Raw genomic sequence first — 50,956 nt, 5'->3', positions numbered from 1 at the left:
AGAGCCTTTTAAAAGGCTCTTTTTAACAGAATATTTTATTTCAATTTAATTCAAAATCAACGTAATCTTTCTCTTCTTCTTCTGTAAACAATCTTATAGCTTTTCCAATATTTCCTCCGTCCTTTTCCCATATAACGTTATGTTCGCTAACAGCTTGTGAAAAATCATTATTTTTCCACCTATTTAACGTTTCTTGATAAAAGAACTTATCATCTTGGTTTATGTCTATATTTTCTTCATTCAGCGCATCAATTAACCAATCTATTCTTTCTTCTGTAATCTCGTAAAAAATCCATTTTTCCTCACCTTCAGTTTCAACTTTCTGATGAGACATTCCGTGAACGTATTTCCGGATTTGTTGTTCGTCTAATCCGTCTTTCTTAATGTTATCTCCAAATGGATTTTCATAGCTATCGACTTGCTTTACTTTTTCTTCTTCATTTTCCTGCTCATTTACGTGGTGTTCAACTTTTTCATTCTCTGCGTTTTTAGAGTGTTTTAAATCCATAAATAAAAAATAAACAAAGATTAATACCCCTGCAAATGCTACAATAACAAAAAGGCCGAGTATTGATTTAACAGTTAATTTTAATATTTTCAACTTAACTCCTCCAAAAAGTATTAATATCTCTATTATACCATTATAATCATTACCACCATTTAAATTACCTACAAAGTGCTTAGAATATCTGGTTAATGGTGGCTTTTTAACACCGAAGTTATATCTATTATATACCATGTTAACTCTCATAGACTTATTCGGTCTTTTTAATGATTAAGTGTGGTCAATACTTCGCGTATGTCCAAACTCATTTCATTCAACTTTCTTGTTACATCTTATTTCGTTTTTACTCACATTCTATCGACCTCACTCCCGTTTTAAGGCATAAAAAATACGCCCAACTTGTGAGCGTAAAAAGCACCTCATGTAAGATGCTTTTAGCTTCTTATTTGTTATAATACGGAACCCATTCATTAATAAATCATTAAACTAACTTTTGTACCGAGACCTGTTTCCCAAAAAAACAAAAATAATACCATAATGAGAAACCAAGAAATTCGCCATACCTTGTTAGGGCGTATAAATTGTATAATATAAAAGATTAACCAAGATGCAAACGAAACACCAGTAACAAACCACATATAATCGTATATTCCACCATCACTCATACCAGCACCGAATAAGGCTAATGCATTAAATACCAACAATAAAAACAAAAAAACAATATTGTAAATGTGAAAGGCCTTTTTACTCATAAACTACTCCTCCCTGCCACCATCATACGACAAAGAGGGATATTTAACCATTGAAAAAGGCACCTACTATTGTAGATGCCTCATTTTAAATCGCTTCAATTTTCATTATTTTACTTGTTGAAATCCAAATACCTTTTGCCACCTCAATGAATCGATTGACAATTTCTCCTGTTTCATCGATTAAGTCTTCCATAATAGCTTCTGCTTCATGATTAATAATGTATTCTTCGTTATTTACTAGGACAATTTTTGATTTCATTATCATAACCCTCCTACTAATATGGTACGATAATAATTACTAAAAAACCATTAAGGTGACGCTATAACTTATAGCCATTTATTGCCATTTATGAATTTTTCTTTCTAGCATCTTTAATATCTTCGTAATCTTTCTCTTTACCTGTAAATAGGTAATAAACTATTTCTACTGTCGTTTCCCTGTAAAAGAATTTTAATAATTTTACTCGGAAAGTGATGATACGTATGATGATGTCCATATACACTTCGTTTTTCAATATAAAAAATACGCCCAGCTTATGAACGTATTTAATAAATTATTCTTATTTTTATAGTGAATCCAAATACTTAATAACTTCAGTTTTTACTTCTGGGCTTAATCCAAAAGGTCTCGTAACTTTATCAGACCTATCATTTATCCATATGCCGACATCTAATTCTATAAATGGTATCTCAATAGAAGTATCTTTTTTAAACTTTTCTTTTACTTGATCGAAGGCTTTATTTCTTGATTCTAAGGAGTCAAAAATCCATTCTCGTCTGTCCTCACCACTGACCATTAATTCAATATAAAATATTTTTCCCATACATACTCCTCCCTATCATATTACCTACATAATACGACAAAGGGGGATATTTAACCATTGAAAAAGGCACCTACCATTGTAGATGCCTTATAAGATTTTATTACTCAACTCTTGATAATTCTATTGAATTTCCATTTACACCTGTAACCATAAACATTCCACAAGTAATGGATACTTTAAAAATCTATCAACTCAATTACAAATTCAAACTACCGCTCATGTAATATTAAATGAGTTTAAAGGCAAAAAAAGAATAAAAGCTATCTCATTTAAAAATAAACCGTTAGAAACTCATTTTGCAATCCTCTCCTGTGCTAGTAAAAGAAACAAAAAAGACACCAAACAACAGCTATTGCTGTCATTCAGTGTCCTCCAGTTGGCTGGTAGAACTAATTCATTCGAAATATTCTGGTTTTATACTTAAATATGCAGGTCTTATTCCCTTTTGTTTTATTAATGACTTTTCTAATAGTTCATCTTTTATTTTTCGTATTGTCGATTCTGACAAATCCATCTCTTTCGCAAGATTTTTAATTGTTAGCCCCTCATTCACCTGGAAGAAATGATTTTGTGCTAAAATAAACATAAAATCATAATAGTTTTTCTTAGTTAATTGAGGATCACTTTCTAGTTTTTTTTCTGCACTATTTAGTAATTCGACTTTTTCTTTCAATTCAGCGTTCATCTCTGAAAGTGTCTCGAAAATAATATTTAAAAAAGTATCTATGAAGAAATTTAGTTCCCCTTTGTTAGAAATACTATTAGTCTTCTCGAAAGCCTCCAAATATTTATTTTTCATTTTATTGCACCCTCTAGATAAAGATAACGCCGGAATTTTCCCCAGGGTTTGCGATAAATATAGACTACTAATAAATCTTGAAGTTCTTCCATTACCATCATAAAATGGATGAATAAATCCAAAATAATAGTGTCCTATCGCTACTTTTATAATACTAGGTATTGAATCTTCTTCATTCATAAACTTTAAAAGCTTCTCAGTTTCTTTGATAATTTCTGCTTCGGGATGTAATCCTCTATGAATAACATTACCGTTACCAGACTTAGCTAGCACATGAGTAATATCTTCTCTGAAGATATCTCCATCCGGAAGTTCTCCTTCTTCAATTTCTCCAGCTGTGATTTCATCGTAAATTTTTCTGATATCCATAGGAAATTCTGGGAGGGATAATTTATCGTTTATTAGAGTAAAATATGACTTAACCATACTATTAAATCTCTTCTTAGACTTTTTACTCATTTGAACATTTTTTACACTTTCTGCAATTTCCGCTCGGCTACTTTTTACTCCCTCCAACTCGTTTGTGTTAAATAGTTCTTCTATCAAGCATTCAATAATAAATTGGTTTTTTGCTACAGAGGGTAATTGATTAAAAACCAAAGTTAAATCACCTGATAGACTATAGATGTTTGCTATCAAATCAATGATTTTATTAGTGGGAAGATAGTATAGTTCAAATATGTTAGGCTGATCAATAGGTTTAATGCTTAAATCAATTCTAGCTATAGAGTCGGACGATAAACGATGGTCGTACATTTTTTGAAATTCAGTATTATCGTATTGATAAAATAGTTTATATAAATACTTCATTTCAATTCCCTCCAAATGTTATATTTCAGTTATTATTACGTTATATTACCATCTAGAGGATTTCTATACAACAAAAACGCACATTTTTTGTACATAGAGTTATACTATTTTGTTCATCTTAATATTTTTACATGTTCTCCACATTTACATCTACCATGACCATTAGATTTAATTTTTATTTTTTCGTTACACGTAGGACAATTTATATACACAAGTAATACCTCCGAATGATTGGTATTACTATTCTAGTCATTATAATAAAATAAATACCATGTAACTCTAAAACTCCTCCCCCTCTTCCCTCCACATCCGCTTTACTTTACCTCGATGTGTAACTATTCTGTATTCTCCACACTGTGGGAGTTCTCTAATTTTCGCTTTTCCGTCACATATTACAACTACGCAACTGGATGGTATGTCCATTATATCAAGTTCAAGTATATTATTCTCTTTTAAATCTATAACCTCTTTCACAATTACCGCCCTCACTTTATGTTATTCTAGTTTTAAAAAGAGACAGGGACAATCTCGTCTATTTTAATGTTTTATCAGTAAATGAATAAAGGGATGTAAATGAAAATTCCTAGTGCTATAATAACAATCAGCATAAAGATACCTTTCCACCTTTTTCTTTTCCAAAATAAAAGCGAAACAATGATACCTTGTATAAATATTAATGAAGCCCCAAGTATAACTGTCCAAATTGATCCAATAAAGGAGCCAATCATATTTATAATGATTCCAACTGGCATCATCGCTATTAAACCGATATAAGTGGGACTTCTTTTGATTTTTTGTATTATTTTCCTTTTTTCTGAATCCGTAAAGTTATCGTATTCAACTAAAGAAAGCCAACCGATAATGACTACTATAGCACCTGTTACAGTAACTGTTCCCATGAGAAAACCTCCTTTAGTCATAACTTTTCCAAGTACTAATAAGTTCAAACATAGAAAAATTACTTTCAAACATATTTTCATCAAGTACCAACTTATTAAAACTTCTTTTACTTCCTCCTGTAGTTCCTCCCAATTGGGAAGTCACTTCAAGATTACAGCGTGAGAATGCAATCAAGTATCAAATGAAACCTTTAATTGGTAAATATAAATTGAATGATTTACTAAATCCACATATATCAGGGAATATATAAATCTACTTATGGATGATTACAAGCCTAGTACTGTTATGTTATTTCATCGTTTATTTAAAATAGCAATTAATGCTACAGTAGATGAGGAAATAATAACGAGGATTAGATTTAACAATATAAGTGTGGACCAAGATAATAAGTTAGATACTTCCTTACATCTGATGAATTAAATGTGTTTTTGGAGTATGCTAAAAGATGTGAGAATATCACAAATTACACTGCTATTCTAACTTTATCCTACACTGGATTAAGACGTGGAGAACTTACTGGATTAAAATGGGAAGATGTAGACCTGGAAGCAGTAATACCGAAAGCCCCGAAACCTTTACATACAAAGGTTTCGAGGTTTTTTTATAACAAGATGAAGCAAGAAAACGAACAAAGTTAGGGCTATATTTAGGGCTAAATAAAAATAAGTGGGTAGGCAAAGTGTTAGCTTTGAAGAAATTAAATACGTTAAATTTATATTATGTAAAAAGGCTGTTATATTGATTGATAATGTTCTGTATTGTAGAAGTATCCCATTGTATAGTTTAAGTTCAATCTAATAAAGTAAGATAGTAATGAATGTGAGGTGTAAATTATGACGAAGAAAAAATACTATGATAATGATGGAAATCCAATCAGATCAAAGCCTAAAAAGCCCTTTAAAAAATTTTCATTTTGGTTAATTGCAATTCTAATGATAGTTATTATTACTTTTGGTGCAAATACTTTAACTGAAAAGAAGGATGAAGTTGAACAGGCTGTGTCAAATGGTACAGAAAATATTAATGAGTCAAATAAAAATGTAAATGAAGAAAGTGAAACCAATAGTAATGAACAAAAGGCTTCTGATGGTGAAGACAAATTAGAACAAGATATATTAAAGGGTTATGATCAATTGGAAATTGATTATGCACGAATTATGCTAATGACAAATGTTCCAAAAATCGATCCAATTGAACCTATTATTTTTGTCAACAAGTATTCAGCTGGTGACCGTATCTTCACAGCTGTAGATTCAATTACATATCCGGAAGATGTAACTGTTTTATGGGGTCCCAATAATTCTTATAGTAATCATGATGTAACTATGATAGCATATTCCACCCAAGGAAATGGTCATATAACAATCTATCCAATTCCTACAGAGTATGAGATTAGTATTGAGGCAGAAACGGAAGAGGATTACAGAATGCTTGCTCAAGAAATTGTTGATAATGCTTATTCAACATATGTGGACCCCTCAGAACCTCATCTCATAGCTGAAGTTATAGATAATGTTGAATTTATTTATGAATAGCTCTAATCATTTAATTATTGTGTGATTTTAATTGGAACTCCAAAACATTTGATAAAGAGTAAAAAAATAAACCTACCCTAGTTCTCTTCGAAAAGAGGTTGTGAATTCTATATATAAAAACACCCCTAAAGTTAGATTGCAACTCTAACTTTAGGGGTGCAGAAACGGAATTTTTTTAAAACTTACATTGCATCATAATTCATGTCAATTTGTTTTGTTTTATCATCATAAATTGTTTTATCAAGATTGTTCGTAATTTTTGACGTTAGAATACCTGCCGTCATTCCTCCGCTAATATTTAATGCTGTACGAGCCATATCGATAATCGGTTCGATCGAAATTAATAATCCTACAATCGCAATCGGTAAATTTAATGTAGATAGAACAATTAAAGAAGCAAATGTCGCTCCTCCACCTACACCAGCAACCCCAAACGATCCAATGGCGACAACGATTACTAACATTGCAATAAAGGACGGAGTAAATGGATCAACCCCAACTGTCGGAGCGACCATGACAGCTAACATCGCTGGATAAATACCAGCACATCCATTTTGACCAATTGTTACACTAAATGCTCCTGCAACATCTGCCACTCCGTTTGAGACACCGAGGCCTCTTTTTTGTGTTTCAATATTTAATGGCAATGCCCCTGCACTTGAACGAGAAGAAAATCCAAATATTAATACAGGCAGTGCTTTTTTCACATACGTAAATGGATTTAATCCCGCAAAACGAATTAGTAGCATATGCACGATAAACATAATAAGCATAGCAACATATGAAGCGATAATAAATTTACCTAAATCAATAAATGTCGCAATATCGCTCGTCGCTGCTTTATTTAGCATTAACGCTAATATACCGTACGGTGTTAAACGTAAAATAAGTGTTACAACACGCATAATAATCGTAAATATTACTTCTACCCCTGTTGCAAACTTTTCTGCATAATCTGGTTGTTTTCTCCGTACACCCATATAAGCTGTACCTACAATGACACTAAATATAACGACAGCAATTACTGAAGTGGAACGTTCCTGTGTAAAATCGACAAAAATATTCGCTGGAATCATATTACGAATCATCGTCGGCAATGTATCATCTTCTATATCAGCAGCTCTTTCTTCAATACGTTGAATCGCTTCAAATTCTTCACTGCCCTCTGTGATTTCTATGCCATCTAGTTGGAATAAACTTGCTGTACCAACTCCTACTGCCGCTGAAATCATTACAGTGATAACTAATATTCCAATAACAATACCACTAATTTTTCCGAAGCCTTCTGTAAATGTCGAACTTGTAAATGCACGTAAAATAGCAATAAAGACGATCGGAATGACAAGCATCATTAATAAAGATACAAATCCATCTCCAACGATATTGACCCAGTCCATTGCTGTTTCAACAATTGGGGATGTAGCTCCATAAATAGATTGAAGGATTAATCCAAAAATAATCCCAATGACTAAAGCGAGTAAGGCCCGCTTCCCAAAAGAAATATGTTTCCGTTGTAATTGGAACAACCCAAACATAAGTGCTGTAAAGATTAGTAAAATAAGTAAAACTTGCAAAATTTCCAAAAAAAAACCTTCCCTTCCGTACCGAAAAGTAAATCATTATTTTATGATAACGACTAAGTAATTCTTTTCCGATTAGTTTAGTATGATTTATTTTTAATCATAGTACACATTGAATAAAATCGCAATATATATACACCATTTTTTTATTTTTACAATCATCTTAAGATCATACATAAAAAGGAGAAAATTCGTATATCTATCTGTATTTGTTCTTGCTATGTCGCTGTAATGCTAGCCATTGTAGCAAAACTTTCACGATCCATTAAAAATGCTATGGCACTCTCTTTCGACATGGAAATAAAAACACTAAAAACGAATTGTTTTTAGTGTTTTTATTATTATCTACGAATTAATGATAAAAATTCATCTCTTGCACGGTGATCATTCGCAAAAATTCCGCGCACGGAAGAAGTTGTAGTAGAAGAACTCGTATTACGTACACCTCTTCCACACATGCACATATGTTTCGCTTCCATCACAACCATCACACCTGCTGGTTCTAGTACTTCCTCAATGGCACTAATGATTTCTGTCGTCATTCGTTCTTGTACTTGAAACCTTTTGGCATATCCTTCCACCATACGGGCAATCTTCGATAAACCTGTAATACGTTCATTCGGAATATACCCAACATGTGCTACACCAAAAAATGGTGCGAAATGATGTTCACACATCGAATAAAATTCAATATCTTTCACGAGCACTAATTCTTTATGAGGAACATCAAATATTTTTTCTAAATGACGTTTTGGATCTTCACGGTATCCTTCCGTGTACTCCCCATATGCTTTTAACACTCGATAAGGTGTGTCTAATAGCCCGTCTCTTTTCGGATCATCACCACATAATTCCATTAATTCACGGAATCCATCCATGACTCCATCCGCTTTTTGCATAAATGTTGCTACCGCTTCTGGATTGTCACAATCTATTTGAAACATATCTAATAGCACTTTATCTTTTTCTGTTCGTACTTTATTATTTTCTATTGTCAATTCATCCACACTCCACCATTATAAGGTAACATCTATATTTATTTTACATTCACTTGCACATATTTTAACATAGAGTATCACGCAAATCTATTTTTTAAAAACGATAGTAATGGGATTGGTTAGAACCTAACACAATTAGGGAAAATGGATGATAAACATGAAATATTAAAAGAACATCGTTACAATCGCACCGTTTAATAAGTTCGCAAGTGTTGCGGCAATAAGCGCTTTAAACATCATTTTTTGTATCATCGTCTTTTTATCTGGAACCATTTCTAACAACATTCCGACAAGACTTCCTGCTGCACCAAAGTTTGCAAATCCACTTAATGCAAACGTTAAAATAGCAAGTGTTTTTTCAGATAATTCATCCATCATAACTGTAAGATTTGTAAAAGCAACAAATTCATTTAGGAACAACTTCTGTGCTAAATAATTCCCTGCCATCACTGCTTCATCCCAAGGAATTCCAATCACAAACGCAACCGGTGCAAATACATATCCAAAAATTAATTCCAATGATAATTGGTCAAAACCGAATAAACTTCCTGTCCAACCTAACAAGCCATTGATAAGTGCTACTAAACTAATGAAGATGACAATCATTAATCCAACGTTGATGGCATAACGTAACCCTTCTCTTGAACTTGTAAAAATGACATCAATTATGTTCGTTTTCTCTTCTTCTTGCCCAGCTTCCAGTTTCCATTCATCTTCATTAATCTCTTTTGTTTCGGGAATAATTAATTTCGCAATCATTAAGCCTGCAGGTGCAGACATTACGGCTGCAGATAATAAGTACGTCATTGGAATGCCCATTGCCGCAAGCCCAATCATTACCGCACCAGATACGGAAGCTAAACTACCGACCATTAAGGAATACAATTGGGACCTTGTCATATTCGCTACATACGGTTTGATGACGAGCGGTGCCTGTGTACTCCCAATAAACATATTTGCAGCTGCCGCAACGGATTCAGAGTAAGATGTTTTCATCATTTTTGAAATACCGCCACCTAATACACGAACAATAATTTGCATGATACCGAAGTAATAAAATAATGCAATTAAAACCGTAAAAAATACGATCATTCCTAATACGGTCACTGCCCATATTTTCACATCACTTCCATTTTCCGCTAAGGGACCAAATGCAAATTCTAATCCGACATACCCATAATTCATCACTTCTGTAATCGCATTAGATACAGCAGAAATGATTTTCATGCCGTAGTCCCATTTTAAAACGAGGAAACCAAAAATAATTTGCAAAATAAAACCAATTGTTACAGTACGTATATTAATTGCTTTTCTATTTTCTGACATAAGCAATGTAATTAATATGATAATCGAACAACCAAACAAACCCCAAATAATATTCAAAACAAACAATCTCCCTTTTTTGATAATAAATAATTCACTTACAGAGTGTGAGTCACTCCATAAGTGAACCGCATTGTTCTTCTATTTATATTTTTTTTATCACGTTTTTAATTAAGGTCATAAAAGCCTCTTTCGACTTTGCTGCAACGGCGATGACATCCTCGTGGCTCAATGGTTCATCTAAAATACCACATGCCATATTTGTTAAGCAAGAAACACCTAATACGTTCACATTTGCATGTGCGGCAATAATTGCTTCCGGTACGGTAGACATGCCGACTGCATCGCCACCTAATGTACGAATCATACGAATTTCTGCTGGTGTTTCATATGCGGGACCTGTCCACCAAGTATACACACCTTCACGTAATGTAATGTCGTGCTCCTTCGCAACTTCCTTTGCAATAGTTCCTAATGCACGATTATATGCTTCCGATAAGTCAGGAAAACGTGTTCCTAATTCATCATTATTCGGTCCAATTAACGGATTTTGACCAGTTAAATTAATATGATCTGTAATTAACATTAAATCACCAGGATTAAAGGATGTATTTACTGCTCCACATGCATTCGTAATAATTAAATTTTCTATGCCTAGCGACTTCATCACTCTCACTGGAAATGTTATATCATCAAGCGAATACCCTTCATAGTAATGGTATCTTCCCTTCATCGCAACAACGGTCTTTCCTTCCAATGTGCCAATAACTAATTCATTTGCATGACCGATTGCGCTCGATTCAGCAAAGTGAGGAATTTCTTTATATGGAATAATGGTTGCATTGTCCATTTCATCAGCTAAAGATCCTAAACCTGAACCTAAAATAATCCCCATTTCAGGCACTAAATCTGTCTTAGATGTAATAAATTGTTTCGCCTCTAAAATATGCGATGTTTCATGCATTTTATTGCCTCCTAATGTCTCTTTTGTACGCTATTAAATGTATCATAAATTAGTCCATAACAAAACCGTTATGGGAGCATTTTTTTCAAAATGAAAGGAACTGTTTTTCACCCTAGAAATCTGTAGTAATTTCTAACCTTTTCGACATGAAAACAGTGTGCCCCTCTAGCAAGAACTTGAACATCACGGTAGGTAAAAAGAGCTTCGATAAAGATGCTAGCTTTACCGAAACTCCTATCGTTTTACTACAACATGTTCATTTTCCCTTTTATTTCGAGTCATTCATTTTTTGATCTAATTTTTCTAGTTGTCTTTTCGCAAATTCACGACCACCAATACCAAATGAAATTGCAAAGGCAATCATGAATCCACCTAAAATAATCATAAACGCAATATTCACTATGCTCGTTGCAAAGTGTAATTGGTCTAACGTCATAAATACAGCAAATGTAATAATGACACCTTTAATTAATAATGCAGAAATAGTATTCGTATTTTTTTGTACCCAATTGCCAACAATATTCGCTAGTAGTAGTCCTACTCCTAAAATGACGATGGCGCTTAATAAGAATGGTAAGTACGTAATAATCGCAAATCCAATTGAATTTAACACTTTCAAGTTAATGACTTGGAAAGCCTCTACCGTAAAGAATAATACGATAACAATTTGAACAAGTTTTCCGACAAAGTTTGCAAGGTCGAATCCTTTACCATCTACTTTATTTGAAATACCTAATGAATCAAATACTTTATTAATATTTGCCCCACGCAGTAAATTCGTTAATAAACTACCGACAAATTTTCCAATATAAAATCCGACAACGATTAAAATAATCGCGACGAAGATTCCAGGAATCATTGCTAACACATTATTTAAGACAGATTCAATCGGTCGTGAAATCGTTTGAATATTTAACGCTTCCAACCCAATTGTAATAAACGGTATTAAAATAACGATATAAATAATATTCGCGATAACAGAAGATAATGTTGCTTGTGCTTCTTCTGTTTCCCCTTTATTCGGTAAAAGTTTGTTTACCCATTTATCCATATTTAATGTTGTGAAAAATTGTTCGAATAGTTCTTTCACTAATTTCGAGACGAATACACCAATTAAAATAATGATCGCGGCTGCAATAATATTAGGGATAAAGTATAAAAACTTATCCATCATATTTGAAATCGGTGCAGCAACTTCCGTCATATTTAACACACCAAACACGGTCGGTAAAAACAGAATAAATACTAAGAAATAAACGAGTTTTCCAATATTTTCCAGTAATGCATTTCCGCTTTTCTCATCAGCAACAAATGGCGTCTTACTTAATGCTCTACCAAACCCTACTTTTACTAATAATTTATTGAATACATTCCGTGCAATAATTGCAATCACCCATGCAAGTAACAATAACAAAATTGCTTTTATTACGTTCGGTAGTTCCATGACAATACTACTAATCATGTCATCCCACGTATACTTTAATTCATCTACCATTTTATACATCCTCTCTTTTTTCTCTTAGCATCTATTTCAAATGCTAGTTAGAAGACATATAACCGTCATGGAATTTTCTAAAACATTTTTTAATATGCAAATGAATAAAACAATCATTTTCATACGACTTTCTACTTATAATCGGTCGTATTTCCATGATTGTTTTTTTAAAAGTTTTATTTTAGTTGTATATGGTCCATATAAGTGTTTTTATTTGAAGAAATAGCATAAAAATGGTATTTAATGGAATTTATTATCCGTGTTTTAATCGTTATAAAACATTTTCACAAACACTATTTTCCTATACCGTTTTACCTTTTCTAGTTATTTATGATTATTTTTTGCATTTTTCTTATTGACCCGCCAAAATTCGTTTATAATCCTTGACAGCAGTCACATGTAATCCTTCATGATAAAATGTAAAGGAAAAAATTTGTCCTACATTATTTTGACGTAAAAATGGTTCTTTTGCTGTGTCACCTAACTTCCCACTTAATGCCATCTCTAGTTCCTCTACTTGCTTTTCTAACTTTTCTTTTATTTCATTTAACGATGGTGGCGTACCTTCCCAATCATCCGGTGACGTGTTTGGGGAAAAATATTGTTGAAATCGTTCGTCTATTTTTAATTCTATTCCACCATGATGTTGCAATAATGCATGTTGAACCACATATATATGCCCTAAATTCCAGCGTATATTATTTCGAAATCCTTCTGGAACGACATCTGCTTGTTCTTCTGTTAGATGTTCGAATTCATGTAATGTCATTTTGCGAATTAATTTCATCTGATCGAATAATAACTGTTCTTCCATATGGATCCCACCTTTTTTGATGATACATATAGTATACATCTTAGGATCTTTCTTGAATAGACGAAAAATATCTAGTTATTGTAAATCGGCTTATCCTCGATAGACCCCTTTATTTAATTTAATATACCGTGACGAATAATTTCAATATCGAACTCAGGCACTATCTCAATTTCGGGATACGTCTCTTTCCAATTTATTTCTTGCCATAATTGCGGATCATATGCTTTTATTTTCTCGCCCACACCAAGGGCGTCATTATTCGCCTCTTGTATTTTTTCAATTGTTTTTTTCGCTCGTTTTTCCGTTTGTTTCGTAATGGAGTCTACTAATTGTTTCGCTTTTTTCTCATCATATAAATGATCACTCGCATATTCATCAATTTCAATTTGTAAAGACACTTTCACCGTTACTGTAATATCATTATCTCCTGTATGCTCCCATGTCAGTTGTCGATGTTCATTTCGAAGAGAAAAATTTACATATCGTTTTTCTTGCCGCTCTTCATTCGGGTCTACGAGTAAATTCATTTTGCGGTTTTTATTTGCTTCTCCCATTAATGTTAACAACATAACATTTTCATCTAAATTTAACTTTCCATTCCATTTATCCCCATTAAGTAAAATCGAACCAGAAATTTTCGCCCGTTTTCCATCTTCTAGTAAAGTTATTCGGGGGATGATAATATCTTTTCCGTCACTTAAAATAATCGGACATATTTCTTGTATATTGTCGTCCTTTATAATTCCTGCCTCAGTTGCCGTCGTCAATAGTTGGGAATAAAAATCACTTGTCAAGAGTGAATACGTATCTTCTACTTCTAACGCATCTTTTGCTGTTCCTTCAACAATCGCCACAGAAGCATATAATGGAGCACGTAAATCACGGTAAACAGAGTCTAATGCTGGAAAAATACCTTTTTCAGCTAAATCTTTTCCAATTATAATAACTTTTGCTTTCGACCGGTCAAATTTTTCCGGGGAATATTCATCCGTTTTTATTTCCGCACCTTTTACCGTATTCGCAATAACTGAAATAGTTTCTGTTTTCGTCGATATACTTACTTGCCCACCCCCACCACTTTTAGCTGGAAAGGTAATCGTTTTTTCAATTTTTCCATCTTCCGTTAAATCATATCCAATTGCTAAAATTAAACTATGTTCTTTCAATAACCGTTGATCCCAGCAGCCAGTTAGCAACAACAATAAAATAATTGGTACCACTACAGAACGCATTACTGTTCCACCTCTTTTTTCGAGAAAATAAAGGTAATAAGAAAAAAAATAAGTGGTAAAACGACCATAAACGCAATGATCGCATATTGAAAATACTCTGATACGGTTTGCAATATGTATACTTTACGGAGTGGAATAGCAATAATATAACAAACAACTAACAAAAATATCGTAACAAATTGCGATTTTCCCTTCTTATACATATGCAATGATAAATATTTCGTTGCATAAATGAACATCGTTAACGTTGTTGCGACTAAAACAATCCAAATCGACGTAAATATCAAATCTGGTCGTTCAATGATTTTAAAACTAAATGATTTTACTAAATATAGAACAGGTTCAGGTACAAGTTTTAATTCTTTCGGACTTAAAAACACTAAGGATGTAAGAGTAATGAATGTATAAAAAATCGTTAAACAAACATTGGAAATGGTCGCAACTTTTAAAATTTCCCTCTTCTCCGCATGAACAAATATATGAAGGATTAATAATAATTCAATCCCTGAAAAGGAAGGAAATACCTTTATGATTCCTTCTAAAATATGGGGTACACCACTCTGGCCAATCGGGAGAATAAAGGTCAAATTCGCTTCTTTCCATGCATATATATTAAATCCAATATAAACGAGTAATATGACAGAAGTTAACACATAAAATTGTGCAATCGCCTCTAATTTTGCTGTGACGATATATAAGACAATAATCAACATTAAAAGAAGTAATACCCAGCTTGGCGTGCGAGGCATCATCCATGCACTTAACAAAAGCGCATATTTAGCAAGCGTCATACTTGCTAAACAAATAAAATAAAGGATATATAGTAGAACAATGAACTTACCAATTACTTTTCCGAACAATGCTTCACATACTTGTTTCCATGAATACGTCGGGAATCGTTTTATGATAAACATATACATAAAAATGATACATTGTACAACGACCCCTGTTAAGAGAACAGAAATCCATCCATCCCCTTTTGCTGTATTAAAAACGTCATGCGGTAAAGAAACAATACTTACTCCAATTTGTGTTTGAATTAACAAAAAAAATAATTGATAAGATAATATTGTTTTTCCTTCATTATTCATCCTGCAACACTCATTTCTTTTTTACATCCATTGTTTCCCTGTGGATACGAAATAATATTCGTTTAATCGAAGCAAAATCAAAAGGTGCTAACGGAAAGAAATAAGGTGTATTGAGCACTTTTACTTTGCATAAATGGAATAAAATAATTAGCGTACTAGCAACAATTCCGACAAAGCCGAATAAGGCTGCTGCAACCATAATTGGAAAAGATAAAATACGTAATGTATTTCCCATCTCATAGGAGGCTATCGTAAACGACATAATGGCGGTTAACGCAATCACAATCACCACAACATTCGATACTAATCCAGCAGTAACGACCGCTTCTCCGATAATAATCCCACCGACAATTCCTATCGTCTGTCCAATCGGGGATGGTAAACGAATCCCTGCTTCTCGAATAAGTTCAATCGTCACAATCATAATAAACGCTTCAAAAAAAGGTGGAAATGGGACCGTTTCTATCGAATTTTTCACGAGCGTGATCATTTCAAAAGGGATGATTTCAAAGTGATAGGTAATAATCGCAATATACGTCGCTGGAAAAATGAGTGCACCGATAAAGCTCGCTAATCGAATAAAACGGAAAAGGGTACCATCATATATTTGCTCGTTAAAATCGTCTGGTGACTGAAAAAAAGCAAAAAATGAAATAGGGACAATGCATGCAATAGCACTATTATCCATTAAAATTGCAATTTTTCCTTCTGTTAAATAGGCAGTCGTTCGATCCGGTCTCTCTGTATATAATTTCTTCGGAAAAATCGTCTTCACATGACGTAAAAGATAGTTCACTAACTCTCCAATAACCCTCACTTTTTTCTGTTGCATTACTTCCAATTGGTCTTCGATATATTGGATGGTCTCTTCATTCGCTTTCCCTTTAAGATAGACAATCGCCACATTATTCTCTGTTTCTTTTCCTACTGTTTTATATGTAACATGCAAATCTTCTTGTTTTAGTCGTCGCCTTATTAAATGAATATTGACATCTAAGTTTTCAATAAATCCATTATGTGCCCCTTGTACGACTCGTTCATTTTCAGGTTCGTCTGGTGATCGTTCATGTTCTTGTGCAGTTTGCAAGACGATTCCTTCTTGTTTTCCTTCTACTAAAACAACGGTATTTCCAAGAAGTATTGCTTCAACCATGTCTTGTATATTGGTTACTTTTTCTGACATTTCTTTCAGAGAAATACCAGCTTCCATGGTTGTAAGTTGCTGCACTATTTTTTGATCATCTGCCATCGTCTTTAACGAACAGACGAGTGCCTTCTTTTCTTGTAAGGTCATCATTTGTACTTGTAAATCTTCTGTATGTTGAAACACTTTTTCTAGTGTTTGTTTATTTTCTGCTAACGTTTCTTGTAATTCATCATAAGGCAATTTATTCGCCACCTTTACATCGCATTAGGAATACTTTGTGTAAAATCGCTGAAAATATACAAAAAAGCCTTTGATTAGATACTTTTTTCTAACCAAAGACTTTTCTATTTTAGAATAGGTGATTTTTTCTTCACATCGACGAAATAAACAGCTGAATTTTATTTCCTCTACAATTTTTAAGTTAAATTCCTTCGTTATACATGCCCCTTTAAGACAATGCCTTTAAACCGACGACACCGATGACAACAAAGAGAACACTAATCAATTTTCCAACACTTTTAGACTCGCCAAAGAACATCATATTCATTAAAACAGCCCCTGCCGTTCCAATTCCAATCCATACGGCATACGATGTACTCACTTGCAAATAGTTGAATGATTGATATAAAAAGGCAAATGATGCAGCAAATCCACCAACATATAATAGAAGAGATGGAATCGTTTTTCGTTCACTATATTTTTTCAATCCAACCACACCCGTCAGTTCACTCATCGCTGCTAAAAATACGAACAACCATCCCATTATTGCTTCCATCCTTCCGTCGCTTTTTTCTCTTCCATTCCTTCCGAAACTTGTAATCCAATCACTCCTAAAATTAATATCATCATAAAACCAATTTTTCCAAACGTTAATATTTCACCAAACAAAAATACATCCATGAATGCGGTGCCGAGTGTACCCGCAGCAGCAAAAATGGCGTACACCGTTCCAGTTGGTAATTGTTCACATGCTTTCGTTAAAAAGTGAAAATCAGTAAAAATGAATAAGACAATTGGAATCCAATGCCACCATAGAGAGGCGACATTAAATCCAAATATCCAAACTAACTCAAAAAATGATGTTAATGCTACATATATCCATGCTTTATTCACATTTTTTCCTCCTACAACCTTTATGAATGAATGTCATTCATTTTGAGAGCTAAAAAAGAGCGTAGGACATATTGCTTTCTACTTCACGTTACGTTGTCCTAATCGCTTCTCTTAACTGAATGACTATCATTCATTTTACATCTTTTTTATCTCTTGTCAATACGTAAAGCATCTAATAAAAATTGCTGTACCGCTTCTTTTTGCTTCATCGCTTCCTCTTCATTACTATGGTCATATAAATATACTTGTTCTGCCGCTGATTCCACTAATCCAATCAACAATTTTGCCATTCGTTTTGGAGAAATAGTAGATGTCACTTCTCCTTTTTCCTGTGCTTCTTCTAGTAATTGGCTAATCATTTGATAGCATGGTTCATAGACAATTTCCCATTCCTTTATATGTTCTGAGGAAGCAAGTCCAGCATAAACGACCGCTTGTACTTCGCTATATTGTTTGTTCACTTCAAAAATAACATGAATAATATGTTGTAATTGTTGTTCTATCGTTTTTTTCGTATCGATTTTTTCTTTAATTTGTTCCATTAAGACATGAACCATCTCTTCTGCGATTGCAGGCATTAAGGCCAATTTAGATGGAAAATAAATGTAGAAAGTACCTTGTGCAATGTTTGCGCTTCGAACAATATCAGAGATCGTCGTTTTATCGATTCCCTTTTCTTGAAATAATGTAATTGCTGATTGAATAATTCGTTCACGTTTGTCCATCATTACACCCCTATCCTATTCCTTTCTACAGTATACCGTAATTATTTTCGGCTATCAAAAATCTTTCGTTTTCCTTTTGTCGGGGCGATATTTATACGTTCTGGCGCTTTCCATATATATGCCGTAATGATAGCAACAATTATCATACACGTCGTAAAATAAAATGGATAATCTAAATTTATATCGAATAACGCACCACCAACGATCGGTCCTAATACATTTCCGATACTGGTAAACATCGAATTCATTCCTCCGACAAACCCTTGTTCATTACCTGCCACCTTGGATAAATAAGAGGTAATGGCAGGGCGTAGTAAATCAAACCCTGTAAAAATAAATACCGTAATAAATAAAATATATGCATAACTATGTGCCGTCGTCATTAAAAATACGAACACACCTGAAAACCATAAACAATACCGAACAAGTCTTACTTCTCCGAAACGTTTCGTTAATTTATCAAACAATAATACTTGTGTAATTGCCCCAACAAGTGCTGAACCAGTAATGATCACAGCAATATCTTTCGGTGTAAATCCAAATTTATGGTCTACATATAAGCTAAACAGCGATTCGAACGCCATTAGGCCAAAAGAAGAGATAAATAAAATTAGAAAGGCATATATATATGCCGGTCGGACGATACGTTTTAATTTATTCGTCGGAACGGTTGCAACCTCTTCCTCTTCTGCTGTTTGTCGCTCTGGTTCTTTTAATGTAATAATCGACAGTACTGCCGCTAATCCTGCTAAAATTGCTGCCGCAAAAAATGGAACCCTTGATCCATATTCTGCTAAAAATCCACCGATACCCGGTCCAATGATAAATCCTGTACTAATAGCAGCAGACATATATCCTAATGCTTTTGAACGTGTTTCCAATGTCGTAATATCTGCAATATATGCTGTTACGGCAGGCATAATGAATGCCGCACTTATTCCACCGAGACATCGTGATACAAATAAAATTTCCACCGATGTTCCAATTCCAAATAAATATTCTGAAAAACTGAAAACAAATAGTCCAATTACAATCATTCGCTTACGACCATATTTATCTACCCATTGCCCAGCAATTGGGGATGCGATTAATTGGACAATCGCAAATGCCGAGACTAAATATCCGACAACTTTTCCAGTTAAATGTAACTCATTCATAATCGTCGGTAATACTGGAATCACAAGGCCGATTCCTAAAAATGCAATAAATAAATTTCCTAATAAAATCGCCAGTACAAAATTTTTCTTTTCCATAAACGTCCTCCCTTAACGTAAATTAAACAAGAAAAAGGAGAAATTCACCGCTTCCCAATGAACTTCTCGCTTTATAAATCTCTTTTATATCATTTTTATCCTATGATAGTATACTATGAAATTATTCTTTTTGGCAACTCGATCGTATAGTTAATTTTCATTTTATTTTACGATTAAAAACTTTATTTTATTATCCAATTTTGATATAATACAAAATATTACATAAGTTAGGATGGTATACATGATAGATTCATTCATTGCAGAAAAAGAATTAGATGATATCGATAGATTATTATTAAAAACAATTCAAAGCAATGCTAGTTTAAGCAATGTAGAGTTAGCCAAAAAGGTAAACCTTTCCCCTCCTGCCACACATGGAAGAATGAGACGTTTAGAACAGGAAGGATATATAAAAAATTATGTCACGATTTTAAACCGTGAGAAACTTGGCTTTGACCTTTTATGTTTTATTTATGTCAAAACGAGCATTCATCAAACCGTACAGTTAGAAGCATTTGAGGCTGCGATTGTGGCAATGCCCGAAGTACTAGAATGCCATCATATTACTGGAGAATACGACTTTTTATTAAAAGTTGTATTAAAAGACAGTTCCGATTTAAAAAATTTCATCGGAAATAAATTAAGTTCACACGGAAGTATTAGTGGGATCCAAACTAGTCTATCATATGAAGAAGTAAAATCTACGACGGCATTACCTTTAAAGTAAAAGGTGCCGTCCTTTCTTTTTCTTTAGAAGGTGATAAAATATATGATATATTATTTTTTCGATAGGAAGAGATAAGTCATATGCAAACATGTGTAGAGCGCCCACTAAAAGTGACATTATTCCTTTATGCATTTTTTCATTTTACCACTACTTTTTTTCCAAATGATCTTTTATTGCTTTTTATGGCGATTAGTGGAATTGCTTTTTTTATTTTTACGAGTATTCATCTTTCGATTTCTAAATGTAAACTACCGTTTACTATTTTCATCATTAGTTTTATCGTAATGGTATCGGCGAAAATGAATATATTAGAAACATTACAAAATGGTGCAATCGAGATGCGTCATATTATCGGCTTATTGATCGTCGTACCACTTATAAGTTATGTGTTACAAGAAGAGCCGTATATTGAAGATGTCATGGGATTATTTTATCGGTTCATTAATACTGGAAAAAAGTTTTATTTTACTTTGTTACTATTTACGCAAATTATTGCTTATTTTTTATTATTCGGATCGATTACGATGATGTATCAATTCGTGCAAATCGTGTTACATGAAAAAACATCTGAAAACTGGGAATATTTTAAAGGTACTGCCCTTTTACGTGCCTTCGGATTGTCGACATTATGGGTCGTTAGTATCCCTAGTTTCGTCTATGCAGTCGAAACATTAAACGCTTCTCTATGGCTGTCAATTTTTCAAGGATTTATTTTTGCCATTTGCGGATCGTTTTTAGCTATGGTTTTTATGTCTATACGAATGAAACGTGCAAAAATGGATATCACAACCGAACTTCAATTAGAATTACAAAGATTATTAAAAACAGCGGAAAGTCATGATGTACAAGTGAAGAAAACGATAGAATTTAGTTTATTATTCGTCAGTCTTTTCGGGACCATTTTTTTATTGCATGGATTATTTCATTTTCAATTAATGGTGCTTATTCCCCTCGTGATCATCGGATGGATGTTTTTCTTTTATGTATGGAAAGGAAAATTGCGAAAGTTTTTTGCCGTAATAAAAGACTATGCTTCTAATAAAGTAGTTGGACAATCGTATCAATTATCGCTAATGATCTCTGTTGGTGTGTTAATTAATGCTTTACATGGTACGAATTTTTCCACTATGTTTATGAAAGGATTACATGCCATACAAGCAACCTTTCCATTCATTAATTTTTTGTATATTTTACCTTTTATTGTAATTTTATTAGGTTTCTGTGGGTTAGGCCCTTTAACCGTGATGGTACTCGTTGCAGGTATATTACAAAGTATGCCTCTTCCTTATCCACCTGAATTAATGGTCCTTGCGATTACGTCTGGAAGTGCGATTTCGATTTTCATTTCTCCTATTGTCATGCCTGTTATCGTGTTAAGTGCTTCAAACGGACTCGGCATGTTAACGAATGGAATCAAATTCAATTGGAAATTCGCCCTTAGTTTTTATGTCATGATCCAGCTCTATATTCAAGTGATGTATCAATTCGTTTATTAACATAAGGTTGGATACCCGTGGTGGATCTAAGAAGGATGAGTCACTTCTACGTCGTGTGGAATTATCTTTGGATAGTGTGGCTTCCGTGTATCGTGTTGCCACCTCTAACGTTATATCCTACGAACAAAAAATACACGCCATAGATGGACGTGTATTTTTTATTATTCATATTCTTTTTCAAATGTTTTCGTACTACGAACTGTATCAATATGGCGAACTTTGCTTTCAATAAATTCTCTTTCTGATTCTAAAAATGGTGGTAAAGAAAGTTTTTCCCCAAGTGTTTCATACGGTTCATCTTCCATAAATCCTGGCCCATCTGTCGCAAACTCAAATAAAATTTGTGGTGCAACACGTACATATAAAGAACCGAAATAAAAACGCTCCACAAAACCAGATGTTGCTAAACCGAACTGGCGTAAATGATGGTCCCATCTATCTAATGCATCTTTGTCCTCTACACGAAATGCTGCATGGTGCACTGTTCCAAATCCTTGACGTGCTAATGGCAAGTCATCTCGGAATTCAACAATTACTTGTGCACCATTTCCACCTTCCCCAACTTCGAATAAATAGAAATTACCATCTTTATCTATTTCTTTACATAATAATACTTTTTCTAATAATGCTTTGAAATAGTCGATATCATCTACACGAACAACGATTGGTCCTAAACCTGTAATCGCATATTCTAATGGGATTGGGCCGTTTTTCCATGGTATACCAGAGGCAACTCCTTCGTTTTTCTCATCTGAAATTAATTGGTATTGTTGATCATCCATATCGACAAATGATAATGTCTTTTTACCGAATTGTTCTTTTATACCAGTATGTTTCACCCCTAATCGATCAAAACGTTTCACCCAGTATGCTAATGCTTCATCAGATGGCACACGGAAAGATGTTTTATAAATTTCATTCGTCCCATGTGACCCTTTTGGAATACCTGGGAAATCAAAAAAGGTCATATCTGTGCCCGGATTCCCTTCATCATCTGCGAAAAATAAGTGGTATGTTTGAATATCATCTTGGTTGACGGTTTTTTTCACTAGACGCATCCCTAACGTATAAGTGAAAAACTTATAATTTTCCTCTGCACTACTCGTAATGGCTGTAATATGGTGGATTCCTTTTAAAGTCATGTTTGCATACGCTCCCTTTATACTAATGGTTGTAAATTTTTCTCAATTTCTTCTCTTCGTTCTTCTAAAAATGGTGGTAACGTAATTCTTTCTCCAAGTGTCGCCATCTCTTCATCTATCGCCAGTCCTGGACCATCTGTCGCTAACTCAAAAACGATGCCATTTGAATCTCTAAAATAAAAACTATGAAAATAATGGCGATCAATGACACCTGTAGAAACAAAGCCTCTTTCTTTTACTTTTCGTTCCCACTCTTTCATTTCCTCAACATTTTTTACACGAAGCGCTAAGTGATGTACACTACCACGTCCAGGGCGTTCTGTCGGTGCATCAAGCTCTTTTACGATAATTTCAGAAGATACATTTTCTAAAACCGAACGGAAAATGTGTGCATCTTCTATCGTGTCCACTAATGTATAATCAAACAACTCTGTCAATACATTTGCTAATTTCTTCGGGCGACGGACTGTCATTTCTACAGGACCCATTCCAATAATTTGATGTTCCATTGGGACGGTAGATTGATCCCATTTTTCCCAAAAATTCGGGACGTCGTTTTCCCCTTTATCCATAAGCATTAGTTCTAACCCATCTGGATCGGTACATTGAAGCACTCGCTTATTTCGGTATGTCGTTAATTCATTTGGAATATGATGTGTGTCGAAACGATTTTTAAAATAATCAATGGTAACTTCATTTTCGACGAGTAAACCGAGTTTCGTAATTGCATTAGAACCACGATGTGTACGCCCTACCTGTTTCATTTCAAAAAACGTAATAACCGTTCCAGGGCTTCCTGTTTTATCTCCATAAAATAAGTGGTACATCGTCGGATCATCTTGGTTGACCGTCTTTTTCACGAGGCGTAATCCGAGGATATCTCGGTAAAATGCCCTATTTTCTTGTGCATTTTTTATGACCATGGAAATATGATGGTGTCCTGTAATCATCCGCATTTGTCTCCCTCCCGATTTCATCTTACTTACATTATGCCATAATTTATCTCTAATTAAAACTATTTTGTTTCGAGATAAAGGATCCGTCCGAAAATGAACATCTAAGATTTTTCTTATACCTATTCATTCCCCGTTGTTTTCACTTATGAAACAATTTGTACATCTAGCACATTTTTTAAAGGAACATAGGTGCCACAACCATTCGATAATACAATTTGTCTCGTAAATCGTTCAATTTTCGCTAATTTTCCTTCAATTACTTTAAATTGTCCATGCTCATAATAGGTTAAAACTATATCGACATTATATGTTAGTGCATATTTTAAAGATTGATCAATCTCTAACATCGTTTGCTCGTCTAACATAGGTTTCTCTTTATATTCCACAAAAACTTCTTGCAACATTTCAACATGTTCTGGCAACATTAATGATGTCCACTTGATGGACCCACGGTCTTGTACAGTCATGATTGATATCCCTCCATTTTTCCATCGCTAAAATATTTTCTGTATAAAAAGTTCGAATCGCTTGCCTCCAAAAGCAGTAAGCAATAACTCGATTACCGTTTATCCCTAATACTTTTATTTCCCGTTTGGAAAATAAATTCATACGGCTTCGGTAAATAATCGTCCACGTTTCCCCTGTTTGCATCGCATCACGTAATAATTTTTCCATTTTCTCACCACCAGGAACGTTTGTTCTTATAATAACACGAACAGTTCGCAAAAACAAGAACAAAGGTTCGGTTTTTTCTCTTGATTTTCTATTATTCCTTTTTTATAATTAGAACACACGTTCTATGAAGGAGGAATTCTATGGATTATTCATCTTTTCCTAAACATGATGTGTTATGCATCGATATGCGCTCTTTCTACGCTAGTGTGGAAGCCGTGCGATTAGGTTTCGATCCGATGCAAGTTCTATTAGCTGTCGTTGGGGATGTGACTCGTCCAGGAAGTATTGTACTTGCTGCCTCCCCTACATTAAAGGAAAAGTATGGGATTAGTAATGTAAGTCGTTTTTTCGAGTTGCCACAAGACCCAAACATTCATATTGTTCAAGCGAATATGGCAGACTATTTACATGTTTCTATCCAAATCACCCAGCTACTCCATACGTTCGCGCCGAAAGAAGCGATTCATCCATACTCCATCGATGAAGTGTGGATCACTGTGAATGGATTAGAAAAATTATTCGGTGATCCTTTTACAATCGCCCAAAAAATCCAACGAGCTATTTTGGAATCGTTCGGCATTACGAGTGCGATTGGAATTGGTAACAACAAATTTCTCGCAAAAGTCGTACTGGATTTACATGCTAAAAAATCACCAACTGGTATTGCTTCTTGCACGTATGAAGAAGTACAAGAAAAATTATGGCCTGCAAAGGTCGAAAAAATTTGGGGAATTGGATCAAAATTAAAAAAACGACTGTATCATCTTGGCATTACAACTCTTGGTCAAATTGCTCAATCATCCTTACCGACATTAAAAAAACATTTTGGCATTATGGGAGAGCAATTATATTGGCATGCATGGGGAATTGATATAAGTCCTGTTTTTGGGGATTTCATTAAAACTAAACAAGATAGTTATGGACATGGTATTTCTTTATTGCGTAATTACACGAAGGAAGAAACGCTCGTCTGTATGTTGGAACTTTGTGAGGAAGCATGTCGCCGTGCCCGCACAGATCGTATGGCGGGAAGGACGATTCATCTTGGAATAGGATATGACCAAATGACAAATGGTGGCTTTTATCGCTCCAAAACAATCGCTTCCCCAACGAATATTACATTAGAAATGTATCAAGTTTGTGTGCAACTTTTCGAACATTTTTACGATGGGCATAGTTATATTCGTCGTGTTTCAGTGACCTTAACAAATTTAGTTTTGGATATGGAAACACAATTAGATTTATTTTATGAACGATCAAAACAAAAAGATATTGGATATGTGATGGATAATATTCGTGCAAAATATGGATCCACCGCTATCTTACGTGCATCTAGCTACACAAATGCTGGTATTACATTAGAACGTAGTAAAAAAATTGGCGGACATTGGGCGTAATCTTTGCGCCCTTTTTTTTATATACATTACCTTTATTTAAATAGAGGATTTACAGAAGTTCCTGCAATTTGATGGGGATGCTTGTAACTTCGGTGGGCATTCTTGCAACTCCGCATCATATTCTTGCAACTTCGCACGGCATTCTTGCAACTTCGCACAGGATTCTTGCAACTTCGCATCGCATTCTTGCAACTTCGTACGGTATTCTTGCAACTTCACATCATATTCTTGCAACTCCGCACGGCATTCTTGCAACTTCACAACGTATTCTTGCAACTTCACATCATATTCTTGCAACTTCGCACAACCTCTCCCCACCACACACGAAAAAACGGTACTAAGAAGCGCCCTCCACTAGTACCGTTTTATCCTATGCTATTTCTTATTGAAAGTGAACGAGGAAATATTTTTTTCGACCGCGTCGGATGATAGTAAACGTATCTTCTAAACGATCTGCACTCGTCACAGTATGATCTAAATTTTGATTTCTATCTCCATTTACATAAATTGCCCCATTTGTAATGTCCTCACGTGCTTGACGTTTCGATGGTGAAATTTTTGCTGCTACTAATAAATCGATTAACCCGATATCCGATTTTTCTGCTACATATGTCGGTACATCTTTGAACCCTTGTTCAATTTCATGTTTCGTTAACTGTTTTACATCCCCGCTAAATAATGCTTCAGAAATTTTAATTGCTTGATCTAATGCTTCCTTTCCGTGAACGAATGTCGTCATCTCTTCTGCTAAACGCTTTTGAGCAACACGCGCACCCGGATCTGCTTCTGTCGCCTTTTCGATTTCTTCTATCTCTTCACGGCTTAAGAATGTGAAATAATTAATGAATTTAATAACGTCTCGGTCATCTGTATTGTACCAGAACTGGTAAAACTCATACGGGCTCGTTTTTTCAGGGTCTAACCAAATAGCACCACCAGCTGTTTTACCGAATTTCGTGCCGTCAGCTTTCGTAATTAATGGAACCGTTAAACCAAATACGTCTGCTACCTCTCCATCTTCTCGCGTACGGCGAATATACTCCATTCCAGCCGTAATGTTTCCCCACTGGTCACTTCCACCAATTTGTAAGGAACACCCTTCTTCTTCGTACAGTTTCATGTAGTCATATGACTGCATTAACATATAACTGAACTCCGTGTAAGAAATACCGTGTTCAATTCGAGAAGCTACCGCATCTTTTGCTAACATGTAGTTTACGGTAAAATGTTTTCCAACATCTCGTAAAAATTCAATAAATGTTAAATTAGATAACCAATCATGGTTATTACGTGCTACCGCAGCATTGTCTCCTTCATCAAAATTTAACATGGTCGCTAATTGATTACGTAAACTATTTGCGAAATAATGTACTGTTTCTGTCGTATTTAAGGATCTTTCTTCATTACGACCACTTGGATCCCCAATCATTCCAGTTCCTCCACCAATTAATGCAATTGGACGGTGACCAGCAAGTTGGAATCTTTTTAATAACGTAACCGGGAGCAAATGACCGATATGCAAACTATCTGCAGTCGGGTCAAACCCGCAATATAATGTCACTTGATTTTCCTCTAAATGTTTTTTTAAACCTGCCTCATCTGTCGTTTGTTGTACAAGCCCTCTTGCTTGTAAATCTTGTAAAATGTCCACCATCATTCACACTCCATAAATAAATTAAAATAAAAAAGCCCCATCCCAAAAAAGGGACGAAGCTTGTTGTTCGCGGTACCACCCTTGTTATACATAAATTACTTAGATTCATGTATCACTTGGCGTTCGTATCGGTGACTTCACCGTCTTCTGACAAGAATGCTCCTGACTGTAATTCGTCCAATCAAATATGACTAACTTCCACCAACCGTTAGCTCTCTATACAGTGATTTCATCGACTACTTCGGCCATTCATTGCAAATTTATATGTAATTGATTAATATTGTAACAACATATATAAATAAATAGCAAGCCATAAGCATGCAATTTCCCTGAAAAAATTACAAAGTCTACCGCAAATATCCGAAAATGTATGATATAATAAGAAGTTGAATTTAGGAGGTAACATACATGAACTTTAAAAATATAACCGATAAAGTAAAAGATTGGTGGCAAAAAGGATCCATCCAAAGAACATCCCGTATTACATATGATGTCGTTTGGAATGTTATTCTTTTCTTTATCATCGTCGGTGTCATGGGTGTTTTCTTCGCTGGAGGAGTTGGTGCAGGTTATTTTGCCTCGCTCGTAAAAGACGAACCAATCCGGTCTTATGAAGAAATGGAAAAGAAAATCTATAATTATGAAGAAACATCCAAAGTGTATTTTGCCGATAATAAATTAATTGGTGATATCCGCTCTGACTTACACCGGGAAGAAGTAAAGCTTGAAAATGTAGCTGAAACATTGACGAATGCTGTGATCGCAACAGAGGATGAATTGTTTTATGACCATAATGGTGTTGTACCTAAAGCAATCGTCCGTGCAATATTCCAAGAGGTATCCAATTCAGATACGAAAACTGGTGGTAGTACACTAACACAGCAAATTATCAAAAACCAAATTTTAACGAATGAAGTATCATTTGACCGAAAAGCGAAGGAAATTTTACTCGCCATGCGTTTAGAAAATTTCTTTGAAAAGGAACAAATATTAGAAGCTTATTTAAATATTATTCCATACGGTCGAAATGCTTCAGGGGATAATATTGCTGGTATTCAAACCGCTGCAAAAGGAGTCTTCGGTGTAAAAGCAGAAGAATTATCCTTACCACAGGCAGCATTTTTAGCTGGTATTCCGAAAAACCCTTATGCTTATACACCATTTAAACAAAACGGAGATATAAAAGATAAGGACGGATTAAAGCTAGGATTAAACAGAATGAAAACTGTTTTAAGTCGAATGAAGCATGCAGGCTTTATTACAGACGAGGAGTATAAGAAAGCAATTGATTATGATATTACGAAGGATTTTACGAAGAAGGCGCCATCTTCTATTGAAAAATATCCAGCCGTCGTTTTAGAAATTGAAAAACGTGCAAAAACAATCATTATGGAAATGTTAGCGGAAGAAGATGGATATACATTAGAAGAAATAGAAGAAAGCGATGAATTAAAAGAACAATATGATATGTTAGCTGACCGCGCCTTACGAATGAATGGATATGAAATTCATTCCACCATTGATAAAGATGTATTTGACGCGATGCAAAAAGTAGCAAAAGAATATCCATATTACGGTCCAGACCGAACCGTGCCAAAAACTGGTGAAGTAGAACAAGTAGAAACCGGTGCTGAAATTATTGAAAACAAGACTGGTAGAGTACTAGGATTTGTACCAGGTCGTAACTTTAAAGCCGGTGAAAAAGAAGTAAACTATGCGACCGGATATGGAACGACTGGACGTCCTGCAGGTAGTACGTTTAAACCTGTCGCTGTATTCGGACCAGCAATGGAGTTAGGTGCTGCGCAGCCGGGTACAGTGATTGCCGATATCCCTGGACACCAAGGATATGCACCAAACAACTATGGTGGCGCATATAATGGACTTGTGACCGCTCGTGAAGCTGTCACATACTCCTATAACGTATCAACCATTGAAGTGTACAAAAGTATTTTAGGGCAAAACCCAGCAGATAAATTTTTAAAGAAAATGAACATTCCGTTAACGGAAGAATTAGAACAAGACCCTTCTATCGGTCTTGGATCGAATAACGTGACAGTAGAACAAAATACGAATGCTTTTACAACATTCAGTAATGGTGGAAAGTTCGTCGAAGCATATATGATTGAAAAAATTGTCGACTCAGATGGTAATACCATTTATGAACACGAGCCAGAACCTGTAAAAGTTTTCTCTAAACAAACCGCATATTTAATGATTGATATTATGCGTGACGTTGTAAGTCAAGGTACAGGAGCTTATGTCCCTAGTCGCCTCAAACATGGTGGGGTCGACTGGGCAGGTAAATCTGGTACGTCACAAGATTATCATGATGCTTGGTTTATTGGAACAAACCCTAACGTTACGATGGGTGTTTGGTTAGGATATAATACCCCTAGTTCGATTTATAATTGTTCCGATTGTGGAGGATTAAGTTATAGTCAACGAACACAACAATTATGGGTCAACTTAATAAACGCAGTTTCAGATGTAAAGCCTGAATTAATGGCCCCTTCCAAAAAACATGAACAACCGGAAGGCATTGTAAGTAGCAGCTTCTGTGCAACATCTGGTGATGCACCATCAGATTTATGTTCAAAAGCAGGACTCGTTCGTTCAGACATATTTAATAGTAAATATGTTCCGAGTAAAACAGATAATAGTTTAGTAGGCGGTGGCTCTACATCGATGACGAAAATCGACGGAAAAGAAGTCGTCGCTGGTTCGAAAACACCTTCTGAATTTACTTCAAAAGGAAAAGGTGGCTATAAGTTTAATCCTAAATTCTTAAAAGAAAAAGGATATGATCGCCTAGGTGACTTATCTGTACTCATTCCGAGAAAAGGTGGCGGAGGTTGGAATAAAATTACCGCAGCGGCTGGTAAAGGTTCTAGCTCCTCAAGCTCTGTAAAAGATACCGGAAAAGCCCCTTCTGCTCCAGGGTCTGTCTCAGGCAGCAAGAGTAGTATTTCTTGGTCAGGAGTATCTGGTCAAAATGTCGTTGGTTATAGGCTTTATCACGCAAAAGAGAAAGGCGGATCATATAAACCGGTCGGTTCCACCACAGGAACTTCTTTATCCCTTCCATCAGGTAGTGGAGCATATCACGTCCGTGCAGTCGATTACTTTGGTCGGGAATCTGGAGCATCTAAAGTTGTATCTGTAAAACCTTCCAAAGAAGAGAAAAAAAATGATGCAAAAGATAAAAAGAAAAACGAGAAAAAGAAAGACAAAGACAAAAAGGAAAACAAAAACAAGGACAAAAAAGAAAACAATAAAGAGAAAAAGAAAGAGAAAAACAAAGATAAAAAAGAAGCGAAAAAAGAAGAGAAAAAGGAAGAAAAAAAGAAAGACAAAAAAGAAAACGACAGTAAAAAAGAAGAAAAACCAAAAGATAAAAATAACGATAAGAAGACAGATAAAGACAAAAAAGAGGATAAAAAAGAAGACAAAAAAGATTAATGAAATAAGCCTTGGTACTTATCGTGCCAAGGCTTATTCTTTATACAAAAAATGCACCATACAAAAAAACAATGACCCAAATGATTGGATCATTGTTCTGTAGCTGAATCTAATATAACAATTTCAACACGACGATTTTCCCGCCATGCATCTTCATTATTTTCTTTCGTTACTGGTCTTGTATCACCATACCCACCAATTAAAAATCGTGCTTCGTCTAACTGATGTTCCTCAATGAAATAACGAACAACACTTCCAGCACGTGCACCAGATAATTCCCAATTTGAAGGATATCGATAATTCGAAATGGGACGTGTATCTGTATGCCCTTCTACTCGCACGTCATTCGGAATATTTTTTAATAATGTTCCTACTTCATCTAAGAAAGGTTTTCCAGTATCCAATATGTCCGCTTCCGCAGATGCAAATAAAATACTATCTTGTAACACTAATGATACCCCTTCTTCCGTACGATTTGCTGAAATAACATCCTCTAAATCTTCTTCCATTAAAAATGTATCTACTTGTTCGACGAGGCGCTCCAATGCATCTGCTTTCTTACGTAATTCTTCGGAAAAACTATCTTCCGATTTCTCTTCATCCTTCTCTTTATCTTTCTCCTCTTCCATCCCTACATCCATGACTCCTATTGTATTACCTTGCTTCATATTTTCAGATGGAATGTCAGAAGGTAAAAAGTCTAAAATCGCCCTACTTTGAAACGACTCTGTAATCGACTCAAATTTTGCTAAGTCAATTTGTGACATCGAAAAAAGCAAAATAAAAAATACTAAAATTAATGTAATCATATCAGAGAATGTTACCATCCATTTTGGGGCGCCAGATTGCTGACTCGTCCTCTTTCTACGCTTCATAGACATTTTCTCCGACTACTTGTGCAGTTTCCATTTCCTCATATGTACGTAACTCATCTCCAATTAAAAATGCACTTAATTTTTCTTCTAAAATTCGTGGGTTTTGACCAGATTGTACCCCGATAATTCCTTCAATAATAATTTGTTTTAAAAATACTTCTTCTTCCGTCTTAATCGCTAACTTACTAGACATCGGTAAGAAAACTAAATTTGCTAACACAGAACCATATAATGTAGTAAGTAATGCAACAGCCATATTTGGCCCAAGACTTGCAGGGTCAGATAAATTATTAAGCATTAATACTAACCCAATTAACGTACCGATCATTCCCCATGCAGGTGCATATTCTCCTGCCTTTTCAATGAGCATACGTCCTCGATCATGTTTTTCTTCCATCGCTGTTATTTCAGCATTCATAATATCATTGATTACTTCCGCTTCAATTCCATCAATCGCTAATAAAATTCCTTTACGAATGAACGCGTCTTCTATATCATCCATTTCATTTTCTAAAGCGAGTAACCCATCTTTTCTCGCCTGTTCGGATAAACGAACAAAAAGACGAATTAATTCCGGCATTTTATGATCATTTTTTCGAAAAGCTTCTCTGAACACGGACCAGAACAAGCGAATTTGTTCTTTTTTAAAGTTAATTAAAAGCGATCCGACTAATCCACCAATAACGATGAAAAAGGATGCAATATCCACAAAATTGACAAAGCCTTCCCTACCACCATTTGAAAGGATAGCAAGTGCAATCATAAAAAAGCCGATCGTAATACCAATTGGGGTTAAGATATCTCTCGTTTTCATGTGTCACATTCTCTCCCTAACATCCATTGTTTCCTATAGTATTATTATCGGCTATGTTTTTATTTTGTTGAGTCTCTTTCAATAATTCGATGAGGAAGAATAACATTATTATCTTCTACTTCCTCTTTATTCATATATTTTGTTAATAAACGCATTGCTACTGCTCCAATATCGTACATCGGTTGGACGATCGTCGTTAATGTCGGACGTACCATCATCGCAATTCGTGTATTGTTGAAACCGAATACTTCAATGTCTCCAGGAACGGATAATCCTCGGTCTTGAATACCGTGAATAACTCCTACAGCCATTTCATCTGTAGTGACAAAAATAGATGAAGGTTTTCCTTGATTTAAAATTTGTTCTACTCCGTCCATTCCACCATTGTAAGAAGATTCCTCTTCTACGATAAGACTACGGTCAATTTCTACCTTCGCATCTTCTAACGCACGAACATATCCTCTATACTTTAAATCATTCGACTGAACATCAGAAGCTCCACTAATAAATGCTGGTTGCGCATTCGTCGTTTCTAATAAATGAGTTGTTGCCTCATATGCCGCTTCCTCATAGTTAATATTAACAGATGGTAATTCATCGTTCACATCATGTGTAGCAGCTAAAACGACCGGAACACGTGCTGTTTTGAATTGCTGAATATGTTCCTCTGATACTTCTCCACCCATATACACGATCCCATCTACTTGTTTTTCAAGCATCGTATTAATTAGATGAAGTTCTTTTTCTTTGTTTTGATCTGAGTTACTTAAAATAATGTTGTATTTGTACATCGTAGCAATATCTTCAATTCCACGTGTTAACTCAGAATAAAATGTACTTGAAATATCTGGGATGATTGCTCCCACTGTCGTAGTCTTTTTACTCGCTAATCCCCTTGCTACCGCATTTGGTCGATAACCTAATCTTTCAATTGTATCTAATACTTTCTGTCTCGTCGTTGGTTTTACATTTGGGTTTCCATTTACTACCCTTGATACAGTTGCCATCGAAACGTTCGCTTCTCTCGCCACATCATAAATTGTTATACTCAATGTGTCGCCACCTCCAAACAAAATTGTTCCTTCTACTTGTAATAATAAACTAGCTAACAAAAAAACACAAAAAATATGTAAGGATTTTGCAAATGTTTTCATAAATTTTCACAAAAAGAATAAAATTAGCGTAAAAAAGGGAAAAACGATGGCACTTTTCGCACCATCGTTTTCTTCTTATCGATTAATTCCTTTACTGAACGTACTTACTTCTTCGAAAAATGTATCAAATGTCGGAATATCCATTTGTTGTTGTGCATCAGATAACGCAACAGCCGGGTCAGGGTGAACTTCTGCCATCACTGCGTCTGCTCCAATCGCAATAGCAGCTTTCGCTGTCGGCAGTAATAAATCACGACGACCTGTAGAATGTGTCACGTCGACCATGACTGGTAAATGCGTTTCTTGTTTTAATATTGGTACCGCAGAAATATCTAACGTATTTCTTGTAGCCGTTTCATAAGTTCGAATTCCACGTTCACATAAAATAATATTACTATTCCCACGTGAAATAATGTATTCAGCAGCATTAATAAATTCAGCAATTGTTGCAGATAATCCTCGTTTTAAAATAACAGGCTTGTTCATTTCTCCTGCTTTCTTTAAAAGTTCGAAATTCTGCATGTTTCGTGCACCAATTTGGATAACGTCAATATAGCTCTCAGCTTCCTCTAGATCTCCTGGTGTAACGATTTCACTAACGACTGCTAGATCGTATTCATCTGCAACACGTTTTAAAATTTTTAATCCTTCTAACCCTAATCCTTGGAAATCATAAGGAGACGTACGAGGTTTGTATGCCCCACCACGTAGTAATTTTAATCCTTTTTCTTTCACAGATTTTGCTACGGCTGCTACTTGTTCATAGCTTTCTACCGCACACGGACCGAATACGAAACGAGTATGTCCGTCTCCATATTGCTCTCCGTTAATATCAATAATCGTATCTTCCGCTTTACGTTTACGTGATACGAGTAATGCTTTTTGTTGATCGTCTTCTTGAATTTCTAGCCCTGCTTTGAAAATTTCTTTGAAAATATGTTCAACAGTCGCATTTTTAAAAGGACCATCATTATGTTGAATGATATGATTTAACATGTCCCTCTCACGTACGGGGTCAAAACGTCGTGTACTCTGTTTCCCTTTAATTTCCCCGATTTGTCGTACAATTTCTGCACGTTTATTAATCAAATCTAGTAAATCTAGATTCAATTCATCTAGCTGTGCTCGTAATGTTTCCATCTTTCCGTTACTCATTTAAAAATGCCACTCCTTTGAATTTATTAACAATTACGACAATTATAACGAAATTTGTGTAGTTTGTCACATATTTGCATTCAAAAAATACTATAATAAAAATAATAGACTGTATGGAAACGGAATCAATGATGACTTTGCTCAGGATTCTTGCAACTTTGGGTTGGAATCTTGCAACTTTGACTGGGATTCTTGCAACTTCGACTGGGATTCTTGCAACTTTGCACGGGATTCTTGCAACTTCGACCGATATTCTTGCAACTTTGCCTAGGATTCTTGCAACTTCGACTGGGATTCTTGCAACTTCGACCGATATTCTTGCAACTTTGCCTCGTATTCTTGCAACTTCGACCGATATTCTTGCAACTTTGCCTGGGATTCTTGCAACTTCGGCCTGTATTCTTGCAACTTCGACCTGCATTCTTGCAACTTTGACTGATATTCTTGCAACTTTACCCGATATTCTTGCAACTTTTTTGTCGTATTTTTTATGCCACGCTAAAAAGGACCCCACTGGCATAGCTAGAGGGTTTTCAAGTGCACAAAAAACAAAAAACACCCCCTTCGCTATATTTTGGTCTCACGAATGGGGTGCATATCCATACTATGTTGCAAGCTTCTTCTTTTCGATTAGTCTTTTAAATCTTCAATCTTTTCTTCTAAATCTTCAATCTTTTCTTCTGCTTTATCGAGTACTTCGTTTTTCTTTTCTTTCACTTCTTTTTTCGCCTTAGCAGCTTTCTTCTCTGCTTCCGCTTTAATTTCTTCTGCTTTTTTTTCAGCCTTTTCTTTTACATCTTCTGCTCTGTCTTCAGCATCTTTCTTTGCGCGTTTTACTTTGCCTTTTGCTTCTTCAAATTTATCTTCAGCTGCATTTTTTACATCTTCTGCTCTGTCTTCAGCATCTTTCTTCGCGCGTTTTATTTTGCCTTTTGCTTCTTTAAATTTATCTTCAGCTGCATCTTTCACATCTTCTGCTCTTTCTTCAGCATCTTTTTTCGCGCGTTTTACTTTGCCTTTTGCTTCTTTAAATTTATCTTCAGCTGCATCTTTCACATCTTCTGCTTTTTCTTCAACATCTTTTTTCGCGCGTTTTATTTTGCCTTTTGCTTCATCAAATTTATCTTCGGCTGCATCTTTCACATCTTCTGCTTTATCCTTTGCTTTGCCACCAATTTCTTTTGCCTTTTCTGTTACATCTTTTGCGATATTTTTTGATTTTCCTGCAACGTCTTTCGTAAAGCTTGTCGTAGAATCTACCGTTTTTTTCGTTACATCAGCAGTTTTTTCTTTTAATTCAATACCTTTTTCTTTCGCAACCATACCATATTCCGTTCCTTTCTCTACCGCTACATCTTTCCACTCGTCCACTTTATCGAACGCTTGTTTTGTACCAGTACTAAGATCTTCACGTAACTCTCTACCAGTTTTCGGTGCAAATGCTAATGCTACTGCAGCTCCAACTACTCCACCAAGAAATGCTCCTAGAAAAAAACTACCACTATTGTTCTCGCTCACGAAATATTCCTCCTTAATTTTTACGGTTCTTAAAGACATTTACTATTGCCGAAGTCCATTTAACAGCTTCTTCTGCTTTCTCACTATCAACATCTGCTGCTTTATTTACAGTGTTTGATAATTTTTTCATTGATAATGTTAAATTGTGGAATGTTTCCCCAACTTCATGAACACCATCAAATACGCTGTTTAATCGATCAACTTTATAGTTTACATCTTCCGCTAAATCATTCGTTTTTTGTAATAATAAAGTCGTTTCCGTCGTAATACCTTCTACTTGTTTCTCCATTGATTCAATTGTATCTGCGACATTATCTAACGTACGCTTTGTAGCTGTTAATGTTTTTGCAATATAAGCTACTAAAACGGCAAATGCCACTGCTACAATAATTACTGCAATTGCTATTGCTGCATACATGGTTGTCAACTCCTCTAATTTATTTTTCAAACGACTATGTATAGGTCTTCACATTTATACTACCCCTTACAACACCGTTCGAAACCTACTATATACTAATACTAACGCATTTTTACTAAAAGTTTCAATCAATTAGTGCATAAAAAAAGTTGGAATACAAATTTCGTCTCCATAAAACGATGATTCCAACTTTTTTGCTTATTTTACATGTTCGTTTTTACTATTTTCATACGCTTTTTGAAATTTTTGAATGTCCCCTGCTCCCATAAAAACAAGTGCCGCATCTTTATGTTTTGCTAATACATCCACATTATCTAATGTAAGTAATGTACCATTAGGGATCTTTTCTAATAAATCCTCGATCGTTAAATCTCCTGACACTTCACGCGCGGAAGAAAAAATATCACATAGATACACACAATCCGCTTCATTTAAACTGTCCGCAAACTCTTGTAAAAATGTTTTCGTGCGTGTAAAAGTATGTGGTTGGAAAATAGCTACCACTTCTTTATCTGAATATTTTTTTCGTGCCGAATCAATCGTCACCGCAATTTCAATTGGATGGTGTGCATAATCATCAATTATAATTTGTTCCCCTAATTTCTTCTCTGAAAAACGGCGCTTTACACCATTAAAAGTACTTAAATTATGCATTATTTTCGGATCAATGCCTTCATAATGACAAAATGCAATCACGGCTAATGCATTTAAAATATGATGATTTCCGTAAAGTGGAATCGTAAATGTGTCAAAGTACGTATTACGTACATATACGTCAAAGGTCGTGCCTTTTTCCGCCACTTTAATATTATTCGCTTGAAAATCATTCTCCGCACTGAAACCATAGTAAATAATCGGTACATTCGATTGTAATTCATGTAATTTTTCATCTTCTCCACATGCAATAATACCTTTTTTCACTTGGTTTGCAAGGGATTGAAAGGCATCAAACACATCATCCAAATTACGGAAATAATCTGGGTGATCAAAGTCGATGTTCGTAATGATCGCATAATCTGGTTTGTAATGTAAAAAATGACGTTTATATTCACATGCTTCAAATGAAAAATACGTACTATTTTCATTTCCAAACCCTGTACCATCTCCAATTAAATAGGATGTCGGTAAACTCGTAGATAAAACATGGGATAATAAGCCTGTCGTCGACGTTTTCCCGTGGGAGCCTGTCACTGCAATACTCGTATATTTATCTGCCCACTCTCCTAAAAACTCATGATACTTAAAGAATGGCACACCTAATTCATGCGCACGTTTAATTTCAATATGATCTTCTGAAAACGCATTTCCAGCAATGACTGTTACATCTTCCGTTATATTATTGGCATCAAAAGGCATAATACGAATCCCTTTTTGCTCCAAACCTTCTTGTGTAAAAATAAACTTTTTGATATCAGAACCTTGCACTTTTTGGCCAGAGTCATGTAAAATTTGCGCCAATGCACTCATACCAGTTCCTTTTATTCCTATAAAGTGATAAGTAGTCATCACTAACCTCCAACTTATGATATAAAATTTATTCCCCTAAATATGGTACTTCTTCTAATCTGGGGTTCGGACGGTATTTACGCCCATATTTTGCTGAATGTGTGCCATTTAATAAAACATTATCCCCTGTAAATCCATAATTAACAGACAATAAGTTTCTTCCGACACCATACATGTCTACAGGTACATGTTTCGCTTCGAAATCAAGGATTCTTTCTTTATTAAATCCACCACTGACAACAATTTTCACATAATGAAAGCCTTCTTGATCTAAAGCTTCTCGTAATGCAAAAACAAGTTCAGGATTTACTCCACGCGGATCAAATGTACCTAATACATGTTGATTACGTAAAAAATATTTATCCACTAAGGTGTTCGATGTATCCAATCGAACAGCTTTTAATTCTTCCTTAAATGCTCTCGCTACTTTCAATGAATCTGTAATCACATCATTGTTATAATCAACGAGTGCCATCAATTCATCCTCTGGGAAAGTTTCTTTGTATGCTTCTGTTGCTGCAACGATATCACCGCGGAACATCTGAATAAGGGCATGTGGCATCGTCCCCATTCCTTTTTTGCCCCACCATTCATTCATCGCATGTGTCGCTTGTGCCGTTGACCCACCGATAAATGCTGCATATCCATCTCCCGCCTGTTGTGTATAATGGTCATCACGGTCCCCCATGAAAATAATCGGCTTATTTCCAGCCGCTTTTACAACATTATATACATTCGTTGCGACAGATGTTCGTCGGGATAAAATCCCATCGATGATACCTTCTAAATAACCGAAATATTGATACGGACCTGTCACCGTTAAAACTGATTCGAATGGAGAAATTTTATCGCCGTCCTTTAACGATTTAATTTCTAATTGTTCTGGATGGTCCGCAAAAGTATGTAATAAAGCAATCACTTCATCTGTTCCACACAATACGGCATGGTCTTTTTGAAAAAATTGCATCGTTACAATATTGTCTGGATGATATTTTCCAACGATTTCTCTCGTTTTTAAAAAATAGACAGCTGAAAACCAACCTTCTCGAATACGTTCATCAAATTTAAATGTTTTATTCGTTAATCGATCAATTTTTCCTTCTAGTTTTAATTCTATTTCTTTCATAACAGGAACTCCTCGTATATTTTATTGTTCTAATTGTGCTGTTGAAATTAAAACTTCTCGCGGTTTAGATCCGTTTTGTTCGGAAACAATCCCTTTCATCTCTAAAGTATCGATTAATCTAGCTGCACGATTATATCCTATTCTAAACCTTCTTTGTAATAAAGATGTACTCGCTTGATTTTGAGAAACGACAAAATGAATAACTTCATGCAATAATTCATCTTCTTCCTCTTCTTCGACATCAAGCAATAACTGTTCTTGTTCAAATAAATAATTCGGTTCTGCGATCGTTCGCATGTATGTGGCAACACGATCTACTTCCTCATCTGAAACGAACGGTCCTTGTAATCTTACACTTTTGTTTGCCCCATTTTCAACAAATAACATATCCCCTTTTCCGAGTAGTTTCTCTGCCCCTACTGAATCAAGCATCGTACGAGAATCTACTTGCGAAGAAACACTAAATGCAATACGTGTTGGGATATTCGCTTTAATTAGTCCTGTAATGACGTCTACAGAAGGTCTTTGTGTTGCAATGAGCAAGTGAATGCCACATGCACGTGCTTTTTGTGCAATACGACAAATCGCATCTTCAACATCTTGAGGAGACATCATCATTAAATCTGCTAGTTCGTCAATGACGATGACAATAAATGGCATCTTCTCATCGTCTTTTCCTTGTTGTATCATCTTTTCATTATATTTCGTAATATTTCGTACCCCTGCTTCCACGAAACGTTCATAACGACTATCCATTTCTTTCACTGCCCATTTCAATGCCATCGTCGCAGCTTTTACATCTGTAATAACTGGTGAAATGAGATGTGGGATGCCGTTATATGGAGCAAGTTCCACCATTTTTGGATCAATGAGTAAAAATTTCACTTCTTCATAGTTCGCTTTATACAATAAACTTAATAAAATGGTGTTAATACAAACACTTTTCCCTGATCCTGTCGCACCTGCAATAAGGCCATGTGGCATTTTACCGACATCTGTAATTAACGGTTCCCCATCAATTGTTAGCCCTAATGCGATAGATAATGGCGACGTTTTTTCTTTAAACTGCTTCGTTTCTATTAATTGTTGTAAAGTAACAATTTTTGGAATACGGTTTGGCACTTCAATCCCAATTGTATTTTTCCCTGGAATCGGTGCTTCAATACGTATATCTTTCGCTGCCATATTTAATTTGAAATCATCCGCCAAATTTCGGATGCGGCTTACTTTCACCCCTAATGCTGGTTGAATTTCAAATCGTGTCACAGCAGGTCCTTGTGTAATATGAACGACCTTTGCATCGATATTAAAATGTTCTAACGTTTGCTCTAACAATATTTGTTGTTCAATCACCCAATCCTCATCATTCTCTTCTTCTTCCATTGGGTCATTTAATAAATAATCTGGAACAGCCTTATAAGGTTTCTGTACAGAGGAGGTTACGGTTTTATGTGCCTCTATAGAATTTGCTTCTGTTCGTTGTGCAAATGATGGCGTTGCTATCGTTTCTTGTTGGATCGGCTCGATCATTGGCGGATCCTTTTCTACAGGCAATTCGTATTCTACTTTTTCCTCTACCTCTTCCAGCACGGATGGCGCTTCTTTGTCCATTGTACGACCTTCCATCATAGACGATGTTTCCACTGCTGGCATTTCATCTTGTTCATCCGTGATTTGTTTTGCTCGTTCTTCTTGCAGTGGTTCGATGGTCTCTTTCACTGGAAAAACGGGCTGTTCAGCGCTTTTTTTTTCCTGTTCTTGTTCGACAGTTCGTCGATTGAATATACGATCTAACTCTTCATGACGCGTATGTTTGGATAAATCTATTTTGTTTACCTCTTCTACCTGTTCCACTTCATTTTCACTATGTTGAACCAGTTCTTCCTTATGTGGCACACGGTCTGTTCGCCTTCGCATATATGCAGGAACTTCTTGTAAAGTCCTTTCCGATATATTCCGCTTTTTTCGTTGTTGCGTGCGCATATGTGTGGGACGTTTTGTGCCATTTGTTTCTGTTTTTCGCGTTCTTTTACTACTCGCTCGTTCTCCCTTTTCTTCTCCTTCATCTGGAATGACTGGAAAAGGAAAAGTATGATTATTTTTCGGATATTGATACATCACTTTCACATCTTCTTGTAAATGTTGATCCATCGTTACATTTCTTCTATGTGTGGAGTGATTGGTTCCGTTTTGTTTCGGTGTTTCTTCCTCTATCTCCACATATTCTTCTACTTCAACCTCACGGAAGAAAATATTACTTACTCGTTTTTTCCAATTTTCCCACATGTTTTCACCTGCATTTCTTCACATGGAGTATTCTATTCATTTTACCAAGAATTCTACCATTTTACCAAATCATTTTTTACTATTTGGTTTGTTTTTCGCCAATATAAAAATTGGTTCCAGTTTATCGCCGTCATAAATGAATGGTAACGACGTGATTGGAATTCTACCTTCTGCAAAAAACTGCATCGTCATCTGTGCAAGAATGTCATATCCTGTATCATTTTTTATATCTGCAACGATCAGCACATCTTGATGTGGTACAGCAACAGCAACTTCACCAATACTTTTTTCTAACATTTCATCTAAAAAGGATTCTTGTAAAATTCTGCTTGCATCATATCCATCTTGTAATGCGACAAAATGAAAGTCATTACCTTGTACGGTATCTGTTTTGTAATCGAAACGGATGGAACGTAAATTAAATAAGGCATTTTCATGGATTCTTGCCTCTGTCCATCCTTCGTTCTGTAACATTTCTTCATCAATTAAACGATAGGACTTCCCAATATCTAACGCATAAAAAATGCGTGTTTCTGCTGTATGTTCTTTCGTAACAAGTTTTTTCCCATCTTTCATTTCTGTTGGAAAAGAGGTCGAACGAATGACTGGAAAAATGCCTTTTTCGTTCCCAGCTAATGTATATGTCCGGTTCATCATTGCTAATGCTTCTTCCACGTGAGAAACTAGTTCATCCACCGCTTCTTCCCCACGTTCATTGTATTTAGCAATCACTGTCGGTAATGCAATGGAAAGTCCTTGCTTCGACTCCTTCCATTCAATACGAAATATATCTTTATCACGATCAAAAGACGTCCGAAATGCGTCTGTTTTTAACTTTTCTTCTAATAGTCTTTTCATTTTTAAACTAGTCATTTTCATTTTTAAAGCCTCCAAGGAACTTTTTTGAATAGATTGGTTCCATTATCTTTTCCATTTTACCACATTTTGTGCAAATGATTAATTAACTTCTCTTTTATCCCCCTGATGTAACGGGTTTTCCCGCGAAATGACACTACCGTTGTAAAAACTTCCTTTTCTTTCATCCAATAACATTTTTTATAGGATGGAGGGGAATTTTTTTCCAGTATGCTTGCATCCTATCATTTTCTCCATAGTATGTCACATTTTTACACGATTTGCTTAAAATCGGCGAGATATTGTAATTTTCTTACTATTTTTAGTATAATGTCCTTTGGAGGGATGTATTATGGAACTGACAGTATATTTAGCTGGTGAAATACATACGAACTGGCGCGAAACATTGAAAGAGAAGGCAGCAGAAAAAGGATTGCCTTTGACATTCGTTTCTCCACAAACAGATCATGACCGTTCAGATGATATTGGAGAAGCAATTCAAGGAAAGCAACCAAATAAATTATATCGAGATGAAAGAGCATCCGATGTCAACAATTTCCGTACACAAGTAATGTTACAAAAAGCAGATGTAGTAATTGCGTTATTTGGCGAACAATATCGTCAATGGAATACGGCGATGGATACAGCAACGGCGCTTACATTGAATAAGCCGACCATCATTATTCGTCCAGAATCATTAATCCATCCGTTAAAAGAACTATCGAACAAAGCAAATGTAACGGTTGAAACAGTCGAACAGGCAATAGATGTATTAGCATACGTGTATGAATAAAAATAAAAAAGTTGGGCCTTTTCAAGTATTCTCTTGAAAAAAGCCCAACTTTTTTATGCTTTCTCGTGCAAATATTGTCCATATAACAAGGTGACGACTTGTGCGAACATTTCTTGACGGTGTAATAATCCGTTCGTAAAAATGCCAATCGCCCCTTCATGGTGTCGTATATCATGTCGCTTCGTATAGGCATTCATTAACTCGCTCAATTCCGTGCCATTTTTTAACGGTTCAATAAATGCATCTGGCAAGCGAACACGTGCCCCACTTGCGTGATAGATGTCTCCTTCTGGCGTTAGAAGTGTTCCCCAATTACAAACATACAACTTCCCTAATGTTAGGATGACGCCCCCTTCTAGCCCGACACCGAAGACATGTTGCTCCATCCTTTGTGCATGTTTCGCTCGATTCATTGCCCCTTGCAATGTTTCCTCATCACCGAATGGCTGTGCGGCCACATCTGATGGGACATCTGCCCCGATCACGGTTGCTTCCGTAAAAACATCGGCCACCGCTTGTACTTTCGTTCGATTTTTTGATCCTACGATGATTTTCATTTTTTTAACCTGCTTATCGTTGACGAATCGCATCGACCGTTGCTTTGTCTGTCTTTTTGACCAATGTAACTAATAATTCTTTCGCTGCCGCATAATCATCGACATGAATGATAGAGCTGGACGTATGAATATATCGTGAACAAATACCGATAACCGCAGATGGTACCCCATCATTTGCCGTATGAACACGCCCTGCATCTGTTCCACCAGGTGAGACAAAATATTGATATGGAATATGATTTGACTCTGCTGTATCTAAAATAAAGTCACGCATGCCATGGTGGGTAATCATCGTACGGTCTTGAATACGTAATAATGTTCCTTTTCCAAGTTGTCCGAACTGTTCCTTATCTCCTGACATATCATTTGCAGGGGAAGCATCTAATGCATAAAATATATCCGGTTTAATCATATTTGCTGCCGTTTGGGCCCCACGAAGTCCCACTTCTTCTTGTACCGTCGCCCCGGCATACAATGTATTCGGTAACTTTTCTCCATGCACTTCTTTTAATAATTCGATGGCAAGTCCACAACCATAACGATTATCCCAAGCTTTTGCCATAATTTTTTTCTCATTTGCCATCGGTGTAAATGGACAAATCGGTACGACCGTATCTCCCGGTTTCACGCCAATTGCAAGTGCATCTTCACGGTCATCTGCCCCAATATCAATTAACATATTTTTTATCTCCATCGGTTTTGCACGAACAGCTTCTGTTAAAAGATGCGGTGGTATGGAACCAATCACTCCTGTAATAATGCCTTTGTCTGTCATAATTTGGACGCGTTGTGCAAGCATAACTTGATTCCACCAACCACCTAAAGGTTGGAAACGTAACATCCCATTTTCTGTAATTTGTGTAATCATAAATCCGACTTCATCCATATGCCCTGCGACCATCACTCGTGGCCCTTCCCCATGTCTGACTCCAAATACACTACCTAAATTGTCATAAACAAGCTCATCCGCATATGTTTCTAATTCTGTCGCCATAAATTCACGAACACGCACCTCATCTCCTGGTGCTCCTTGTAATTCCGTTAACGTACGAAACATTTCTAACGTATCTTTTTGCATCCTTTTCACTCACTTTCTTTATCTCTACTCTAATTTTACACATAATTTAACTATTTTGTCATACATTTGCTATGAAACGATTGATTTTATCATGTATAATGGAAAAGGAAGGAAATTAATTTCGAGGTGAAAAAATTGAAGCGTAGAAATATATTAATTGCTGCTGGAATTGGTGTTGTCATTGGCTACTTATTAAACAACAATGCGAAAAAACTTACTCCAGAAAAAGCGTTAGAAACAGCGAAGGAAACATTCCAAAAAAATGGTCCAATCAATGGGTCATGGATTTATATGAAGCCGAAACGTTTAGAGAAAAACGGCATCATATATGATACGTATCGTGGTGGGATTAGCCGCAATATTGACGGTGAAAATAAACAATTCGATTTTTACATCGATATCGAGACTGGTGCCATTATCGACGCAGAACCAGTCGTCGCATAATATAAATAATAGAAAGGTTGGCAAAAGAACTTGCCAACCTTTTTTCTTACATAAGCGTGATTCTATATTATATCGAGCGAAACACCTATTTATTCATACGCATGTCTCGTACGTTCGATTTGTTCCACGACATTTCCAGCTGGATCAAATTTTATGGCACGATAATATGCATCATGGTAAAACGTATACCATGCACTACGCTCATACCCGTACGCCATCCACTTTTCCTTTTCATGTACAGAAGTCACTGGATAATCATCGTAAGCCATTGCCCATAATTTGTTTTGATGTCCATGTGTTGCCATTAAATCGGCCATATGTATAAAACAATCATCTCCATCTTCAAACAATAAAATAGCATGTCCATCACTATGTCCACCTGTGTGAATCATTTTCAGTTCATCTGTTATATTTATTTCCCCTTGGAATGGTTGTACTTGATCTACGATAGGCTCCCAGTTCATTGGCCAATAAGTATTAATCGAGCGAATATTCGGGTTACGCATTTCATTCCATTCCACATCCGACGTAAAAATTGGCACGTCAGGGAAAATCGATTCATACGTGTCTCCTACTTTTTTCGTTAATCCACACGCATGGTCAAAATGTAAATGAGTCATTAAAATCGCATCGATATCGCTTACATGTAAACCGACTTTTTGTAAGTCACGTTCTAAAAACGATTCTTCTAATACCCCAAAATTACGTAGCTGCTTCTCCGTTAGTTTGCCATTTCCCATTCCAGTATCGACTAAGAAATTTTTTCCATCGACTTGAATAAGGATTGGATCTGTACGTAATTCAATTTGGTTCTTATCATTGACAGGATATTTTCTCGACCACAATGCTTTCGGTACAACACCGAACATCGCACCACCATCAAGGAAGTTCACACCACCATTGAGCCATGTTAATGTTGCTTTGCCTACTTTTAATTGTTCCATTTTATTCCTCCTTCACATGAATAATACGTATATTATATCAAACAATGGCAAAAATACATATGAGGGGATGATAAAATGTGTCTCACGGTTCATAATCAACTAACATTATTACACGACTTATTAGATGAACAATTAATGTATAAAACCGTTGAATTAGAAGAATATCGCCAAATAAAAAAATTGGTACAATGTATAAGTTGTAATAAACAAACAGCCCAAGCATTGGAAAATATTTTACCTGAAATTTATTCCTACAGTTTAAAAGGAGAACGTGTTCAATCGTATATGGACCATATTATGACGAATGAACAGGCCATTAAAAAATGGTTGCAAACAATCAAAAAAGCAAGGAAGACTATTTCCTAGCCCCTTGCTTTAGACAAAACTTATGCTTCCTCATCAGCGACGGTTTTAAACTCGTCATCATCTTTTTCCCATTCTGGCCGTCTGACAGCGGTTGTTTGACAATGACGTAATAAAGCTTCCATTGCCTTTAATTGCACATTTTTCAATGGGGAATGTAACGCTTTTTTTTCGTCCATCCAATCTTCGTACTCATTTTTTCCGACAAGTTTTGTCTGGTATGGTGCTGTGTCATATAAAAAGTAATTGGATTCTGCCATCACCGTTTTCTGAATCGGTATATCGACACCATACTTATTTAAAATGCTTCGAACGACATGTTCTGTCCGCTTCAACGCAATAGTCGGATCAATTAATGTTGTCGTCTTTTCTTCTGTTTCCACCTTCCAAACTCTCTCACCTGTCATGACAATTCTCGCATTATGCGGTGCATCCACAATCGTCAAAATTTCAATCCCAATTGGACTAATAATAATAATTTCACTTTCAAATGGCGCATTTTTTACATAAAAAATCGGGTAATACATAATGAGATAAATATCTGGTAAACGTTGTAACAATGTTTTTAATTTTTCTTCATACATATAGTTTTTATCTGTAAAAGAAGTATGAGTAATCGTCGATGTTGCCCACTTTAATTGAAAAGGCATTAATTGATTTAAAAAATACGTAATTAACTGCTTTTTCGTCGTTGGCAATGTTCGAATGAACCTTTCTTCCAATACAGACGTCTCTTTTTTCTTAAAAAATTTCCATAAAAATTGCTTCTTTTCCGCTTTCGTTTCGCTTGCTGTTTTCTCTTCCTCATACGGAACTTGTCCCAATAATTCTAATTCATTTTCTTCTTCCCATTGGCGCATTAGTTGTTCCCAATGCTCTTGTTTCAAACGAATAAACTGTGTAGGATAATGAAAGGCTTTTGTTTCATATCTAGTTATGTAATCGAGTAATTTTACTAATTGAGCCATTTCACCCACCCTCTCATGTTATTTTAAATTTGTGTAATTGCTGCTAATTCTTCCTCTGTCAATGGGCGCATTTCCCCGATCTGCAATGATGCATCAAGTTCAAGAGGGCCAATCGTCAATCGTTTCAAATACGTTACTTCCATTCCAATCGCTTGAAACATACGCTTCACTTGATGGAACTTCCCTTCACAAATCGACAATGTAACTTCAGATGTTGCACCACTTTCCATAATCGTTATATATGCTTTTTTCGTTTTATAGCCATCATCCAATGTGACACCATCTAAAAATGTTTGAATATGTTCTTCTCGTACTTCTCCATCAATTTCCGCATAATAGGTTTTATACACTTCGTTTTTTGGAGAAGTTAATCGATGGTTTAATTTTCCATCATTCGTTAATAACATTAATCCTTCTGTATCTTTGTCCAAACGACCAACTGGTGCTAATTTATAATGCCAATACGCAGGATCCACTAAATCGATGACCGTTAAACCGTGAGCATCTTCTGTCGCTGATAAATATCCAGCCGGTTTATGCAACATCAAATATACAAATTTTTCATACAGCACTTCGACTCCATCGACTACTACTTCTGCTTTTTCTGGATCTATATGCACATTACTTTTCGTGATAACTTTATCATCGACCGTAACGAGTTTTTTCTTTAGTAATTGCTTCACATCTTTTCGTGAGCCAAAACCTGTATGGGCTAAAAACTGATCAATTCGCACGTTTTTTCCTCCTGAAGCGATTCATTATATTCATCGTACCTAATACATGTTCCATTAATGTAGACTTATACGCTAAAACTAAATAAACCATTCCACCTACTCCAACGCCAATCGCTAACATTACTGCTGCAGCAAAACGGCTCGTTTCGTACGGTAAAAATAATCCAAAGATAAATTTCATCCCCATAATCACTAAACCCATCAATCCACTAAATATAATGACAAACAATGTACGTTTCGCCGTTTGCTTATAAGAGAAAATAATCGATCGTTTAATCCACCATAAATTTAAAACGACTGCCGTTCCCACTGCTAAAGCTGTACCAAAAATCGATCCTTTCCCTGCAAACTGTTGAATCAACATAGAGTTTAAACTTAGTTTTACAATAAATCCAGCTGATAAACTAACTAATGCAAATCGTTGTTCATTAATCCCTTGTAAAATGGCGGCCGAAACAGTGAACAATGCAAATAATAATGCAACAGGTGCATACCACATTAATAAATTACCTGATACATCTAATTGATTCATCCCGAATAACGCACCATACGCCTCATAAGCTAATACAGATAAACCAACAACTGCTGGAATGACGAAAAATAAAACGATTTGCAATGATTGGTTAATTTCTTTTTCCAATTTTTTCGTATTTTGCTGTGTAAAGGACTCTGTTAAGCCTGGAATAATTGCCATCGATAAACCAATCGCAATGGTAACCGGAATCATAATTAATTTATGTCCATACATATTGATTGTCGCTAATGAAATCGTCGTTAATTCCCCAAATCCACCTAATGCCATCGCCTTATTAAAAGTAAAGGAGTCAACAGCTTGGTATAAAGGTGTCGCAATCCCAACAATCACAAATGGTCCTGCATAGGATAATAATTCAAATATTAATTCTTTATTCGAAATATAAATCGATTTTTGCTGTATCACAACATTTTCATGCATCTCATGCTTTTTCTTGATCCAATAATAAAACAATACTGCAACAGAGGCTAACGCACCAATAAAAGCCGCAAATGTTGCAACACCTACCGCAGAAACAATTCCTTTATCTAAAATTTTCACAACAACAAATGCTCCACATAAAACAAATACGATTCGAACAATTTGTTCCACCACTTGAGAAATCGCCGTCGGTTCCATCATATGATACCCTTGGAAAAACCCACGAACCACACTCATCGCGGGAATAATAATCAATGAAAAACTAATCATTTGTAACACTAATTTTAAATCGGCAACCGTACTCCCGTGCTCCGAATCGTATACATATTTTGCTGCCAACCATTCTGCACCAAAGAATAAAACAAGAAAGGCAATCATACCGGTGATCAACATTAAGATGCTACTTAACCGGAATATTTTAAATCCGACATCATAATAGCCTAAACTATTATATTTAGATACCATCTTGGAAACAGCAAGTGGTATTCCTACCGTTGATATCGCAATTAAAATCGTATATGGGTTATATGCATAATAATATAATTCTCCCCCTTGAGCGCCAACAAGTTCATTAAATGGAATGACATATACCATTCCTAAAAATTTCGAAATAAAGGCTGCTCCTGTTAAAAGAGCTGTTCCTTTTATAAGTTTATTTGACATTATTTCACCTACGTTATTTTTATTTCTACGCTAACCTAACCTATATTGTATCATAATTAAAATGACGTTCGTACTATGTTGAAGCTATCTTCATACCTAATTTTGGTTCGTATGAAAACTTCGTTATGGTTCAAACTAATATTAACTTTTAAACTAAAGGAGCATAGAGGATGAAAAAGCAACGATATATTTCTTTTTTCTGTTTTGCTCTCTTTTTCTTTTTGCTTTATTGTAATCGTTCGAGTAAGGAACAAAAAGCTTTAGAGAAAGAAAAAGATCAGATTGGACCGTTAGGGACATTTGGAATGAGTTAAATGTGACTGTGCGACATACATCATAAAAAAAGAAGCCTACAAATACAATTTGTGGGCTTCTTTACAC

The 50,956-nt window shown here is 35.5% G+C and carries 53 protein-coding genes and 1 other annotated feature; of the genes, 10 read left to right on the top strand and 43 right to left on the bottom strand.

Translation table 11 applies throughout. The annotated features are described in order from the left end of the window. Positions 1 to 40: 40 nt before the first annotated feature. The 7 genes from WKT09_RS08420 to WKT09_RS08390 form a co-directional block, all read right to left on the bottom strand. Positions 41 to 739, bottom strand: coding sequence for a DUF6241 domain-containing protein (locus tag WKT09_RS08420; protein WP_340415618.1), 699 nt, complete (start codon positions 737 to 739; stop codon positions 41 to 43). 236 nt (positions 740 to 975) lie between these two features. Beyond that, a complete protein-coding gene (locus WKT09_RS08415) occupies positions 976 to 1,257 on the bottom strand; it encodes a hypothetical protein (RefSeq protein WP_340415617.1) in 282 nt (93 codons plus the stop codon). A gap of 85 nt (positions 1,258 to 1,342) precedes the next feature. Beyond that, complete coding sequence (locus WKT09_RS08410; RefSeq protein WP_340415616.1) at positions 1,343 to 1,516, bottom strand: hypothetical protein; 174 nt, start codon at positions 1,514 to 1,516, stop codon at positions 1,343 to 1,345. Between the two features lie 307 nt (positions 1,517 to 1,823). Then, positions 1,824 to 2,081 carry a hypothetical protein gene (locus WKT09_RS08405; protein WP_340415615.1) on the bottom strand — a complete coding sequence of 86 codons (258 nt, stop codon included), beginning with the start codon at positions 2,079 to 2,081 and terminating at the stop codon, positions 1,824 to 1,826. A 394-nt stretch (positions 2,082 to 2,475) separates the two neighbouring features. Further along, positions 2,476 to 3,690 carry a Fic family protein gene (locus WKT09_RS08400; RefSeq protein WP_340415614.1) on the bottom strand — a complete coding sequence of 405 codons (1,215 nt, stop codon included), beginning with the start codon at positions 3,688 to 3,690 and terminating at the stop codon, positions 2,476 to 2,478. Between the two features lie 279 nt (positions 3,691 to 3,969). Continuing rightward, positions 3,970 to 4,164, bottom strand: coding sequence for an XtrA/YqaO family protein (locus tag WKT09_RS08395; RefSeq protein ID WP_445324010.1), 195 nt, complete (start codon positions 4,162 to 4,164; stop codon positions 3,970 to 3,972). Between the two features lie 74 nt (positions 4,165 to 4,238). Beyond that, entirely contained in the window at positions 4,239 to 4,589 is a 351-nt protein-coding gene (locus tag WKT09_RS08390) for a hypothetical protein (protein WP_340415613.1), read from the bottom strand. Between the two features lie 423 nt (positions 4,590 to 5,012). Here WKT09_RS08390 and WKT09_RS08385 point away from each other — a divergent pair, with 423 nt between their 5' ends. Then, entirely contained in the window at positions 5,013 to 5,228 is a 216-nt protein-coding gene (locus tag WKT09_RS08385) for a tyrosine-type recombinase/integrase (protein WP_340415612.1), read from the top strand. Positions 5,229 to 5,423: 195 nt separating this feature from the next. Then, the gene (locus WKT09_RS08380) at positions 5,424 to 6,125 is read left to right on the top strand and encodes a hypothetical protein (protein WP_340415611.1); all 702 of its coding nucleotides are present in this window, start codon (positions 5,424 to 5,426) and stop codon (positions 6,123 to 6,125) included. A gap of 182 nt (positions 6,126 to 6,307) precedes the next feature. On the opposite strand, the gene WKT09_RS08375 is transcribed toward WKT09_RS08380, so the two are convergent. The 13 genes from WKT09_RS08375 to WKT09_RS08315 form a co-directional block, all read right to left on the bottom strand. Continuing rightward, positions 6,308 to 7,708 carry an L-cystine transporter gene (locus WKT09_RS08375; protein ID WP_340415610.1) on the bottom strand — a complete coding sequence of 467 codons (1,401 nt, stop codon included), beginning with the start codon at positions 7,706 to 7,708 and terminating at the stop codon, positions 6,308 to 6,310. 338 nt (positions 7,709 to 8,046) lie between these two features. Continuing rightward, positions 8,047 to 8,604: a GTP cyclohydrolase I FolE gene (gene folE, locus WKT09_RS08370; RefSeq protein ID WP_445324011.1), complete on the bottom strand. Its 558-nt coding sequence runs from the start codon at positions 8,602 to 8,604 to the stop codon at positions 8,047 to 8,049. A gap of 264 nt (positions 8,605 to 8,868) precedes the next feature. Further along, on the bottom strand, positions 8,869 to 10,086 hold the full coding sequence (locus WKT09_RS08365; protein WP_340415609.1) for a NupC/NupG family nucleoside CNT transporter: 1,218 nt from the start codon (positions 10,084 to 10,086) through the stop codon (positions 8,869 to 8,871). 85 nt (positions 10,087 to 10,171) lie between these two features. Beyond that, entirely contained in the window at positions 10,172 to 10,990 is an 819-nt protein-coding gene (locus WKT09_RS08360; protein WP_340415608.1) for a purine-nucleoside phosphorylase, read from the bottom strand. Positions 10,991 to 11,258: 268 nt separating this feature from the next. Further along, positions 11,259 to 12,485 (bottom strand): mechanosensitive ion channel, encoded by a 1,227-nt coding sequence (locus WKT09_RS08355; RefSeq protein ID WP_340415607.1) that lies wholly within the window; start codon positions 12,483 to 12,485, stop codon positions 11,259 to 11,261. Between the two features lie 352 nt (positions 12,486 to 12,837). Beyond that, positions 12,838 to 13,299 carry a DinB family protein gene (locus tag WKT09_RS08350; protein WP_340415606.1) on the bottom strand — a complete coding sequence of 154 codons (462 nt, stop codon included), beginning with the start codon at positions 13,297 to 13,299 and terminating at the stop codon, positions 12,838 to 12,840. Positions 13,300 to 13,412: 113 nt separating this feature from the next. Further along, complete coding sequence (locus WKT09_RS08345; RefSeq protein ID WP_340415605.1) at positions 13,413 to 14,531, bottom strand: Ger(x)C family spore germination protein; 1,119 nt, start codon at positions 14,529 to 14,531, stop codon at positions 13,413 to 13,415. Further along, positions 14,531 to 15,622, bottom strand: a complete 1,092-nt coding sequence (locus tag WKT09_RS08340) for a GerAB/ArcD/ProY family transporter (RefSeq protein ID WP_340415604.1) — start codon at positions 15,620 to 15,622, stop codon at positions 14,531 to 14,533. Before WKT09_RS08340 ends, WKT09_RS08345 begins: the two co-directional genes overlap by 1 nt. Positions 15,623 to 15,632: 10 nt before the next feature. Further along, positions 15,633 to 17,009 carry a spore germination protein gene (locus WKT09_RS08335; RefSeq protein ID WP_340415603.1) on the bottom strand — a complete coding sequence of 459 codons (1,377 nt, stop codon included), beginning with the start codon at positions 17,007 to 17,009 and terminating at the stop codon, positions 15,633 to 15,635. 208 nt (positions 17,010 to 17,217) lie between these two features. Next, the gene (locus WKT09_RS08330; protein ID WP_340415602.1) at positions 17,218 to 17,532 is read right to left on the bottom strand and encodes a DMT family transporter; all 315 of its coding nucleotides are present in this window, start codon (positions 17,530 to 17,532) and stop codon (positions 17,218 to 17,220) included. Next, positions 17,532 to 17,882, bottom strand: coding sequence for a DMT family transporter (locus tag WKT09_RS08325; RefSeq protein WP_340415601.1), 351 nt, complete (start codon positions 17,880 to 17,882; stop codon positions 17,532 to 17,534). The genes WKT09_RS08330 and WKT09_RS08325 overlap by 1 nt, the downstream gene beginning before the upstream one ends. A 146-nt stretch (positions 17,883 to 18,028) precedes the next feature. Continuing rightward, positions 18,029 to 18,610: a TetR family transcriptional regulator gene (locus WKT09_RS08320; protein WP_445324009.1), complete on the bottom strand. Its 582-nt coding sequence runs from the start codon at positions 18,608 to 18,610 to the stop codon at positions 18,029 to 18,031. A 38-nt stretch (positions 18,611 to 18,648) separates the two neighbouring features. Beyond that, positions 18,649 to 19,860: an MFS transporter gene (locus tag WKT09_RS08315; protein WP_340415599.1), complete on the bottom strand. Its 1,212-nt coding sequence runs from the start codon at positions 19,858 to 19,860 to the stop codon at positions 18,649 to 18,651. A 241-nt stretch (positions 19,861 to 20,101) separates the two neighbouring features. Between WKT09_RS08315 and WKT09_RS08310 the strand changes: the two genes are divergently transcribed. Both WKT09_RS08310 and WKT09_RS08305 read left to right on the top strand, forming a co-directional pair. Further along, positions 20,102 to 20,587: an Lrp/AsnC family transcriptional regulator gene (locus tag WKT09_RS08310; RefSeq protein ID WP_340415598.1), complete on the top strand. Its 486-nt coding sequence runs from the start codon at positions 20,102 to 20,104 to the stop codon at positions 20,585 to 20,587. Positions 20,588 to 20,667: 80 nt separating this feature from the next. Then, complete coding sequence (locus WKT09_RS08305; RefSeq protein ID WP_340415597.1) at positions 20,668 to 22,083, top strand: hypothetical protein; 1,416 nt, start codon at positions 20,668 to 20,670, stop codon at positions 22,081 to 22,083. A gap of 161 nt (positions 22,084 to 22,244) precedes the next feature. On the opposite strand, the gene WKT09_RS08300 is transcribed toward WKT09_RS08305, so the two are convergent. From WKT09_RS08300 to WKT09_RS08285, 4 genes are all read right to left on the bottom strand, one after another. Further along, entirely contained in the window at positions 22,245 to 23,225 is a 981-nt protein-coding gene (locus WKT09_RS08300; protein WP_340415596.1) for a ring-cleaving dioxygenase, read from the bottom strand. 17 nt (positions 23,226 to 23,242) lie between these two features. After that, positions 23,243 to 24,181 carry a ring-cleaving dioxygenase gene (locus WKT09_RS08295; RefSeq protein WP_340415595.1) on the bottom strand — a complete coding sequence of 313 codons (939 nt, stop codon included), beginning with the start codon at positions 24,179 to 24,181 and terminating at the stop codon, positions 23,243 to 23,245. 143 nt (positions 24,182 to 24,324) lie between these two features. Next, on the bottom strand, positions 24,325 to 24,648 hold the full coding sequence (locus WKT09_RS08290) for a YolD-like family protein (RefSeq protein ID WP_340415594.1): 324 nt from the start codon (positions 24,646 to 24,648) through the stop codon (positions 24,325 to 24,327). Beyond that, on the bottom strand, positions 24,587 to 24,856 hold the full coding sequence (locus WKT09_RS08285) for a hypothetical protein (protein WP_340415593.1): 270 nt from the start codon (positions 24,854 to 24,856) through the stop codon (positions 24,587 to 24,589). Before WKT09_RS08285 ends, WKT09_RS08290 begins: the two co-directional genes overlap by 62 nt. A 140-nt stretch (positions 24,857 to 24,996) precedes the next feature. Between WKT09_RS08285 and WKT09_RS08280 the strand changes: the two genes are divergently transcribed. Beyond that, on the top strand, positions 24,997 to 26,253 hold the full coding sequence (locus WKT09_RS08280; protein ID WP_340415592.1) for a DNA polymerase IV: 1,257 nt from the start codon (positions 24,997 to 24,999) through the stop codon (positions 26,251 to 26,253). A gap of 36 nt (positions 26,254 to 26,289) precedes the next feature. Here WKT09_RS08280 and WKT09_RS08275 read toward each other — a convergent pair whose 3' ends face one another. Further along, entirely contained in the window at positions 26,290 to 26,550 is a 261-nt protein-coding gene (locus WKT09_RS08275) for a hypothetical protein (RefSeq protein ID WP_340415591.1), read from the bottom strand. 85 nt (positions 26,551 to 26,635) lie between these two features. Beyond that, entirely contained in the window at positions 26,636 to 27,904 is a 1,269-nt protein-coding gene (tyrS, locus tag WKT09_RS08270) for a tyrosine--tRNA ligase (protein WP_340415619.1), read from the bottom strand. A gap of 49 nt (positions 27,905 to 27,953) precedes the next feature. Continuing rightward, positions 27,954 to 28,169 (bottom strand) — a binding site (T-box leader). A 146-nt stretch (positions 28,170 to 28,315) separates the two neighbouring features. Between tyrS and WKT09_RS08265 the strand changes: the two genes are divergently transcribed. Beyond that, positions 28,316 to 31,369 carry a transglycosylase domain-containing protein gene (locus WKT09_RS08265; RefSeq protein WP_340415590.1) on the top strand — a complete coding sequence of 1,018 codons (3,054 nt, stop codon included), beginning with the start codon at positions 28,316 to 28,318 and terminating at the stop codon, positions 31,367 to 31,369. Between the two features lie 89 nt (positions 31,370 to 31,458). Here the strand turns inward: WKT09_RS08265 and motS are convergent, their stop codons facing one another. From motS to WKT09_RS08210, 11 genes are all read right to left on the bottom strand, one after another. After that, positions 31,459 to 32,244, bottom strand: coding sequence for a flagellar motor protein MotS (gene motS, locus WKT09_RS08260; RefSeq protein ID WP_340415589.1), 786 nt, complete (start codon positions 32,242 to 32,244; stop codon positions 31,459 to 31,461). Continuing rightward, positions 32,234 to 33,058 carry a flagellar motor protein MotP gene (gene motP / locus WKT09_RS08255; protein WP_340415588.1) on the bottom strand — a complete coding sequence of 275 codons (825 nt, stop codon included), beginning with the start codon at positions 33,056 to 33,058 and terminating at the stop codon, positions 32,234 to 32,236. Before motP ends, motS begins: the two co-directional genes overlap by 11 nt. A gap of 59 nt (positions 33,059 to 33,117) precedes the next feature. Then, on the bottom strand, positions 33,118 to 34,110 hold the full coding sequence (gene ccpA, locus WKT09_RS08250) for a catabolite control protein A (protein WP_340415587.1): 993 nt from the start codon (positions 34,108 to 34,110) through the stop codon (positions 33,118 to 33,120). Positions 34,111 to 34,287: 177 nt separating this feature from the next. Then, positions 34,288 to 35,367 (bottom strand): bifunctional 3-deoxy-7-phosphoheptulonate synthase/chorismate mutase, encoded by a 1,080-nt coding sequence (locus WKT09_RS08245; RefSeq protein ID WP_340415586.1) that lies wholly within the window; start codon positions 35,365 to 35,367, stop codon positions 34,288 to 34,290. Positions 35,368 to 35,634: 267 nt separating this feature from the next. Beyond that, complete coding sequence (locus WKT09_RS08240; protein ID WP_340415585.1) at positions 35,635 to 35,838, bottom strand: hypothetical protein; 204 nt, start codon at positions 35,836 to 35,838, stop codon at positions 35,635 to 35,637. Positions 35,839 to 35,997: 159 nt separating this feature from the next. Next, entirely contained in the window at positions 35,998 to 36,885 is an 888-nt protein-coding gene (locus WKT09_RS08235; RefSeq protein WP_340415584.1) for a YtxH domain-containing protein, read from the bottom strand. A gap of 13 nt (positions 36,886 to 36,898) precedes the next feature. Continuing rightward, on the bottom strand, positions 36,899 to 37,303 hold the full coding sequence (locus WKT09_RS08230) for a DUF948 domain-containing protein (RefSeq protein ID WP_336266778.1): 405 nt from the start codon (positions 37,301 to 37,303) through the stop codon (positions 36,899 to 36,901). Between the two features lie 198 nt (positions 37,304 to 37,501). Further along, a complete protein-coding gene (gene murC / locus WKT09_RS08225) occupies positions 37,502 to 38,809 on the bottom strand; it encodes a UDP-N-acetylmuramate--L-alanine ligase (protein WP_340415583.1) in 1,308 nt (435 codons plus the stop codon). Between the two features lie 28 nt (positions 38,810 to 38,837). Next, complete coding sequence (locus WKT09_RS08220) at positions 38,838 to 39,935, bottom strand: nicotinate phosphoribosyltransferase (protein WP_340415582.1); 1,098 nt, start codon at positions 39,933 to 39,935, stop codon at positions 38,838 to 38,840. A 21-nt stretch (positions 39,936 to 39,956) separates the two neighbouring features. Continuing rightward, complete coding sequence (locus WKT09_RS08215) at positions 39,957 to 42,221, bottom strand: DNA translocase FtsK (protein ID WP_340415581.1); 2,265 nt, start codon at positions 42,219 to 42,221, stop codon at positions 39,957 to 39,959. A gap of 69 nt (positions 42,222 to 42,290) precedes the next feature. Next, entirely contained in the window at positions 42,291 to 43,100 is an 810-nt protein-coding gene (locus tag WKT09_RS08210) for a DUF1444 domain-containing protein (protein ID WP_340415580.1), read from the bottom strand. A 328-nt stretch (positions 43,101 to 43,428) separates the two neighbouring features. Between WKT09_RS08210 and WKT09_RS08205 the strand changes: the two genes are divergently transcribed. Then, positions 43,429 to 43,869: a YtoQ family protein gene (locus tag WKT09_RS08205; protein WP_340415579.1), complete on the top strand. Its 441-nt coding sequence runs from the start codon at positions 43,429 to 43,431 to the stop codon at positions 43,867 to 43,869. 53 nt (positions 43,870 to 43,922) lie between these two features. On the opposite strand, the gene WKT09_RS08200 is transcribed toward WKT09_RS08205, so the two are convergent. Beyond that, complete coding sequence (locus WKT09_RS08200; RefSeq protein ID WP_340415578.1) at positions 43,923 to 44,426, bottom strand: DUF84 family protein; 504 nt, start codon at positions 44,424 to 44,426, stop codon at positions 43,923 to 43,925. 13 nt (positions 44,427 to 44,439) lie between these two features. Then, the gene (locus WKT09_RS08195; protein WP_340415577.1) at positions 44,440 to 45,504 is read right to left on the bottom strand and encodes a M42 family metallopeptidase; all 1,065 of its coding nucleotides are present in this window, start codon (positions 45,502 to 45,504) and stop codon (positions 44,440 to 44,442) included. A 135-nt stretch (positions 45,505 to 45,639) separates the two neighbouring features. Between WKT09_RS08195 and WKT09_RS08190 the strand changes: the two genes are divergently transcribed. After that, complete coding sequence (locus WKT09_RS08190; RefSeq protein ID WP_340415576.1) at positions 45,640 to 45,948, top strand: PepSY domain-containing protein; 309 nt, start codon at positions 45,640 to 45,642, stop codon at positions 45,946 to 45,948. An 89-nt stretch (positions 45,949 to 46,037) separates the two neighbouring features. Here WKT09_RS08190 and WKT09_RS08185 read toward each other — a convergent pair whose 3' ends face one another. Further along, entirely contained in the window at positions 46,038 to 46,892 is an 855-nt protein-coding gene (locus WKT09_RS08185; RefSeq protein WP_340415575.1) for a YtnP family quorum-quenching lactonase, read from the bottom strand. Between the two features lie 75 nt (positions 46,893 to 46,967). On the opposite strand from WKT09_RS08185, the gene WKT09_RS08180 reads away from it, so the two are divergent. Then, a complete protein-coding gene (locus tag WKT09_RS08180; protein WP_340415574.1) occupies positions 46,968 to 47,258 on the top strand; it encodes a YtzH-like family protein in 291 nt (96 codons plus the stop codon). A 20-nt stretch (positions 47,259 to 47,278) separates the two neighbouring features. Here WKT09_RS08180 and WKT09_RS08175 read toward each other — a convergent pair whose 3' ends face one another. From WKT09_RS08175 to WKT09_RS08165, 3 genes are read right to left on the bottom strand one after another with little or no spacing between them, the layout of a single operon-like run. Then, positions 47,279 to 48,223 carry an NERD domain-containing protein gene (locus tag WKT09_RS08175; protein ID WP_340415573.1) on the bottom strand — a complete coding sequence of 315 codons (945 nt, stop codon included), beginning with the start codon at positions 48,221 to 48,223 and terminating at the stop codon, positions 47,279 to 47,281. Positions 48,224 to 48,246: 23 nt separating this feature from the next. Continuing rightward, positions 48,247 to 48,957: a pseudouridine synthase gene (locus WKT09_RS08170; protein ID WP_340415572.1), complete on the bottom strand. Its 711-nt coding sequence runs from the start codon at positions 48,955 to 48,957 to the stop codon at positions 48,247 to 48,249. Beyond that, entirely contained in the window at positions 48,947 to 50,575 is a 1,629-nt protein-coding gene (locus tag WKT09_RS08165; RefSeq protein ID WP_340415571.1) for a putative polysaccharide biosynthesis protein, read from the bottom strand. The genes WKT09_RS08170 and WKT09_RS08165 overlap by 11 nt, the downstream gene beginning before the upstream one ends. Before the next feature lie 170 nt (positions 50,576 to 50,745). Between WKT09_RS08165 and WKT09_RS08160 the strand changes: the two genes are divergently transcribed. Next, the gene (locus WKT09_RS08160; protein WP_340415570.1) at positions 50,746 to 50,889 is read left to right on the top strand and encodes a hypothetical protein; all 144 of its coding nucleotides are present in this window, start codon (positions 50,746 to 50,748) and stop codon (positions 50,887 to 50,889) included. Positions 50,890 to 50,956: the final 67 nt, after the last annotated feature.

It is taken from the genome of Pseudogracilibacillus sp. ICA-222130, from assembly GCF_037892545.1.
Taxonomy (GTDB): Bacteria; Bacillota; Bacilli; order Bacillales; family Amphibacillaceae; genus Pseudogracilibacillus.
Note: the sequence above shows the minus strand (reverse complement) of the source record. Positions and strands in the feature narration are given on the sequence as shown.

Coding starts and splice junctions, on each gene's coding strand:
- WKT09_RS08420 (WP_340415618.1), bottom strand. CDS start 739: ATGGTATATAATAGATATAACTTCGGTGTTAAAAAGCCACCATTAACC.
- WKT09_RS08415 (WP_340415617.1), bottom strand. CDS start 1,257: ATGAGTAAAAAGGCCTTTCACATTTACAATATTGTTTTTTTGTTTTTA.
- WKT09_RS08410 (WP_340415616.1), bottom strand. CDS start 1,516: ATGAAATCAAAAATTGTCCTAGTAAATAACGAAGAATACATTATTAAT.
- WKT09_RS08405 (WP_340415615.1), bottom strand. CDS start 2,081: ATGGGAAAAATATTTTATATTGAATTAATGGTCAGTGGTGAGGACAGA.
- WKT09_RS08400 (WP_340415614.1), bottom strand. CDS start 3,690: ATGAAGTATTTATATAAACTATTTTATCAATACGATAATACTGAATTT.
- WKT09_RS08390 (WP_340415613.1), bottom strand. CDS start 4,589: ATGGGAACAGTTACTGTAACAGGTGCTATAGTAGTCATTATCGGTTGG.
- WKT09_RS08380 (WP_340415611.1), top strand. CDS start 5,424: ATGACGAAGAAAAAATACTATGATAATGATGGAAATCCAATCAGATCA.
- folE (WP_445324011.1), bottom strand. CDS start 8,604: ATGCAAAAAGCGGATGGAGTCATGGATGGATTCCGTGAATTAATGGAA.
- WKT09_RS08360 (WP_340415608.1), bottom strand. CDS start 10,990: ATGCATGAAACATCGCATATTTTAGAGGCGAAACAATTTATTACATCT.
- WKT09_RS08355 (WP_340415607.1), bottom strand. CDS start 12,485: ATGGTAGATGAATTAAAGTATACGTGGGATGACATGATTAGTAGTATT.
- WKT09_RS08350 (WP_340415606.1), bottom strand. CDS start 13,299: ATGGAAGAACAGTTATTATTCGATCAGATGAAATTAATTCGCAAAATG.
- WKT09_RS08345 (WP_340415605.1), bottom strand. CDS start 14,531: ATGCGTTCTGTAGTGGTACCAATTATTTTATTGTTGTTGCTAACTGGC.
- WKT09_RS08340 (WP_340415604.1), bottom strand. CDS start 15,622: ATGAATAATGAAGGAAAAACAATATTATCTTATCAATTATTTTTTTTG.
- WKT09_RS08330 (WP_340415602.1), bottom strand. CDS start 17,532: ATGGGATGGTTGTTCGTATTTTTAGCAGCGATGAGTGAACTGACGGGT.
- WKT09_RS08320 (WP_445324009.1), bottom strand. CDS start 18,610: ATGATGGACAAACGTGAACGAATTATTCAATCAGCAATTACATTATTT.
- WKT09_RS08315 (WP_340415599.1), bottom strand. CDS start 19,860: ATGGAAAAGAAAAATTTTGTACTGGCGATTTTATTAGGAAATTTATTT.
- WKT09_RS08310 (WP_340415598.1), top strand. CDS start 20,102: ATGATAGATTCATTCATTGCAGAAAAAGAATTAGATGATATCGATAGA.
- WKT09_RS08305 (WP_340415597.1), top strand. CDS start 20,668: ATGCAAACATGTGTAGAGCGCCCACTAAAAGTGACATTATTCCTTTAT.
- WKT09_RS08300 (WP_340415596.1), bottom strand. CDS start 23,225: ATGACTTTAAAAGGAATCCACCATATTACAGCCATTACGAGTAGTGCA.
- WKT09_RS08295 (WP_340415595.1), bottom strand. CDS start 24,181: ATGCGGATGATTACAGGACACCATCATATTTCCATGGTCATAAAAAAT.
- WKT09_RS08290 (WP_340415594.1), bottom strand. CDS start 24,648: ATGACTGTACAAGACCGTGGGTCCATCAAGTGGACATCATTAATGTTG.
- WKT09_RS08285 (WP_340415593.1), bottom strand. CDS start 24,856: ATGGAAAAATTATTACGTGATGCGATGCAAACAGGGGAAACGTGGACG.
- WKT09_RS08280 (WP_340415592.1), top strand. CDS start 24,997: ATGGATTATTCATCTTTTCCTAAACATGATGTGTTATGCATCGATATG.
- WKT09_RS08265 (WP_340415590.1), top strand. CDS start 28,316: ATGAACTTTAAAAATATAACCGATAAAGTAAAAGATTGGTGGCAAAAA.
- motS (WP_340415589.1), bottom strand. CDS start 32,244: ATGAAGCGTAGAAAGAGGACGAGTCAGCAATCTGGCGCCCCAAAATGG.
- motP (WP_340415588.1), bottom strand. CDS start 33,058: ATGAAAACGAGAGATATCTTAACCCCAATTGGTATTACGATCGGCTTT.
- WKT09_RS08245 (WP_340415586.1), bottom strand. CDS start 35,367: ATGAGTAACGGAAAGATGGAAACATTACGAGCACAGCTAGATGAATTG.
- WKT09_RS08230 (WP_336266778.1), bottom strand. CDS start 37,303: ATGTATGCAGCAATAGCAATTGCAGTAATTATTGTAGCAGTGGCATTT.
- murC (WP_340415583.1), bottom strand. CDS start 38,809: ATGACTACTTATCACTTTATAGGAATAAAAGGAACTGGTATGAGTGCA.
- WKT09_RS08220 (WP_340415582.1), bottom strand. CDS start 39,935: ATGAAAGAAATAGAATTAAAACTAGAAGGAAAAATTGATCGATTAACG.
- WKT09_RS08215 (WP_340415581.1), bottom strand. CDS start 42,221: ATGTGGGAAAATTGGAAAAAACGAGTAAGTAATATTTTCTTCCGTGAG.
- WKT09_RS08210 (WP_340415580.1), bottom strand. CDS start 43,100: ATGAAAATGACTAGTTTAAAAATGAAAAGACTATTAGAAGAAAAGTTA.
- WKT09_RS08205 (WP_340415579.1), top strand. CDS start 43,429: ATGGAACTGACAGTATATTTAGCTGGTGAAATACATACGAACTGGCGC.
- WKT09_RS08200 (WP_340415578.1), bottom strand. CDS start 44,426: ATGAAAATCATCGTAGGATCAAAAAATCGAACGAAAGTACAAGCGGTG.
- WKT09_RS08195 (WP_340415577.1), bottom strand. CDS start 45,504: ATGCAAAAAGATACGTTAGAAATGTTTCGTACGTTAACGGAATTACAA.
- WKT09_RS08185 (WP_340415575.1), bottom strand. CDS start 46,892: ATGGAACAATTAAAAGTAGGCAAAGCAACATTAACATGGCTCAATGGT.
- WKT09_RS08180 (WP_340415574.1), top strand. CDS start 46,968: ATGTGTCTCACGGTTCATAATCAACTAACATTATTACACGACTTATTA.
- WKT09_RS08175 (WP_340415573.1), bottom strand. CDS start 48,223: ATGGCTCAATTAGTAAAATTACTCGATTACATAACTAGATATGAAACA.
- WKT09_RS08165 (WP_340415571.1), bottom strand. CDS start 50,575: ATGTCAAATAAACTTATAAAAGGAACAGCTCTTTTAACAGGAGCAGCC.
- WKT09_RS08160 (WP_340415570.1), top strand. CDS start 50,746: ATGAAAAAGCAACGATATATTTCTTTTTTCTGTTTTGCTCTCTTTTTC.